The sequence below is a fragment of the Lacinutrix mariniflava genome (genome assembly GCF_001418015.1).
Classification (GTDB): Bacteria; Bacteroidota; Bacteroidia; order Flavobacteriales; family Flavobacteriaceae; genus Lacinutrix; species Lacinutrix mariniflava.
This window is the reverse complement of record NZ_LIQG01000026.1, coordinates 865073-922743: the sequence shown is the minus strand read 5'-3', so window position 1 is coordinate 922743 and position 57671 is coordinate 865073. Positions and strand designations below refer to the sequence as shown.

General features: G+C 30.4%; 58 protein-coding genes (2 of these 58 running past the window's edge). 11 read left to right on the top strand and 47 right to left on the bottom strand.

The features are described 5' to 3' along the window. Positions 1-370: the 5' end (the start) of a M28 family peptidase gene (locus tag ASC44_RS11120; protein WP_083476280.1), read on the bottom strand. 1001 nt of this gene lie to the left of the window's left edge; the window shows 370 of its 1371 coding nt (coding positions 1-370); it begins with the start codon at positions 368-370; its stop codon lies beyond the left edge, outside the window. A 125-nt stretch (positions 371-495) separates the two neighbouring features. Between ASC44_RS11120 and ASC44_RS11115 the strand changes: the two genes are divergently transcribed. The 3 genes from ASC44_RS11115 to ASC44_RS11105 all read left to right on the top strand — a co-directional run bounded on the left by ASC44_RS11115 (position 496) and on the right by ASC44_RS11105 (position 4912). Further along, the gene (locus ASC44_RS11115; RefSeq protein WP_055447669.1) at positions 496-861 is read left to right on the top strand and encodes a BlaI/MecI/CopY family transcriptional regulator; all 366 of its coding nucleotides are present in this window, start codon (positions 496-498) and stop codon (positions 859-861) included. Between the two features lie 2 nt (positions 862-863). Further along, positions 864-3656 (top strand): M56 family metallopeptidase, encoded by a 2793-nt coding sequence (locus ASC44_RS11110; protein ID WP_055447668.1) that lies wholly within the window; start codon positions 864-866, stop codon positions 3654-3656. 155 nt (positions 3657-3811) lie between these two features. Further along, on the top strand, positions 3812-4912 hold the full coding sequence (locus ASC44_RS11105) for a DUF4407 domain-containing protein (RefSeq protein ID WP_055447667.1): 1101 nt from the start codon (positions 3812-3814) through the stop codon (positions 4910-4912). Between the two features lie 190 nt (positions 4913-5102). Here ASC44_RS11105 and ASC44_RS11100 read toward each other — a convergent pair whose 3' ends face one another. The 4 genes from ASC44_RS11100 to ASC44_RS11085 all read right to left on the bottom strand — a co-directional run bounded on the left by ASC44_RS11100 (position 5103) and on the right by ASC44_RS11085 (position 8463). Next, positions 5103-5681 (bottom strand): PhnA domain-containing protein, encoded by a 579-nt coding sequence (locus tag ASC44_RS11100; protein ID WP_055447666.1) that lies wholly within the window; start codon positions 5679-5681, stop codon positions 5103-5105. Positions 5682-5743: 62 nt separating this feature from the next. Then, positions 5744-6745, bottom strand: coding sequence for a type I phosphomannose isomerase catalytic subunit (locus tag ASC44_RS11095; RefSeq protein ID WP_055447665.1), 1002 nt, complete (start codon positions 6743-6745; stop codon positions 5744-5746). Positions 6746-6756: 11 nt separating this feature from the next. Further along, the gene (locus tag ASC44_RS11090) at positions 6757-7251 is read right to left on the bottom strand and encodes a glycosyltransferase (protein WP_055447664.1); all 495 of its coding nucleotides are present in this window, start codon (positions 7249-7251) and stop codon (positions 6757-6759) included. A gap of 27 nt (positions 7252-7278) precedes the next feature. Continuing rightward, positions 7279-8463, bottom strand: a complete 1185-nt coding sequence (locus tag ASC44_RS11085; protein ID WP_055447663.1) for a response regulator — start codon at positions 8461-8463, stop codon at positions 7279-7281. A gap of 180 nt (positions 8464-8643) precedes the next feature. Here ASC44_RS11085 and ASC44_RS11080 point away from each other — a divergent pair, with 180 nt between their 5' ends. Genes ASC44_RS11080 through ASC44_RS11070 form a run of 3 tightly spaced genes read left to right on the top strand, consistent with a single transcriptional unit; the run spans position 8644 to position 14461 of the window. Beyond that, positions 8644-11733: a hypothetical protein gene (locus ASC44_RS11080; RefSeq protein WP_055447662.1), complete on the top strand. Its 3090-nt coding sequence runs from the start codon at positions 8644-8646 to the stop codon at positions 11731-11733. After that, entirely contained in the window at positions 11733-12953 is a 1221-nt protein-coding gene (locus ASC44_RS11075) for a hypothetical protein (protein WP_055447661.1), read from the top strand. The genes ASC44_RS11080 and ASC44_RS11075 overlap by 1 nt, the downstream gene beginning before the upstream one ends. Beyond that, complete coding sequence (locus tag ASC44_RS11070) at positions 12947-14461, top strand: glycoside hydrolase family 2 TIM barrel-domain containing protein (protein ID WP_055447660.1); 1515 nt, start codon at positions 12947-12949, stop codon at positions 14459-14461. Before ASC44_RS11075 ends, ASC44_RS11070 begins: the two co-directional genes overlap by 7 nt. A gap of 34 nt (positions 14462-14495) precedes the next feature. Here ASC44_RS11070 and ASC44_RS11065 read toward each other — a convergent pair whose 3' ends face one another. The 4 genes from ASC44_RS11065 to ASC44_RS11050 form a co-directional block, all read right to left on the bottom strand. Next, positions 14496-15731 (bottom strand): glycosyltransferase, encoded by a 1236-nt coding sequence (locus ASC44_RS11065; RefSeq protein WP_055447659.1) that lies wholly within the window; start codon positions 15729-15731, stop codon positions 14496-14498. A 245-nt stretch (positions 15732-15976) separates the two neighbouring features. Then, positions 15977-17221 (bottom strand): oligosaccharide flippase family protein, encoded by a 1245-nt coding sequence (locus ASC44_RS11060; protein ID WP_055447658.1) that lies wholly within the window; start codon positions 17219-17221, stop codon positions 15977-15979. A 28-nt stretch (positions 17222-17249) separates the two neighbouring features. Continuing rightward, positions 17250-17528 (bottom strand): hypothetical protein, encoded by a 279-nt coding sequence (locus ASC44_RS11055; protein ID WP_055447657.1) that lies wholly within the window; start codon positions 17526-17528, stop codon positions 17250-17252. 35 nt (positions 17529-17563) lie between these two features. Beyond that, positions 17564-17842, bottom strand: a complete 279-nt coding sequence (locus ASC44_RS11050) for an STAS domain-containing protein (protein ID WP_161805018.1) — start codon at positions 17840-17842, stop codon at positions 17564-17566. 152 nt (positions 17843-17994) lie between these two features. Here ASC44_RS11050 and ASC44_RS11045 point away from each other — a divergent pair, with 152 nt between their 5' ends. After that, complete coding sequence (locus ASC44_RS11045; RefSeq protein ID WP_055447655.1) at positions 17995-20055, top strand: tetratricopeptide repeat protein; 2061 nt, start codon at positions 17995-17997, stop codon at positions 20053-20055. Positions 20056-20136: 81 nt separating this feature from the next. On the opposite strand, the gene ASC44_RS11040 is transcribed toward ASC44_RS11045, so the two are convergent. The 20 genes from ASC44_RS11040 to ASC44_RS10940 all read right to left on the bottom strand — a co-directional run bounded on the left by ASC44_RS11040 (position 20137) and on the right by ASC44_RS10940 (position 38680). After that, the gene (locus ASC44_RS11040) at positions 20137-20940 is read right to left on the bottom strand and encodes a redoxin domain-containing protein (protein ID WP_055447654.1); all 804 of its coding nucleotides are present in this window, start codon (positions 20938-20940) and stop codon (positions 20137-20139) included. A 6-nt stretch (positions 20941-20946) separates the two neighbouring features. Next, a complete protein-coding gene (locus tag ASC44_RS11035) occupies positions 20947-21504 on the bottom strand; it encodes a TlpA family protein disulfide reductase (RefSeq protein WP_241491428.1) in 558 nt (185 codons plus the stop codon). Between the two features lie 714 nt (positions 21505-22218). Then, positions 22219-23001, bottom strand: a complete 783-nt coding sequence (locus ASC44_RS11025) for a hypothetical protein (RefSeq protein WP_055447652.1) — start codon at positions 22999-23001, stop codon at positions 22219-22221. Positions 23002-23386: 385 nt separating this feature from the next. Then, positions 23387-25996: a DUF6923 family protein gene (locus ASC44_RS11020; RefSeq protein WP_055447651.1), complete on the bottom strand. Its 2610-nt coding sequence runs from the start codon at positions 25994-25996 to the stop codon at positions 23387-23389. Positions 25997-26119: 123 nt separating this feature from the next. Further along, positions 26120-26611 carry a CAP domain-containing protein gene (locus ASC44_RS11015; protein WP_055447650.1) on the bottom strand — a complete coding sequence of 164 codons (492 nt, stop codon included), beginning with the start codon at positions 26609-26611 and terminating at the stop codon, positions 26120-26122. A 419-nt stretch (positions 26612-27030) separates the two neighbouring features. Further along, positions 27031-27744, bottom strand: coding sequence for a LytR/AlgR family response regulator transcription factor (locus ASC44_RS11010; RefSeq protein WP_055447649.1), 714 nt, complete (start codon positions 27742-27744; stop codon positions 27031-27033). A gap of 9 nt (positions 27745-27753) precedes the next feature. Next, positions 27754-28071, bottom strand: coding sequence for a hypothetical protein (locus ASC44_RS11005; protein ID WP_055447648.1), 318 nt, complete (start codon positions 28069-28071; stop codon positions 27754-27756). After that, entirely contained in the window at positions 28058-29122 is a 1065-nt protein-coding gene (locus ASC44_RS11000) for a sensor histidine kinase (protein ID WP_055447647.1), read from the bottom strand. The genes ASC44_RS11005 and ASC44_RS11000 overlap by 14 nt, the downstream gene beginning before the upstream one ends. Further along, positions 29122-30255, bottom strand: a complete 1134-nt coding sequence (locus tag ASC44_RS10995; protein WP_055447646.1) for an FIST signal transduction protein — start codon at positions 30253-30255, stop codon at positions 29122-29124. The genes ASC44_RS11000 and ASC44_RS10995 overlap by 1 nt, the downstream gene beginning before the upstream one ends. Before the next feature lie 2 nt (positions 30256-30257). Continuing rightward, positions 30258-32216: a PAS domain-containing sensor histidine kinase gene (locus ASC44_RS10990; protein WP_055447645.1), complete on the bottom strand. Its 1959-nt coding sequence runs from the start codon at positions 32214-32216 to the stop codon at positions 30258-30260. After that, positions 32216-32755, bottom strand: a complete 540-nt coding sequence (locus ASC44_RS10985; RefSeq protein ID WP_055447644.1) for a heme NO-binding domain-containing protein — start codon at positions 32753-32755, stop codon at positions 32216-32218. Before ASC44_RS10985 ends, ASC44_RS10990 begins: the two co-directional genes overlap by 1 nt. Positions 32756-32758: 3 nt before the next feature. Next, a complete protein-coding gene (locus ASC44_RS10980) occupies positions 32759-33172 on the bottom strand; it encodes a response regulator (protein WP_055447643.1) in 414 nt (137 codons plus the stop codon). Between the two features lie 128 nt (positions 33173-33300). Beyond that, on the bottom strand, positions 33301-33582 hold the full coding sequence (locus ASC44_RS10975; RefSeq protein ID WP_055447642.1) for a hypothetical protein: 282 nt from the start codon (positions 33580-33582) through the stop codon (positions 33301-33303). A 123-nt stretch (positions 33583-33705) separates the two neighbouring features. Next, positions 33706-34071 (bottom strand): MmcQ/YjbR family DNA-binding protein, encoded by a 366-nt coding sequence (locus ASC44_RS10970; RefSeq protein WP_055447641.1) that lies wholly within the window; start codon positions 34069-34071, stop codon positions 33706-33708. 302 nt (positions 34072-34373) lie between these two features. Next, on the bottom strand, positions 34374-34985 hold the full coding sequence (locus tag ASC44_RS10965; protein ID WP_055447640.1) for a DUF4230 domain-containing protein: 612 nt from the start codon (positions 34983-34985) through the stop codon (positions 34374-34376). A gap of 1 nt (position 34986) precedes the next feature. Beyond that, positions 34987-35733: a cyclase family protein gene (locus ASC44_RS10960; protein ID WP_055447639.1), complete on the bottom strand. Its 747-nt coding sequence runs from the start codon at positions 35731-35733 to the stop codon at positions 34987-34989. A gap of 10 nt (positions 35734-35743) precedes the next feature. Next, positions 35744-36211, bottom strand: a complete 468-nt coding sequence (locus tag ASC44_RS10955) for a hypothetical protein (RefSeq protein ID WP_055447638.1) — start codon at positions 36209-36211, stop codon at positions 35744-35746. Positions 36212-36213: 2 nt separating this feature from the next. Then, entirely contained in the window at positions 36214-37344 is a 1131-nt protein-coding gene (gene hemW / locus ASC44_RS10950) for a radical SAM family heme chaperone HemW (protein WP_055447637.1), read from the bottom strand. A gap of 154 nt (positions 37345-37498) precedes the next feature. Further along, complete coding sequence (gene ruvC / locus ASC44_RS10945; RefSeq protein ID WP_055434809.1) at positions 37499-38053, bottom strand: crossover junction endodeoxyribonuclease RuvC; 555 nt, start codon at positions 38051-38053, stop codon at positions 37499-37501. Beyond that, positions 38054-38680, bottom strand: a complete 627-nt coding sequence (locus tag ASC44_RS10940) for an outer membrane beta-barrel protein (RefSeq protein ID WP_055447636.1) — start codon at positions 38678-38680, stop codon at positions 38054-38056. A 44-nt stretch (positions 38681-38724) separates the two neighbouring features. Between ASC44_RS10940 and ASC44_RS10935 the strand changes: the two genes are divergently transcribed. Genes ASC44_RS10935 through ASC44_RS10925 form a run of 3 tightly spaced genes read left to right on the top strand, consistent with a single transcriptional unit; the run spans position 38725 to position 41751 of the window. Next, on the top strand, positions 38725-39696 hold the full coding sequence (locus ASC44_RS10935; protein WP_055447950.1) for a lysylphosphatidylglycerol synthase domain-containing protein: 972 nt from the start codon (positions 38725-38727) through the stop codon (positions 39694-39696). Further along, entirely contained in the window at positions 39696-40820 is a 1125-nt protein-coding gene (locus tag ASC44_RS10930) for a glycosyltransferase family 2 protein (protein ID WP_055447635.1), read from the top strand. Before ASC44_RS10935 ends, ASC44_RS10930 begins: the two co-directional genes overlap by 1 nt. A 55-nt stretch (positions 40821-40875) precedes the next feature. Continuing rightward, positions 40876-41751, top strand: coding sequence for a hypothetical protein (locus ASC44_RS10925; protein ID WP_055447634.1), 876 nt, complete (start codon positions 40876-40878; stop codon positions 41749-41751). A gap of 179 nt (positions 41752-41930) precedes the next feature. Here ASC44_RS10925 and ASC44_RS10920 read toward each other — a convergent pair whose 3' ends face one another. The 5 genes from ASC44_RS10920 to ASC44_RS10900 all read right to left on the bottom strand — a co-directional run bounded on the left by ASC44_RS10920 (position 41931) and on the right by ASC44_RS10900 (position 46413). Then, on the bottom strand, positions 41931-42407 hold the full coding sequence (locus ASC44_RS10920) for an energy transducer TonB (RefSeq protein WP_055447949.1): 477 nt from the start codon (positions 42405-42407) through the stop codon (positions 41931-41933). Between the two features lie 170 nt (positions 42408-42577). After that, complete coding sequence (locus ASC44_RS10915) at positions 42578-43729, bottom strand: tetratricopeptide repeat protein (protein ID WP_055447633.1); 1152 nt, start codon at positions 43727-43729, stop codon at positions 42578-42580. Further along, positions 43726-44208: an energy transducer TonB gene (locus tag ASC44_RS10910; RefSeq protein WP_055447632.1), complete on the bottom strand. Its 483-nt coding sequence runs from the start codon at positions 44206-44208 to the stop codon at positions 43726-43728. Before ASC44_RS10910 ends, ASC44_RS10915 begins: the two co-directional genes overlap by 4 nt. A gap of 41 nt (positions 44209-44249) precedes the next feature. Next, positions 44250-46043, bottom strand: coding sequence for a M56 family metallopeptidase (locus tag ASC44_RS10905; RefSeq protein ID WP_083476278.1), 1794 nt, complete (start codon positions 46041-46043; stop codon positions 44250-44252). A 4-nt stretch (positions 46044-46047) separates the two neighbouring features. Then, on the bottom strand, positions 46048-46413 hold the full coding sequence (locus ASC44_RS10900) for a BlaI/MecI/CopY family transcriptional regulator (protein ID WP_055447630.1): 366 nt from the start codon (positions 46411-46413) through the stop codon (positions 46048-46050). Positions 46414-46559: 146 nt separating this feature from the next. Here ASC44_RS10900 and ASC44_RS10895 point away from each other — a divergent pair, with 146 nt between their 5' ends. Beyond that, positions 46560-47057: a DUF456 domain-containing protein gene (locus tag ASC44_RS10895; protein ID WP_055447629.1), complete on the top strand. Its 498-nt coding sequence runs from the start codon at positions 46560-46562 to the stop codon at positions 47055-47057. Positions 47058-47324: 267 nt separating this feature from the next. Here ASC44_RS10895 and ASC44_RS10890 read toward each other — a convergent pair whose 3' ends face one another. The 13 genes from ASC44_RS10890 to ASC44_RS10825 all read right to left on the bottom strand — a co-directional run. Further along, positions 47325-48005 (bottom strand): response regulator, encoded by a 681-nt coding sequence (locus tag ASC44_RS10890; protein ID WP_055447628.1) that lies wholly within the window; start codon positions 48003-48005, stop codon positions 47325-47327. Between the two features lie 19 nt (positions 48006-48024). Continuing rightward, a complete protein-coding gene (locus ASC44_RS10885; RefSeq protein ID WP_055447627.1) occupies positions 48025-50040 on the bottom strand; it encodes a tetratricopeptide repeat-containing sensor histidine kinase in 2016 nt (671 codons plus the stop codon). Positions 50041-50118: 78 nt separating this feature from the next. After that, entirely contained in the window at positions 50119-50301 is a 183-nt protein-coding gene (locus ASC44_RS10880; RefSeq protein ID WP_055447626.1) for a hypothetical protein, read from the bottom strand. 57 nt (positions 50302-50358) lie between these two features. Further along, positions 50359-50541 carry a hypothetical protein gene (locus ASC44_RS10875; protein ID WP_055447625.1) on the bottom strand — a complete coding sequence of 61 codons (183 nt, stop codon included), beginning with the start codon at positions 50539-50541 and terminating at the stop codon, positions 50359-50361. A 57-nt stretch (positions 50542-50598) separates the two neighbouring features. After that, a complete protein-coding gene (locus ASC44_RS10870; protein ID WP_055447624.1) occupies positions 50599-50781 on the bottom strand; it encodes a hypothetical protein in 183 nt (60 codons plus the stop codon). A 57-nt stretch (positions 50782-50838) separates the two neighbouring features. Further along, entirely contained in the window at positions 50839-51021 is a 183-nt protein-coding gene (locus ASC44_RS10865) for a hypothetical protein (RefSeq protein ID WP_055447624.1), read from the bottom strand. A gap of 57 nt (positions 51022-51078) precedes the next feature. Next, the gene (locus ASC44_RS10860) at positions 51079-51261 is read right to left on the bottom strand and encodes a hypothetical protein (RefSeq protein ID WP_055447624.1); all 183 of its coding nucleotides are present in this window, start codon (positions 51259-51261) and stop codon (positions 51079-51081) included. A gap of 976 nt (positions 51262-52237) precedes the next feature. Next, on the bottom strand, positions 52238-53218 hold the full coding sequence (locus tag ASC44_RS10855) for a hypothetical protein (protein WP_055447623.1): 981 nt from the start codon (positions 53216-53218) through the stop codon (positions 52238-52240). Positions 53219-53319: 101 nt separating this feature from the next. Beyond that, entirely contained in the window at positions 53320-54288 is a 969-nt protein-coding gene (locus ASC44_RS10850) for a hypothetical protein (protein WP_055447622.1), read from the bottom strand. Beyond that, positions 54288-55163 carry a hypothetical protein gene (locus tag ASC44_RS10845; protein ID WP_055447621.1) on the bottom strand — a complete coding sequence of 292 codons (876 nt, stop codon included), beginning with the start codon at positions 55161-55163 and terminating at the stop codon, positions 54288-54290. Before ASC44_RS10845 ends, ASC44_RS10850 begins: the two co-directional genes overlap by 1 nt. 105 nt (positions 55164-55268) lie before the next feature. Then, complete coding sequence (locus ASC44_RS10840) at positions 55269-55739, bottom strand: hypothetical protein (protein WP_055447620.1); 471 nt, start codon at positions 55737-55739, stop codon at positions 55269-55271. 620 nt (positions 55740-56359) lie between these two features. Then, a complete protein-coding gene (locus tag ASC44_RS10830; protein ID WP_055447618.1) occupies positions 56360-57328 on the bottom strand; it encodes a hypothetical protein in 969 nt (322 codons plus the stop codon). Continuing rightward, positions 57328-57671 carry the end of a hypothetical protein gene (locus tag ASC44_RS10825; protein ID WP_152973316.1) on the bottom strand. Its footprint extends 616 nt past the window's final position, so the window shows 344 of its 960 coding nt (coding positions 617-960); its start codon lies beyond the right edge, outside the window; the stop codon is at positions 57328-57330. The genes ASC44_RS10830 and ASC44_RS10825 overlap by 1 nt, the downstream gene beginning before the upstream one ends.

Genomic DNA, 57671 nt, shown 5'->3' with positions numbered 1-57671 from the left:
AATCTGCAACCGAATCGTAATGCGCACAAACAATATAAATAGCATCTGGATTTGTTTTTCCTAATTGTGTAGCAATAACATTTCTGCGTCCGGCTTCTCCGTTAATTAATTGATTACTTACTGTTAGATTGTTTAAACCATCTAGTTTTTCGAATAAATAATCTGCTGCCAAATCATTATTAGATTGCACTCTATTTTGTATCGTAACAGAATTACCATTGACAATAGTAGTTTGTTCTCCAGTAAATTCTCGTAATGTTAATTGTAAAGAGTCTAAACTAACTTGATTAATAATCTCTGCAATACTTTGACCTGCGACCAAATACATCATGAAAAAACATGCTAAAAAACTAATTAAATTCTTGCTCATTACCTTTCTTTATTATCATTAAACACTACTCAAAGGTACTATTTTAAAATAAAAAAACAGCTCTACATTTGTAGAATAGAATTATTTACTCTACATTTGTAGAGAACAATCTAAACTTGTAGAACATGCAGCTTACAAAAACTGAAGAAGATTTAATGAATTACCTATGGAAACTTGAAACCGCTTTCATGAAAGATTTACTAGAATCATATCCAGAACCAAAGCCTGCAAACACAACCGTTGCTACACTTTTAAAACGCATGGCAGACAAAGGCTTTATTGGTTATACTAAGTTTGGAAACTCAAGACAATACCATCCATTGGTTAAAAAAAAGGATTATTTCTCTAAGCATGTTAACGGACTTATTAAAAACTTCTTTAACGATAGTAGTTCTCAATTCGCTTCATTTTTCACAAAAGAAACCAACCTTTCTAAACAGGAATTGCAGGAATTAAGAGCAATTATAGATACCGAAATTCAAAACAAATAATTATGGAACTACTAATCTTAAAATCGGCAGCATGCTTAGCTATTTTAATAGCCTTCTATAAATTGTTTTTAGAGCGTTCAAGCATTCATAAATTTAAACGTTTTTATTTATTAGCCGCATTGGTTATTTCAATTGTGATTCCGTTTATTACGTTTGTAGAATATATAGAACCTGTTTACAACGTTGAAACTTTCGTAACAGATTCGTTTACTCCGCCTCTATATTTTCCAACAGAAACAATAATAGAAGAACCAACAAATTATTTACCAATACTATTATGGAGTCTTTATGGGCTTGGTGCTTTACTTTTTGCATCAAAATTTGCTATAAACCTATTTGGTATCGTTTCGAAAATTAATAGAAACGAAAAACAAAAACATAACAATTTTATTTCAGTTTTATTAAACGATTTAATAGTACCTCACACCTTCTTTAGTTACATCTTTTTAAATAAAACAAAGTTTGAAGCTAAAGCCATACCGCAGGAAGTATTATTACACGAGCAAACACATGCAAGCCAAAAACACACCTTAGATATTTTATTTATAGAGCTTTTACACATTGTATTTTGGTTTAATCCATTGCTCTATATTATAAAGAAAGACATTAAACTTAATCACGAATTTCTAGCAGACGACGCTGTTTTAAAGCAAGGTATAGACTCATCAACTTACCAAGAGACATTGCTTCAATTTACTTCGAATGCAAACCAAATGCCTTTGGCAAATGCCATCAATTATTCATTAATCAAAAAACGATTTACAATTATGAAAACACAAACCTCAAGAAAAGCCATATGGCTTAGAAGTTTATTATTACTGCCTCTTTTAGGCGGATTACTTTTTAGCTTTAGCGGAAGAGAACAGGTTGAGAAGGACGCTGAGTCTGCTATGCATTTCCCTTCAGAAGAGCAAGTTAATAACACAAATCCAATACTTGAACTAAAACAAGACAACACAGATTCTGAAATTGAAAAATCTCAAAAAGAAGCAACACCTGAACAAGTTATAGAATACAACAAGTTAGCAAAACACTACAATGCAAAAATAAAGAACAACGCTGTAATTAAATTAAAAGACTTTAACCGCATTAAAGAATTATATAATTTATTAAGTGATGCTCAAAAAAAGAAGGCAGAACCATTTCCTAATTTCCCACCTGCTCCTGCTCCACCTGCTCCGTTAACAAAAGAAGAAATAATTAGTAGTGAAAGTGGTTTTATAAAATACATGAAACAAACTGAAGCAAATAAAGACGCTATTTTTTATAACGGTAAAAAAATTACGTCTAAACAAGCGACAGCCATTTATAAGAAAGCTGGTAAAATAGATATACTAACGCAACAAATTGGACAAGGAGAATACACAGTAAATCTTTCTGATGCTAAAGGAGCTGCTACTACAATTAAAGCAGAAAACCTTACTAAAAGCAACACTCAAAAACAACTAAGTAATGAAAATGAAGTCCAAACCACTTTTGTAACTATAAATGGTAGTACACATTATAAGGTTACACATTCTGGCAACACCAAGTATTATAATAGAAAAGGCTACTTAACAGATGAAAATGGTAAATTATTATCTAACAAACCTGTAAATGGTGACCAAGTTATTCCTGGCCAAAACATATCTGAAGTATATAAAGACAATAAAGTTGTTGTTGCATTTAAAAAAACTGAATCACAATTACCACCACCGCCTGCGCCTCCAAAAGTAAAAAAGGGAGAGGTTTCTAATATCCCGCCACCTCCTGCTCCTCCTGCTGCTCCAAAATCTACAGTTGAGCATGCAAGAGAAATGGCTAATATAAATGCAGATTTTTATTATAATGGCGAATCAATTTCATCTAACAAAGCAATAAAACTTTTAGAGAACAACTCTAAAATGAACATTTCAACCCATAGTAATAATGGAAAAAGAACTGTGAATCTATCAAACAAACCTATTACGACAGTAAATGGTAAAGTTGTTAATAATAAACCCCAAACAGGATCTCTAGATATAAATGGAGAAAAACATTTTTATTCTACTAAAAATGGAATAACTCGATACCATAATACATCTGGTGATGAAGTTGATGAAAGTGGAAAAAAATACGGAACTATAGAGTCTATTAAAAACATAAAAGGAAACAGTAATGGCTATATCCGAATAAAAAATAAAACGTGTTATTATGTAAAAGAAGAGGATACAATTAAATACTATAATCGTTTTGGAGTTTTAATAGACGAAAATGGTAAGGCCCTAAAAACTTCTAACAAAAACAATAAAGACTCTTTTTTTGAAGACAGAAAAAGCACCTACCAAAATGAAAAAAAAGCTAGGCTTCAGGAACGTAAGAAAATCCTTGAAGAAAGAAAAACATTAGTTGAAGACAGAAAAAAAGAAAGAGAAACATTGCTTGAAGAAAGAAAAGAAATACTTAAAAATGCAGCCTCTCCTACTTCAAATAGAGAACAAAAAACACAAAGTCTTAAAACTTTAAAAGAACAAAAAAGGACACTCATAGAAGAAAAAAAAGAAGAAAGGAAAGCTATGATTGAGGAAAGAAAAGAAATACTAGAAAACAGAAGAAATCAAATTAGAAGACCTCTATCTGAACAATTTAAAGGCATGGAAGACAATGGAACAACCTTTTTCTACGAAGGTGAAAAAATTTCTGAAGCCAAAGCTATTGCGCTTACAAAAGAAAACCCAAAACTAAATGTATCGATGCAAAATAATAATGGCGTATCTACAGTTCATTTATCTAAAAAAGGAATTAAAACGGTTAATGGTGAAATAGTTAAAGAATAACCAACTAAAGTGCAATTATTAAAAGACCTGTAACATTTTAAAATGTTACAGGTCTTTTTTTGTCAAAAATAATGTAACAAAACATACGGTTTTGCGTTCTAATAGATAATCAATTCTTTATTAATTTAAAGAATCATCAATCAAAATCAATCCTCATGCTTAAACAATTCTTCATCATCTGCTCTGGAGCAGATACAGACCTTTTAAAAAACAGCGCCAATGGCGAACAAAACAAATATGCTGGCATTGGTGCTACTGTGTTTTTTACCGCTGTAATAGCTTTTATAGCATCGTCTTATGCATTATTTACGGTTTTCGACACTCTATATGCAGCCATTGGTTTTGGCTTAATTTGGGGATTATTAATTTTTAATCTCGATCGCTTTATTGTCTCAACCATTAAAAAAAGAGGTTCTACTTTAGATCAAATCATTCAAGCGTCTCCAAGATTAATCTTAGCGGTTATTATTGCTATTGTAATTTCTAAACCTTTGGAGTTAAAGATTTTTGAAAAGGAAATTAATCAGGTTTTATTAGAACAAAAAAACGAATTAACCTTAGCGAATCAAGACCAAATTGCCCTTCAGTTTAATCCAAAAACTGAAGCACTTGAACAAGAAATTGTTACACTTGAAAATGAAATTATAACTAAAGAAACAGAAGTTAATGCACTTTATGATGTTTTTATAAATGAAGCCGAAGGCACTTCTGGCACAAAACGCTTAGGAAAAGGACCTGTTTATAAAGAAAAACGAGATAAGCATGATGCTGCGCTTTTAGATTTAAAATTATTAAAAGAAACCAATGCAGAAAAAATTGCAACTATTGAAACTGCAATTACTACACTAAAAACAGACTACGACACACAAGTTGCTACAACACAACCTATAATTGATGGTTTCGATGGTTTAATGGCCAGAGTTACGGCTTTAAACACCTTGCCTTGGTTACCTTCGTTTTTTATTTTCTTATTGTTTTTAGCTATTGAAACGTCGCCAATTTTTGCAAAATTAATGTCGCCTAAAGGTGAGTATGATTTTAAATTAGAAGATCAAGAAACGGCTATTAAAACTTTAGTGGACCAAAAAGTACAAGAACGAAAATTAGCCTTAAAAACGGATTTTATTATTAATGATCGCGTTTATAAAGATATCGCTGAGGAAGATGAGTTATATGAGTATAAGCGTAAAAAAGCAAGAGAACTTATGCAATTACAAGCGGATGCTTTTTATAATGGACAGAAAAAATTATTGTAAAAGAGTAAACTGTTTACAGCTGTTGTATTAATTTTTAATTCTGAAATAGTGTTTTTTAAGATGCTCTCGCGTTAAGGATAGAAACGGCATCCTTTTTTATTTTTCTTAAAAAAGATATAGTGAATAGCCTGACCTATTGTAATACTAGAAGCCTTTTGCTTGTAGTATTACAATAGGTAACGCCATAATATTAAAGTTTCTTAACGTATTCTGTAATAATAACTGTTAAGGTTGGACCTACTTTACCTTCTATATAAGTTGCATTTTCGCGGTCTAAACGTATGTTTCTAACTGCTGTACCTTGTTTTGCTACTTGGCTAGATCCTTTAATTTTAAGGTCTTTAATTAACACGACAGAATCTCCGTTATCTAAAATAACGCCATTTACGTCTCTGTGTATTATTTTATCGGCTTCGTCTTCATGCTCTCCTGTTGCTCTTGCAATGGCTAGATTATCGTCGTCTAAATACATCATGTCTAACAAATCTTTTGGCCAACCTTCGCCTCTAAGTCTTTGTAGCATTCTCCAAGCCATAATTTGCACAGCTACATGCTCGCTCCACATACTATCGTTTAAACATCGCCAATGGTTAACATCCATTTCTGTTTCACCTTCTATTTGGTCGTTACAGTTTTTGCAAACTAATACGCAGGTATCTACAGTTTCGGTTAATGATGGTGGTATATTATATTGTCTTGTATCTATAGTAGAAGTACATAACTCGCAAGTTGTATTGCTTCTATCTTGTAACATTTGAAGTACGCTCATTGTCTATTTTTTTGATATTTACAAAGATAACAATTGCGTTGTGTTATGCTATAAAAAGATGATTAAGATGCACGCTGTATACTTTCTGTTAAACCTTTATCCACAAAAACCTCTAATAACTTAGCATTATCTGAATTAAATGTAACGTCCTGTGTGCTTGCAGGAATTAATATGGTTTCTCCCATTTTTAGGGTTTCGGTATGTAAACCTGCTGTTATTTCCACCATGCCTTCAACACACATAAAGACTACAAACGAATCTAAATTAGAATATGTTTTAATTTGACGCTTTGAAATATTTAAAATATTAGTTGTAAAATACTCGCATTTAACCAGGTTAGTTTTTGTGTTTGGTTGTAAAGTATAGTCGGCTTTTCCGTTGGAATCAAATTGTTTTGTTGCTTTTTCTGCTAGTTGCGTGTGTAGATCTCTCTTTTTACCCGAAGCGTCTGTTCTATCCCAATCGTAAACGCGATATGTAATATCTGAGGTTTGTTGTATTTCTGCTGCCAAAACACCTGCTCCAATAGCATGTATTTTTCCTGCTGGAATAAAAAAACTATCGCCTTTTTTAACTAATTCTCTATTAAAAACTGAATCTACATTTTTTGAGTTAATATGGTTTAAAATTTCGGGTTTTACTGTTTTATCTTTTAAGCCTAAAACAATATCTGCATTAGCATCACTATCCATAATGTACCACATTTCTGTTTTCCCAAAACTATTATGATGTTTTTTAGCCATTTTATTATCTGGATGCACTTGTACAGAAAGGTCTGTTTTTGCATCTAAAAACTTAATTAATAATGGAAAATTATAACCAAAATTCGCAAAATTATCTGCTCCTAAAAAATCGGCTTCGTGTTCTGCAATAAGACTTTTTAGACTAGATCCTTTGTATACTCCATTACTTACTTGAGAAATGTTTCCGTTAACATCAGATATTTCCCAGCTTTCACCAATATTATCTTTATTTGTTTCTTTTCCTAGCAAGTTCCCTAGTTTACTTCCTCCCCAAATTTTTTCTTTTAATATTGGATTGAATTTTATTGGATATACTTTCATTATTATTATTTTTAATGACCTCTTTGGTACTGAAGATTAATAAACTTATTCTCAATTTTTAGGTTTTTTAAGTAACCGATTACAGAAAACAGACTCTGAAATAACGTTTGTTTCATTTTATGCTTTTTTACTGAATTTTGGTTGTAATCTAAAATAAACTCTTCATTTTCATTAATCGCTTTTATTAAACCATTTAAACCATGATAACGAATGTTTAATAAATTAGTAGTGACATATCCTAAATGATTTAAATCAAACTTATTAAACATAAATCTTGCACCAGATCTTACTGCAGAGTTATCAGGTTTAAATTTCTTGATATTAACTACTGACACGTTATTACAAGCTTCTGTAATCTCTTTTAATAATTTATACGTATTGTCTTTACTATCGTTATTAACTAAACAGAGTTCTAAGTTTTTAGTTTGTTTTATTTGTTCTATAAAAAAAGAAGTATCAATCTCTTTTTCGTTATTATGAAATATTATGATAATTCCTGTTTTCATGATCTAAAGGTTTCTAAAAATTAATAATTATGCTACTTTTAATTCTGACGAAATCACAACTTTAGTGTCTTGTTTTTTTGTTCTATAAACCCAAGCAATTTGCCCTAATTGTCCAACAATTTTTACCGAGTCTTTCATAGATAATTTAGAACCATCTGCATGAATCCATCTTTTTAAAGGTTGCTCGCAAAGCATTGCTTTAGCTTCTTTTAAGCCGAAACGGATACTCATTCTTTTAAAGATTTCGACATCAAAAATCCATTGTGTTACAAATTTCTTTGCAAAAGCAACCTCAATAACATCTTTATGGAAAATTTTAGCACCACATTGTGTGTCTTTAAAATCCATTTTTAAAATCTTTCTGATTATAAAATTAATAGTTAAACTAATTATTTTTCTAGCAGATTCTTTAGTAATATTTGCTCCCATTCTTGAAATACGAGAACCACTTACAATTTTAAAGTCTGAAGTTTCAATAGTCTTTACCAAATCGTCAAAATCTGCTAAGTCTGTAGATAAATCTGCATCTAAAAACCCTATATAATCTAAATCTTCTTTTTTAGCCATGTGCAACATTCCTAAACGTACAGCTTCTGCTTTTCCTCCATTTTTTTCACAGTCGTAAACTGTAATAAAATCTTCTCTTCCTTTTTGTAAAGTTTTTAAAACGTCTAACGTTTTATCTTTACTGCCATCATTAACAAAACATAAGTGGTAACCAGAATTTTTATCGATATAGTTAATAAACTCTTCACTTAACAAACGCTCTTCTTCATCATAACAAGGGATTACAACACCTACACAACGTTCTTGGATCATCACGTCGCTTTTAGTTACTCCATTTTGCACTTCTGGCGCTCCAATTAAACGTTTTACACGTGCACTAATCTCGTTTAAGCTTAATGGCTTTTTCATGTAGTCATTAATTCCTAACTCAAAACCTTCAGTTATTGTTTCATCTTTTGTATCTCCAGATAAAACCATTATTGGTGTTTGAGAATTTTTAGTAATTCTTATGTGTTTAACAACTTCTAATCCAGAAATTCCTGGCATATTAATATCAACGATTACTAAATCTGGATTAAAAGATTCGTATAATTCTAATCCTTTTTGTGCATCTGTTTCAATTTTTACTTCGTAACCTAACTCAGCTAATCTCTTTTGTAAAGGCAGTAATACTAATTGTTGGTCGTCTATTGCTAAAACTTTCATAATAAGTTGTTTTGTTTGTTATTGATGGTACAAATGTACAAGAGAAAGAGACCTTAAAATTCTTATTTAGACTAAGCGATATTTAAGTGTCGACGAATGGTAGATTGCTATAGATAATTAAAAATTGAACCGCTATTATATTTATTTATCTTTACCATAATATTATAGCTCAGGCTTTAAATGAAGGAAACCTCAAACAAATACTTAATCGTTGCCATCTTATTAGGATTGGCATTTCATGGTAGTGCCATCTTTTTTACTTTGGAAACTACTTATGATGCCTTAATACACTTATTTTTTGCAGATCATTATGCAAATAGCTGGTTTGAGCCTTGGAATTACGAATGGTATACAGGTTTCACAGTACAAAGCTACCCACCTTTAGTCCACCAAACTATAGGTTTATTTTCTTTAATAGGAGGCTTAAAGTTTGGTATGTTTAGCGTCGCATTAATTGCCATTGTACTTTTTATAACAGGAGCTTATCGTTTTTCATTAATGATGACAGCTAACAAAACAGTTGCAGGTTATGCAGCCGTTTTAGCTGTATTCTCATCGTCTTTTGTAGAAACGCTTCACATATTTGGGCAATTACCAAGTATTATAGGTGTTTCTGTATTAATGCATGCCTTACCAGAAATCTATTTGTGGTTAAAAACAGGTAAGAAATGGTATTTAGCAACCTCGTTATCTTTAATTGCAGTAACGGTTACTTCACATCATGTTACACCTATTTTTGGGATGATATTTTTTATATTTCCATTAATAGGAATGGTAATTATGGATGTTTCACGTGAGCAAGTAAACACCATGAAAGAGGTGACTTTTAAAATATTTTTAAACAGTTTTTTTAAACTTTTTAAACGTATTGTAAGCTTCGGTATGTTATCGCTAGTATTAATTGTAGGTTGCATTTTTCCATATTGGCTAAACTCTAAAGCCAACCCAATTACGCAAGTTCCCATTCCGCATGGTTCTAGAGATAATTTTTTAGAAATTACATCGTCAGGTTTAGTATTCTTTTTAATTCCTTGGGGAATTTTACTAATTTTACTACCATACATTTTTTACAGATATTACAGCAAACGCTACTTGTTTTTCGGTTTATCTATCACCATTTGTACTATATTAGGAACTGGAGGAACCACGCCTGTGCCTTTAAAAATGTTAGGAGAAACTGCTTTTAATATTTTAACCTTAGACAGGTTTACGCTTTGGGCTTCTATTCTATCCATACCTATAATGGGAGAGTTTACCTATCGTTTTGTTGAAGGCGATTTTAAAGCACTCATTCAATCTAAATTTGGTGCCATTTACCATCGTATTATTGGTGGAATATTAGCAGGACTTATGGTGTTTATGGTAGTATTTACAATGAGTTTAAACTATTTTAGACCATCGCAACCACAAAAAATAAAAATGTTACCTATTGTGAATTTCTTAAATCAAGACGATCACGATAAATGGCGATTTTTAACCTTAGGCTTTGGTGACCAAATGGCTTGGTTAAGTGCACAAACAAATGCCATGACTGTAGATGGAAACTACCATTCTGCAAGACGTCTACCAGAATTAACCACAAGACCAATAGAGCGTTTAGAAAACTCTAAATTTAAAGGCGTTGCAGGAATTGGCTCTTTACAGCAATTTTTAACCACACCAGAAAAATACAATCTCAAATACATATTTTCTAACGATAAATTTTACGATCCCATTCTCTATTTCTGTGGCTGGCAACGTTTAAGGCAATTAGAAAATGGCATTATGGTTTGGGAACGACTTAATATTCCTCCTGTATCTTCTATTTTACCAAAAGAAGATGTTGCAAAATGGCTAAAAATAATGTGGGGAATCATACCATTTTTAACCGTTTTAATTGCTTTTGTTTTAAACATACAAATGCTTTGGGTCATTGCTTTAAAATCTAAAATTAAGCCTATTCCAGATTTTTTAAAGTTTCCAACAACTTATAATAAATTTAATCGCAATGTATTACGAATTACGCATATTTGGTCGCTAATTTTAGCAATAGCTGTATTTTATGGTATCTATTTGTTTTACCTAAAAAACGATTCGCAACGCAGTCCAGAAAATGCTATTATTGCTTATTATGATGCGCTAGATTTTAAAGAATTTGAAAAAGCCCATAGCCTTATAGATCCAGAAAGTAAGTTGCCCATTGCACAATATATGTTAGAAATTTCTGTAACAGATGGTTTATTAAGTAGTTATGCAAAAATGGATGCTATTGAAACTGAAATAACAAAACATAACGACAGTACAGTATCTGCCAAGGTAACGAGCCAATGGATTACACCTTTGGAAAAGATTGAAAAAGTAGATTATAAATCGTTATCTAAACATAAAGATAAATGGTATTTACAACCAGACGATTTAAATAACGACTTACCACCAGATCAACTGTATTCTGCTAACGCAACCAAGTATTTCAACCAAGGTCGTAGACGTATTACAACCGAAGCAACGCATCACGAAGATATTTTAAAACAACCTGTTTTAGAAGTAGTTTCTGCTAAACTGGTGCAGTATGATGGTAGTTATGCTATAATTGGAGAAGTGCAAAATATAGACAACGTTCCAGCAGATGTTATTTTAAAAGGAACACTTTACAACGATGATAATAAACAACTAGCAACCTACAACGCCAAATACCATATTAAGCATAAATTAATGCCTAAGGAATCGAGTAGTTTTCGTATTAATTTTGAAGGCATTGCTTGGTCAAGAACTCAAGATTCTATTCCAGACACTTTTAATCCAGACGAATTTACTCCAATTGAATTTGAAGAACAACCAACAAAATTCAACTTACAAGCAGCAGGAAATGTTTCAGGATCGGATTTATACAAAAATGTAGTATTAAGCGCTATTGATATTAAAGATAAAACTATAAACGGTAACTTATTTAATAGTGGTATTCAGGAAATTACCATTCCACAGTTATTAATCACCTATTACGATGAAAATAAAAACATGGTTTGGGTCGATCATTTATTTGTAAAAGAAGGTGTGAGACAGCAACGTAAACAGGATTTTGAATATCAAATTTTGAAGGACGGAAAAGTAAAAATCATAAATTCAGACATGAAAAACATCTTTGTAAATGGTTTACCAAACGATGCCATTGCTGGAAAAATAGTACCAAACAGAATTGAAAACCATAGTGATGCGCAATTACAAAAAATTGACCATCCTGATTTTAGTTATATTAAAATAGAAATTAACACATACATAGGAAGCCCTAATTAATGCAGTTAAAAAAAACATATCTGTTGTTTTTAAGTTTGATTTTTGCATCATCATTTGCTGTCGCACAACAAAGTGGCGCTTCAAATAAAGTTAAACTATTAACTACGCAAACAGATTTTGAAGTTGGCAATTATATTATTTTAAAATTTTTAGTTTCTGCAGAAACTAAAAATCCTATATTATATTGCTCTAATAGTTATGGATCGACTTTAGTGTCTTCCAACATAAAGAATAATTTTATCGAATTTTACATCCCTGATAATATCACAAAAAAAACAGGAATTGTTAATTGGACCTTGGTCGAAGAGTCCCAGAACTTGTCTGGTAAAATTAACATTAATCCAAAAGCAGAAGTTGCCACTATGGAAACTTATATTGGGCCTCCAAGTATTGAAGCTGGAGGAACAGATTACACTATGTTGGTTGTTATTCCAACAGATTCTTTAGATAATCCTGTACCAACAAATACAATGGTAAATGCTAAGTTTCAGTTTTTAGCTTCAGAAGAAAAAGAAGATATTTTTACTAATAATTTAATTGCTTACAGGAATATAAATTCTAAAAGAGAAAGTGGTCGTATGCTGGTATCTTCAGAAAGTTTAGGCATCAACTCAAAAGAATTCACCATAAATGTTACAGCCGCAATTCCTACGGATTTCACTATTTCTGCCAAACGACCTCATGATTATTCCGATGGAAACCAAATTACTACATTTTTTACTTCAGTAATAAAAGACAAACAAAATAATGTGGTAAGTGATGGTACTTTTGTAACGTTCTTCATTAAAAATAAAAATGAAAATATTTTAAAAACCACAGGAACAACTATTGAAGGTGTTGCTCATGCAAAAATGATTCATCCAGATTATGAAGACAATTGGAGCATTAAAGCTTATGTAGATGGCATGTCGGAAAGCAATACTATTTCATTAAACTATAAACAAGTTATTGAAGATTTTAAAGTTGTCTTTTCTAATAACAATAGAGCTATTGTAGTTGGTCCTTTACAAAGTTTTATGCAGCAAATGATTCCTGATGGATTGCATGTAAAACTGAATATTTACAAAGACAATACATTGGTAGATTCCGTTATAAAAACAGCGTATAATGGTTATGTAAATTACACTTTAAAACCAGCTATTTATAAAAATGGAGTGTATCGTTTTAGTATTGAAACCGCAGGAAAAACAAAAGAATTTAACACTAAAAAGCTATGGTAGGTCTAAATAAAAACATACTACGTACCATATTAATAACCTCGTATATTATGATTGTAGCCTTAATTATTTCTGGTATTAGCGCATTGTTTAGCTATTTAAACACTGGAGCAGATAGGAGCACAATGCTACATACCGAAATACAGAAAGTAGAACAGTATTTGCCAAAACTGATTTGGGAACCTTTAAATAACGAAGGACGACCAATGGATAATGAGAATTTAAATGCCTTACAAAACGATTATTTAGATGCATGGTATGTAAAGCAAATTGCCTACAAAACCAATAAAACTGCTGGAATAAAAGATTATTACACAGATAGTGCAAGACAAAATTTATATGGTTTTATTGAAATGAATAAAGCCGAAAATATTACTATTGAAGCCACAACTTTAAAGCATAATCCAACCTTAGAGTTTTTTAGTGAAGATGGACAACTAGCTGTTATTACAGATCGAGATGTTGTAGAATACAAACGTATTTTTAAATCTGAAAAATTAGTGCTTGAAACCACAGAAACGTCTACATATAAAATGGTTTTTTTATTAGAAGATGGTTTTTGGCGCATTAGGCATTTAGTGAAAAAAAACAGCGAAGAATATAGTCCAGAAATTACAAAAATTGAAACCGACAGTTTAACTATTAAAGGCATAAATTATTATCCACAAGCCAATCCTTGGGATATGTTTGGAGATGGTTTTTCTACAGATACTATATCAAAAGACTTTAAAATAATTAAAGATGCTGGTTTAAACTCAGTGAGACTGTTTGTACAATATGATGATTTTGGAAAAGCAGACGTTATTCCTAAAAAGCTCAAAAAACTTAAACAAACTTTAGATTTAGCTGAGACTCACGAATTAAAAGTAGTCTTAACACTTTTCGATTTTTATGGAGACTATTCGGTTATGAGTTGGACGCTAAACCAACGTCATGCAGAAATAATAGTAGAAGCTGTAAAAGACCACAACGCATTAATAGCGTGGGATATTAAAAACGAACCCAATTTAGATTTTGAATCTAGAGGAAAGGAAACGGTTATTGCTTGGTTAGATAATATGATTGATTTGGTAAAATCTGTAGATGCTGTACATCCTGTAACCATTGGTTGGTCTAACACACAAAGTGCTTCTATTTTAAAAGACAAAGTAGATATTGTATCGTTTCATTATTATGAAGACTTAAGTAAGCTGGATGCAGCAATTAAAACCATGAAAACAGAAATACCAAACAAGCCTTTAGTATTACAGGAATTTGGCATCTCATCATATAGCGGTTTTTGGAAACCTTTTGGAAGCTCTAAAGACGACCAAGCCAATTACCACAAAAAAATCCAAGAACTCATTGCAGCTAATAATTTGCAATTTATGTCTTGGACTTTATATGATTTTACTACGGTACCAAAGGACGTTGTAGGTAGTCGTCCTTGGCGTAAAAACACTCAAAAACACTTTGGTTTTATTGACAAAAACGGAACAAAAAAGGCTTCGTTTAAATACATTACTAACTAATTGTTTGGGACAAAAAAGGCAGTGTTTAATTCTGTTATTCTGTTATTGTAGGTTGTAGTATAACTGTGTCTTGAGTTGTTGTTCTTGTATTCTTTTTAGTGATAATTCTATTAAAACTACTTAAATACATGTTTGCTATTTTCTCCATTGGATATGCTGTTGCAGCTTCGTAATTAGCTTTTCCTAAAGCAACTCTATGCGCTTCGTTTGTTACAATAGCTTCTATTGCAGCTGCTAAACTTTCTACAGATGTTGGCTCGAAAAACTCACCTTTATAACCTTCGTCTTTTACTAATAAAGCAAGATCTCCTAAATCTGGCATCACTACTGCTTTACCATAACTTCCTGCTTGGTGTAATACTCCAGAGCTTCCTGTTGTAGAGGTATAAGGAAAAACAACAACCGCACTTTCTTTAAATAAAGTTGGTACTTCGTGTTCTTCTACATAACCTGTAAAACGTACTTGTGATACATGCTTATAGTCTTCTTGTACTTTTGCTAAATAACCTGGTACATTTGGATTATCTGTTCCTGCAATTACAACTTCTAGATCTAAACCTGTTGTTGCTCTTACTTTTTCTACAGCTTCAATCATAGCCTCTACTTTTTTGTAGGTTCCAAATTTTCCAAAAGTCATCACTTGTATAGGTCCTTGAGGAATACTGTATTCAGGTTTCTCTTCTGAGATTTCAAAAGTACCATGCGGAATTAATGTTACATTTTTAGCATTGTATTTTTTCTCTAAAACGTCAACATACTTTTGCATGGTTACTGCAACCGTATCTGCTTGTAATATTAATTTAGTTAAGCTGGTTCCTATAAAACCATATAACTTTTGCATTAATTTGTTACTTGTAAATCCTGCTGATCCTAAATCTACTTCTTCTAAAATATTATGCAATAAGACAATGTTTGGTATCTTTTTTAATTTGCAAACTAATGGTAACATTAAGCCTAAAGCTGCTGCTACTTTTTTGTCTCCAAATTTCATGAATTGTAAGTTAAATAATACTGAATCTGGTTGTGTGTTATTAATAGCTTTAGTAACATTTATTATGTTTTTGTAGCTATTAAATTCCCAACATTCTTTTACTGTAATTTTACAACCGTCTTCTGTAAAAGCAATATCTTTTGCTCCTTCCGTTTTATCTGTAAGCAACACTATTTCAGTAACACTTTCTTTTTGTCTAAAGTGCTTTACTAAATGGTAAGCATATTCGTTTAATGTTACTTTACTTGGTGGATATGCGGTTACGATTGCTAGTTTCATAATGTATAGTTTTAAAGTGTTTGTTAATATGTTGTTTGTTAATTACACTACAAATTTGCGTTATAAAAGGCAGTAAAATGGTCAACTTTAGTTGGGTTGCAAGTTGCTATCGACGAATGGAATGAAGGTGTAGATTTACCATTTACCGATAGTTGAATTATAGATGTAAAACAGAAAAAGCTGCAGTATAAAACCACAGCCTTTTCCTATATTTTAGACTAATAAAATAAATTTGTTTTTAAGTCCTATTTTTTCAATTTAGAATCGAAAGCGAAGAAGATCATTTGTATAAACAGTAGTAAAGACATTGCTATAATTTGCATGTGTACTACCTGCTCTAAACTGTCGTGAAAAAAGACTACTAATACCATTTGAAGCATCCCGAAAACTCCTGAAATTACTACAGGAATATATCTGTCTAACGATAAGTAGTAGTAAGCAAATATGTTTGATATGGCAAACAAACCAGTTGCTAACGCGTATTTCCATAATAAAGGCGCCATTGTTAAATAACTTTTTCCAAATAATAGTGTAATTGCTGTTTCGGGAAACAAAGCACAACCAATTACTATTGCAGTTGCAATTGTAGCAATGTAACCAACATATTTAAATAATATTGGAGCAGTTGCTTTCCCTTCTTTTTTAAGTTGTACTACTGTTGGTAATAATAACATTACAAACATCCAAGCTACGAAGTATACTATGCGGCCTATTAAGGCTAATGAAGCATATAATCCAGCATCGTAAGCATCGAAATAATGTTTTACTAATAAGATGTCACTATTGTTAATAATAATTTGTGTTAACTCGTAAAACGCAGTGATGATAAAAAAGTTTTTAACCTGTTTCGCTTTAGTTGCTTCAATAGCAATTGTCTTTTTAAAGTTTAAATTTTTTATTTTAAAAGGCACTAAACCAAAACCAAAAGAGATTAAAATACCAATGGCAATAACAACCGAAGATTGAATATTAAACAAGAATATTAAACCTAAAGTAATTATTAAACGACTTAACATTTCGGCTTGATATGTTATCGATAACCATTTAAATTCTTTTTTACCTTGAAACACACCTCTGTTTACACTCATTAAAAAATATAAAGGCACACCAATGCCAAAAATGGTAAACATACTAGAAGACGATGTATTAAAAACGGCTTGTAATTGTTTTGCAAATACAATAATTAAAGCACCTAATCCTAAACCTACAATAGTTGCATTTTTATAAATTTTAGAGACAAAGTTTGTAAAAGTTTCGTTTTCAAAAATAACCGAGAATTTTGCAGTTACCAATTGAAACGTCATGGCAACAAAAGATAGTACCAATAAAAAAGTGATTAATACTGCAGCATCTGCAAATTGTGCTGGACCTAAAACACGACCTAAAATAAGATTGTACAAATAGTTCCCTCCATTTACAGCTAATACGCTTAGCATAAATAATTGCTCTGGAGAGATTGTTTTCTTTTTTAAAATAGATAAAGCGTGCATCTTATTTGGTGTGTTTGGTGTTATTTAATTAGGCTATGTTCGAGAATTGAAAATCTTCATAAACCTCTTCACTTCTTTTTCCAACTATAAAAAATGGATTTAAAGACAAAGCTGCAGTTCTATACATTTCTTTTAAAGTAAATAATGCTGAAGCATCAATTTCGCATACATTATCAATATCAATTGTAAAGCTTTTAAAAGGGCTTTTAATAAAATCATAATGTGCTTTTAAGCTATTTACTGTTAAAACATTTAATGTTCCTTCTAAAGAAATAGTTGTGTCTTGTTGTGTAATTGTAAGTGCCATAGTTATTGTTTAATTAGGTTAAGTTCTATCTTTAATTATGCTACGTTTTGCGTTAATAGTTCTTCGTAAATTTCTTTACAACCGTTACCAACTATTGCAAATGGTTTGTTCCAAGATTTTGCATTATTATAAATAGACTTAATAGCTTCAACGCCATTAACATCAATTTCGGTAACCTTACTAATATCTATTGTTAAGTTTTTTAAAGTATTAAGTGTAATATTAAAATGTGCTTTAAAACTGCCTACTGTACTCGTGTTTATTTTTCCTTCTACTGTAAAAGTGTTATTGTTTCTTAATATTGTAAGTGCCATAATTGTTATTTTTAATTTGTTTCTGTTTAATTTCTGATACAAAGGTGCAACACAAACCTCTGAGAGACTGATGAATTTCGACGAGTGGACCATTGCTGTAGACGAATGATTGAATATGATTGCTTAACTTGCAAATGAATAAAAACTAGAACATGAAACTCAAATCGATACTCCTACTAACCTTATTATTAACTGTTGTCTTTAGCTACGCTCAAGACATGCAAGAAGGCTTTACTTATTTAGAAACTGGTAAGTATGCTAAAGCGGAAACGTTTTTTAAAACAATACTAAAAGAGTACCCAAATAATAAAACTGCAAGACTATGTTATGGTCGCGCTATAGGCTTAAACGGAAAACCTGAAGCAGCAAATACTTTATTTACAAACCTACTAGCAGATCATCCAGATGATTTTGAAGTAAAATTAAATTACGGTGAGTCTTTATTATGGAATAGCAATTTCCCTAAAGCTAAAACTTACTTTAAAGGTTTAATAAATGAAGACCCTAAAAGTTTCCCAGCATTATTAAGTTATGCCAATACATTATCTAATTTAAAAGAATACGAAGACGCATTAAAATATGTCGATAAAGCTTTAGACGTTTTACCAGGAAACCCAAATGCATTAACCTCAAAAAAATACATGTATTTAGGTTATGCTTACCAAAAGCAACAAGCACAACAGTATGACGAAGCTGAAGCATTATTAAAACAAAATCTAACGCTTTTTAATAACGACAAAGACACTTTATTAAATTTAGCTAACTTATATTTAATTGCAAATAGATATGACGATGCTAAAGCCACTTATAACATTTTAATAGAAAATCCTGAAAACAAAATCACAGCATTAAACGGTTTAGCTTTAGTATCTCACTTAAAAGGAAAAGAAAAAGACGCACTCAACTTAAGCACCGAAGCTTATAACAGTTTAAATAAAAATACAGGCGCAACACTTACACAACAAACGACAGAGCGTTATGCACAAGCTTTAATTTGGAATAAAAAATACAAAGCTGCAGATACACTTATTGCAAAATTAATTGAAACAAAACCTAACGACAATTGGGTTTTAGCTTTACGTGCAACGCTAAATATTTATAAAAGCGACTTTAAAAAGAGTGTTACAGATTACAATAAAATTTTAGTAAATGACAGCACATCGTTTGATGGTAACTTAGGAAACGCAAATGCTCTTAAAGCTATAGGAAAATATGATGCTGCTTATAAGTCTGCCGAAAACACTTTAAAATTTTACGCCAACCAAAAGGATGCAACTAACTTTATAAAAAATCTAGACAATACATTTACACCTACTTACGAAGGAAAAACATCGTATACTTTTGATAATGGTGACAATGAAGCATTTGCATTTAATAATAATTTAGAGTTTCCGTTTTCTACAAAATTTAAAGCCTTAGCAAGCTATAATTACAGAAGCACAACAAATCCTGTGACTAATAACGATGCAACCTCAAACGATTTTAGTTTAGGTTTATCTTACCAATTATTGCCTAATCTAACGTTTAAAGGTACCGCTGGATTAACCTCAGCAAAAGCAACGACTAACGATTACACACAGTTTTTAACAGACGTTTCTTTTAACATTAAGCCCTTTAAACTACAGGATTTAACTGTTGGTTACAAACGCGAATTACAAAGTTTTAATGCCGAATTATTAGATCGTGAAATCGTGCAAGATAATTTTTACGCTAATTACAGCTTAAACACCAATTTTAATTTAGGTTGGTTTACACAATATTTTTATACTAAACAGAGTGATGATAATGCAAGAAACCTCCTGTTTACTTCTTTGTACTATAATATTTTACCAAAACCATCACTTAAAGCAGGTGTAAATTACCAATACATTACTTTTAAAAACCAAGTCCCAACCATTTATTTTTCTCCAGAAACCTTTAATGCAGCAGAAGTATTTGCAAATATTATTAAAGATGAAGCGGTTACAAAACCTAAAGAATGGTTTTACGAACTAACAGCTGCAACAGGATTACAATTTATAGATGATGACAGTAGCCAAAGCACTTATCGTTTTCAAGGTAAATTAGGTTATAAATTTAACGACCGTTGTTTGGCAAATTTATTTGCTACGCGAAGTAATATAGCCTCTGCAACCGCAGCTGGATTTACTTTTAATGAAATAGGCTTACGTTTTAAATGGCTATTATTCGACAAACCTGTTTTTAGAGACTAACAGTAGTAACATTAAAAAAAAGCATAAAAAAACACAAGCATTACACTTGTGTTTTTTAAGTATAAAATACTTGGCTATCAATTATGCTTTACTTGCCTTAATTGGGCAACCTATAGCTTTAGTAATAGTAAGACTTGGCTTCTTACCAGCTTCTAATGCTTTAATGGCATCTTCAACATACTTTGTTTTTACATCTTCTGGAGCTTTAGAATTATCGTCTATTGCGCCAATGTATTGTACTTTTCTATCTTTATCTAATAAGAATACGTGTGGCGTTCTTACTGCTCCATATTGTGGATAGATTTTTTGTCCTTCGTCTACTAAGTAAGCAAAAGGGAATCCTTTTTCTTTTGCTCTAGCTTGCATTGCTGCATAACCTTCCTTTTCGTTTTCTGGGCTATTTGGGTTAATAGCTATTACAGAGTAACCTTGTGGTGCATAGGCGTTATGCAATTCGATTAAACGGTCTTCGTATAATTTTGCAAAAGGACATTCGTTACACGTAAATGTTACAATATAGCCTTTAGCATTATCTATACTTGCTAAAGATACCATTGCACCATCTACATTTTTAAGATTAAAATCTGTAGCGACTTCACCAATTTTATAACCTCCAATTTCTTCTAATGTTTTTGTTTGCTCTGGTCCTCCTCCGCTTGGTGGTCCTTTTCTATCGCCTCCATGTGGTGGTCCTTTTCGGTCTCCTTCATGGTGTTTTCCTTTTCCATCTCTTGGTGGATGCTCTCCATCTGGCCCATGTTTATGGTCGCCACGTTCTGCATGCTCTAAAGCGGTCTCTTTTTTATTGCTTTCTTTGTCTTTGCAAGACACTAATACGATTGCCAAAACCGCAATCAAAGCAAATACTACTCTTATTCTTTTCATCTTAAATTATTTGTTAATTGTTTTATTTATTTCGGCTTCTAAGTCTTCTGCACTTTCAAAAGAACGCTCGTAAAATGCACGTTTTTTATTATTAAAAATGATTGTATATGGTATGGCTCCAGACCAATTAGGATCTATTTTATCGATCCAAGTGTTGGAATCTGCATCGTCTAAAACCACCACTTTATTGGTTATGTTTTTTTGCTTTAAAAAAGGTTTTAGCTTTGTTTCTTTGTCTTTAGGAAAGTCCATACTTACTAATAAAACCTCAACCTCTGGATGTGCATCTGAATAGGCTTTAATATATGGCAACTCTTTTACACATGGTGCGCACCACATGGCCCAAAAATTAACAATGTATGTTTTGTTGGTATTTGTATATAGTAGAGGTTCAATGTCTTCAAAATTATAAACAGGAATACTATCGTTAATAGTCGTTACTGTTTTACTTGCTACAGAAACTTCTTCTGTTTTTGTATTGTTACAACTCACAAAAAAACACACTACTAATAGTGTGTAAAATAACTGCTTTATCTTTTGTTTTGAAATGATAGTGTTTCTCAAAATCTATTGGTTTATTTTTATTAGACTTTGAAAAATAGAAAAGGTTTAATAGGGATTATTATTTTTTGAACGTTGTTGTATAAGAATAGTTGCGGGCTTGTATGCGAGGTTTTTCTGAAGGAAAATCAGACGTAACAAAAGTACAAAACCGTAATTATTGTTGTAGGGTGTTTTTATTTCCGATAACCCTCTATAATTATAGTGTTCAATTCCTCATAGAATTCAATATTCAGTTTTTTCAATTCAGTTTTTAATTCCGACGTACTATTCAGAATTAGTTTCTCCAATTCCAAGAACTCGATAAAATTGCCAGAGTAGTCAATTAGAATAGAATTATGTTCAAGTTCAAAAATGTCGTTAACTTTTTTTATATCAGACGTAAGCAAAGTTTTTAATTCAAATTCAAAATTGTTCTGTTCAATCCATTCAAAAATTCGAAACCATTTTTGATTATTCAATAGACTTCCGTAGTTTTTTTCGAGTATAAAGTTCAGAGTTTCTTTAATTCGAGAATCTCTCTTTTCTTTATTTCTTAAATGATACGTTTTGCTTTTTTTCGTCATTTCTCAAATTACCTAAAACGTTGTTGTATATGGTTTGTTGCGTGTTTCAAGCAACTAATTTAGTAAATAATTACTGACCAAGAAAGTCCGCGAGGAATTTCGTAAGTGGGCGAGAAGCGAGCAATAAATTATATACGGTGTTAGCATTTCGTTATTTTAGAATTTCTAATTTATAAAGTATAAATCCAACAAGAAAGAATAGTACTATTCCAACCCACAAAGCATATTTTTGAAATTTCTTTTTCTTTTTTAGTTTAATAATCTCTGTATCAACATATTCGGCTTGATGTATTTCATTCATTGACTTTAACTTAATGACGCATTGTTCTAATTTTGTCAAACAAGCGTCAGAAAGTAAATTAATATGCTCTTCATTATTTCCTGCTTTCCATCCGTTTGATTTAATGGTAGATAACATTAAATTAACAAAATTCATTATTTCGTCTGCGTTATTTGGAATATAGGTAGCAATTACATCTTCTTTTTTTGAATTGAATTTTTTAATTTGTTCTTTTTCTTCTAAATCTTCCTCGTAAACATCAGAAAAAAAATCTTTTCCTTTGCTTAATAGGCTTTCCTTGTTTTCGCTTTTGTATTGACCTTCTGTTCGATTAACGTCAACTCTATGTGGTGTAGAATGTCCGTCTCCAAATACTTTATTACTGACCCATTTTCCAGTATTTTTTCCGATTTCACGCTTAAACGAATCTGTAGCTTTCCCCATCTTTTTTTTCTTTTCTCTATAATTAGCAATTTCCTTATTGTATCCTTCTATTATTTTTTTTTGATTCTCAATATTTCTTTTTCCAGATTCTTGATAATGTTTTGGAGCTTTATTAGTTCTCTGTCGAGCCATATTTTCTCTGGTACTTTTTATAGCTTGACGTGCCGATGCTATACTACTTTTAAGGTCTTCTATTTCTCTTTTGTACATTTAATATTAATGATTGGTTTTTTTAATGAATGCTAACTCCGGACAAAAAGAACAAATTCTTATCATCCAGAAAACTAATACCATAAATGTACTATTTAAAAATTCGCAAATATTGAGGTTTCCCGTAATTGCTATTAAAAGTTTTTAACAAGGTGCAATTGCTTTGGTCATTTTAGATAAAATTCAAGAAATTATTTAGTCATTTAATAAGAACTTAGATGTCTCTTGTAAATAACAGATAGGTTTCTTCCTATTAACAATTCACATTAAAACAAAAAAATGGACAAAAGATTACTCTTTTGCCCATTAGTAGAAACCAATATTAAATTGCTATTATAAACCCTAGGTTTCTACGCTATCAATCAAAAAAAACTAAATAAAAGTATTACTTTACTAGTAACTTCAAGGGACTGTAATGTGTTTGTGTACTCGATAATTTACAAATGTATAATCCAGTACTAAGATTTTGTTTACTTATTGCTATTTGGTTTTTACCAGGTTGTGCCTTTGCTGTTGTCTGGTAAACCATTTTACCTAATTGATTGTAGATAATTAAGTTTACTGTTTCGCTTTGGTTAGCCGTATAGTGTATGTTTGCGTTATTTAACATTGGATTTGGAAACACTGCTAGTGAGTTTGTTGCTGTTTCCGTTTCAAAAGCATTAACAGACAATGTATTACCTTTAGAGAAACGTACATCTTGCAATTGCATTTCGTGTGTTATACTTGTTCCATTTTTACTTACCATTGTAAATACCATGGTTACAATATCGTTAGCATTTAATGCGGTTCCTAGAGACGATGTAAAATCTTGAAATGCTATAACATATTCTTGATTTGTTTCTGTTAAAGCTATTGTTGCCTTGTATTGCTCGTCCCAATTGGTTAGGCTTTGTTTTACTAGTGTAATCTCTAAATCTCCTGTTCCGTTTGCTTTTAATTTAAGGTTGTTATACGCTGCTAAATCTACAGCTTTAAAACGTGGTGTTAACGCTCTGTAAGCTGCAAAATAAGTGCTTGTTGTTGCATTAAGTGTTAGATTTCTTTCTACAGGAAAATCTTCGGTTTCAAATGTGTTTGTGTTGGCTTCAATAGTATAGTTATTTACTGTTGTACTGTCTTGAGAATCATCGACTCCCCAAGGACCATCAGACATAAATAAATCGTCTGGTGTATTAATGCCATCTCCTATTCTAAAACCAACATCAAATAAATGCCCTGTTGGCACTGTAATATTTGTAATGTAATTTTGGTTTAAGTTAAGTGTAGATGTTGTGTAATTAAAATCGCTAGTTTCTGTTACTCTGTATCCCGAATCGAAATTAACAACATTGGTTGCATTGGTGTTTATAATTTGAAGATCTAAAGCGCCATTATTATATTTTCCTTTTCTTACAAATACTGTTGGTGGTGTAGATAATTGGTAACCAGATATTGTTTTTTCGGCATTTAAAAGATTTAAAACTTCTTCTGCTAAAAGGTATAAATCGTCTATAGAATCTGACCAAATTTGAAAATTATAGAAGGTTACATTCTCTTGGTACAAATCTAAATTCCAGTGGCTTTCTATAGCAAAATTAGTGTCGTTATTTTCTACTTTAGCCGAAAGACTTAGTACGTATTCAAAAGAACCATCGGCATTTTTAATAATCGATTTTATAAAAGGCTGGTCGTTAATACTAATAGTAGAAACTGTAATTAGTTCTGCACCTAATAATCTGTCGCAAATATACTTTGTGTGTTCATAGACACCGTTTTCTGTTTTTAAAGCTAATACAGAAGCAATTGATGCATCGTTTTGCATGTAATCTACAGAGTACACTTCTGTTGCATTTGTTATGTTTAGTAAATCTTGTGGTGTAGAGTCTATTGCATAATCCTCGTTAATGGTTGTTAATGGCACAAAATCTTGTAATTGAAAACCTGTAAATGATGTTTTGTTTGCAGCATTACTAGTATCTCTAGTGACACGTTTTGCTGTTTTTTGGTTAAACTTATAACTATGTTTAGCACGGTTATAATTACGTTTGTTAATGGCATCAGATAATCTTCCGTTGCTTTCTAAACCGCCATCATTAGCTGTAGAAGGTGGCGCGATTACAGCACAGGTACCAAAACCTGAACATGAAGGATCTTCGCAATCTATTAACCCATCACCATCGTCATCTATACCATTATCGCAAATTTCTTGTGCTACAGGAGCTGTTGGGCAACGTGCTCCATCGTTACTAGCACTTGATGGGCCGAAAGCAAATAAATTAGAGTCCATAATAGATGTTGCCGTTAAGTCTTGCACATTTTGAATAACATAAATCGTTCCTGTTTGGTTTGCAGACACATAAAAACGACCTGAAGCATCAAAATAAACGGCACCATAAGTATAATTAAGTCCTGATAGAATTGGAACTGGACCTAAAGCCTCTACAACACTTGTGTTTGGATTAATACGATATAAAATATTAGTACCTTTTGCTACTGCATATAAGTTACCATCTACGGCATTAAAAGCCCAATCGTGAATGCTTATATTTTGAGATAATGTTTCTGTAGATAAGTATTGCGTGTAAGTTGCAGAATCTGGATTTAAATCTACTTTATAATAAGTTGTTCCTCCTGCTTTAAAATAATAAATACCGTTTGGACTAATATCGCCTACGTATTTATTACCAGTAGTTAATTCTGGAAGCGTAAAGCTTGTTGTTTGAAAATCGTCACCAATTCTTACAATCGTTCTAGAAGGTGTACTTAAATATCCCCAAATATAACCGTCTGCAGGATTATAAGCCGTTGCGTTTATATTACCTGCTGTAATATCTGAAGCTGCAAGGTAAGAATTACCAGATGCAAGATCTATTGCGTATACATCGTTATATTGAAATAAATAGGCACTAAAATCGCAATTAAAAGGATTATTTTGAGCTTGACTTGTAAAACCAAAAAGTAATATTACTATTGTTACTATTTGATTTTTAACGGTGTGCATTTTTGTTATCATATTATGCTTATTTCTTATTTACAAGACAAATTTACTTTAGAAACTGGTCTTAAAATGTGTTTTTCGATTACTGTAATTTTAGTGTAGACGAATGGTCATTTCCTGTAGACAAACGATTTTACCTTATCTTTTAACAAAGATGTTAGTAAAGTAGTTTTTACCATTAGCATCTTGTTTTGTAGAGATTCCAAAATCTGTAAAATCTGGGTTTACCATATTTAATCTATGCGCTTCACTGTTTTTCCAGGCATTAACTACAGACGTTGCTTTAGTAAAGCCATAACCTACATTTTCTGAGACATTTATAGCATTAACTGCTGTTTCTAAATTTTGTGATCTTAAATAAAAATAATCATGACTTGTTACACCTTTATTAACCATGTATTGATTATGTGTAGAGGCCTCATTAGAAGCTTCGTTTAAAATATTTAAGGCATTAAGACCTTGAGAAATTCTGTAAGTATTAATAAGTTCTGCTATTTCATAATCTAGTTGCGTGTATTCTGCTGTTGTATTATTAGAATTGTACTCTTCTGGAATATTATTATCCTCTTCTACTGAACAAGACATTAAAAACGTACTAAATAAAACGGCTACTAAAACTAATTTTCTCATCGTGGTTGGTGTTATTTGATGACAAAATTAATTTGAAAGACTCTAGATTTTTTTCTTTTTCGATTAGGCGCCTTTTAAATGTAGACGAATGGTTAAACAAGGCAGTTAAACCGATTTATTTGCGTTTTTTAACGACTAAATGCAAATTAATAATACAAAAGCAACTTTTCATCGTTATAATAGACCAAGTATCGACAACTAAAGCACTCTATTATTTAAGATTTAAAAAAGAGCGCTCTAATTATTATTGCATAAAAAAAAGACAGAAAAATTAATTCCTGTCTTTTTTTTACTATTAATCAATCATCCCTAAGTGATTATACTTCAAAGGTAATTTGATTAAGAGTTATTATGTTTTTTACAACGTCTTCTAAAACAACTTTAAGATTAACGCCTTAAATAACCGTCGAAATACATGCTTATAGTAAGTTTAGACGTTTCATTAATTCTGGCCTGTTAGATCTACTTACAGGAATCACATCTTTTTTAATTAAAACACTATTATCTTCTATATCTATAATTTTTTGAACGTTGATAATATAAGACCTGTGTACTTTCAAAAACAAACTATCTGGTAGCTTGTCTGCTATTTTTTTTAATGTAGAATGTACTGTGTAGTTTTTATCTTCTGTTTTAACTTGAATATAATCGCCTTTTGCTTCTACTAAATAAATACTTGGGATATCTATTTTAATTAAGCGCCTATCTATATTTACATATAAATCGTTACCAGAAGTAGCTTCTACCTTTTCACCTTTCGAAACCGTTTCACTTGGCTTATTTTGTTTAGACTCTGCCTTTTGTATGGCTTTATCAAAACGCTCTTGCGTTATTGGTTTTACTAAATAATCTACAATACAATCGTACTCAAACGCTTGAATAGCAAAGTTAGGATCTGATGTTGTTAAGATTATTTTTGGTGGATTTTTAAGCGTTTCAATAAAATCGAAACCTGTAAAATCCGGCATATGTATGTCTAAAAATATTAAATCTACTTCGTTTTGATTTAAATACTTTATGGCTTGCATTGCATTAGGAAATTCTTCTAAAACGTTAAGACTTGGAAGCTTTGAGCATAACTGTGTTATAATCATTCTAGCAGTAGCTTCATCATCAATAATAATGCAATTCATAGGCTATATTTAAAGTGTCTCTAGATATTTTGTTATGTTGCTAAGTATCGCTTCAAATTGGTCTTTACCTTCGGTTTTCCCTTCTTCTAAGTTCTTCTCGTAATTTACAGCGATTTCATACCCTTTTTCAAGGCCTAAAATACTAATTTTATGTTTAAGTTTATGCACGTTGCCTGCTGTTAACTTAAATTTTTTAGCGTTGTAATTATCAAAATAGATTTGTTTCTCCTCTGGGAACTCCATTTTAATAATTTCAATTAATTTTTGTTTAAAAACCTCATCTCCTCCCGAAAGGTTGTTAATATAACTTTGGTTAGGTTGTTCCATCACGATTTTTTTTTAAGGTGAAATAAAAAGTAGTTCCTATATTTACTTGAGATTCAAGCCATATTTTACCTTCATATAATTCTACAATTTTTTTAACAATAGATAGACCTATACCTGTAGATTCTGGGCTGTTTTCTAACTTTATAAATGTTTTAAAAATTTTATTAAAATAAGTTTCCTCAATACCTTTTCCATTATCGCGTATATAAAATTGCCAATATTCTTGTTGGTCTTGGGCAACTATCTCTATAGTGCCTTTTTCTTTATTATTATATTTTATAGCATTGCTAATTAAGTTTTGAAACAATTGTTGCAACCTATATTTATCTCCTTTTATAATTGGCAAATTTATTTTTGTAATGCTAATATTTTTGGGAATATGCATGCTATTTAATATATTTTCAATTAAACCGTTTACATCAACATTATAAATTTCTACTTGGTCTTTTCCAATGGTTGAATACTCTAAGATACCATTAATTAAAGTATCCATTTTTTCTACATTATCTCTAATGAGACTTAGTGTGTTTTTTCCGTCATCGTCAAAAGCATCCTTATAGTCTTCAGATAGCCAAGTAGTTAAAGCATCTATACTGCGTAATGGTGATTTTAAATCATGAGACACCATGTGTGCATAATCACTAAGTTCCTGATTTTGATGCGCTAACTCATTTAACATAGATTGTTTTTGTTTATTAACCTCAACAATTTCCTTGGTTTGGCTATCTATAAAATCTACTAAACCCGAACCTGTTAACTCAACGTCTTCTAATTTCTCATCTTCTTTTAAATTATAAAACTTTAAAGTATTAATAACGCTTTTTAACTTATCGATAACTTTTTTTTGTTCTTCTGCTTCGTTTTGTAATTTTCTGTTTGCAGCATATAACTCGTCTGAACTAATAGCCATAGCTCTTTGAATCATTGTTGATTGTTCCTCAAAATTGTTGTAAGAACTATCTACAGCGTTAAGAAATACAGCTAACTCTTTATTTTCTTTTAATTCTTCGCTTAAAAATTTGCGTAGTTGTCTTTTTAATAATGAATTCATTATTCACTCATTAGCGTTATCGTCATTGTTTGGTTGTGTAGTTGGCATGCTACTTCTCCATGAAAAGGCGCTATTTCACCATAGGAATAAAAGCCACTCGTTACAGTATCTGCACCTAAGACCTCTATAACCTCCTCTATTTCTTCTTCAACACGTTGATCTAGAACTAATTTTCTACCTATACAACTTACTAAAATTGCTAATTCCGGCTTGTTTTTTCTATATTCTAACGCTTGCCTTGCTGCACGTTCTGATGCATTTGCAATATTATCGACATTAGTCATCATGAGCTGTACTTTAGAGTTTTGCTTAATATCTCCTGCTAATATTACAGTATTTTCTTCTTCATTTATATTTAAAATAGATCTTACAATAGATTGCTTTTCGTCTATAGATGTAACGTTTAAAGGATATAACAAAGCTGCACCAGGAAGGTCTTTTGCTTTGTCTCCTAAGTATTTTTTATACAAATCTAAAGCTGGTTGCCCATCTAACTCATAAAGTATGTTGTTTTCAGATTTTGTTACAATACGTTCAGGCCCAAAAGGTGTCCATCCACCATGTATTGAAAAAGATATTTCGAGTGTATCGCCATAAAAACCAATAGCAACTAACTCTCCTTCTTTAGGGTTTTCGTTGTAAGATGCTAGTGTTTTTTCAAAACGAGCATCGTCACCACATAAGCCACCAGTTATTAATAAATTGTTTTCTGTTGAATTATTCATTCCTTTGGTAAGTTGGCTACCATTAATAAAACTACCTTCCGAAACTACAAACACATATTTTAGTCCGTCTTGTGGTAATTGTTCAATAAGGTTTTTTCCTGTTTTAAAACTATCTAAATCTGTATTTAAAATATTACTAGTTTTAATTACAAACTTACTTTTTTCAAATTCTATTGCTGTAATTGTAATACTATCTTGGTTTACAGTATTAGATGAAATTTCGGCACATGAAGAAGCGAAAACGATATGTCCATCTGGAAAAAACTGCTTAACTTCTGCATAAACAGTAGGCTCTTCTAACATAAATCTATTACCAAACACTAAAACTAAAGGTTCTTTTATCTCTTTATTTTTAGTAACATACTCCCAATTTTTATTTTTATGTTTTACTAGCTGTACTGTTTTCATTTTTATTTTTTTAATGTGAAATAAAAGGTGGTACCTACATTGGGTTCACTATCTAACCAAATTTCTCCTTCATGTAAATTGACAATCTTTTTAACAATAGACAAACCTATTCCTGAAGAATCTTTACTTTTCTTTAAAGAATGAAAAATTTTAAATATTTTATCGTGATACTTTTTATCAATACCAATACCATTATCTTGTATTGAAAATTTATAATGGCTTTTTAAATCTTCTACATCTATTATAATATTTCCATCGTCCTTATCTATAAACTTAACCGAATTACTAATTAGGTTTTGAAACACTTGCTGTAATTTTGTTTTATCGCCTTTTATAACAGGTAAAACATTGCATTTTTTTATAATAATGTGCTCTGGAATATATAATATTTTTATTAAGTCATTAAACATAGTTTCTATGTCTACATCTTCTTTTTTTGATGTTTCTGCACCTACACTAGAATAATTTAATACATCTGTAATTAATTGTTCCATCTTCTCTAAAGTAGTTTCAATAAGACCGAAATTTTGAAGACTTACAGCATCTAACTTTCCTTTATTATCTTCTTTTAACCAGCTAACTAAAGCATCGATACTGCGTAATGGCGATTTTAAATCATGAGAAACGATATGCGCGTACTCTTGTAACTCGTCGTTACTTTTTTCAAGTTTTTCTAATAATTTTTCTTTTTGAAATTCTAGATTTTTAGTTTCTGTTACATCTAAATGTATTCCAATAGAACCAATTATTTCACCATCTAAATTATAATTTGGAGCTCCACTTACCAACCAATATCTTCTCTTTCCTTTTTTACAAATGGCTTCAAACTCATAAGAATTTGATTCACCTTTTTTACGCTTCTCCCTTTCTTCTTTTAATAACCCAGCACCTTCTTTAGACGAAAAAAGTGTTCTTGCATTCTTTCCTATAACTTCAGCCTCAGTATAACCAGACATTTCCTCAAAACTCTGGTTTACCATTAGGATTTGGTCGTTATTATTTAACTCTACCATTCCTAAATTCATATTCGCAATAATATTATAATATTTTTGCTTCTGTGCCTCAAGACTCTTTCTATAGGTACGTTTTAAAGTAACATCGGTAAAGGTCCATAAAAACCCTTTAGACTTCTCTCCAATTATTATTGGCATATAATTACGCTCTAGAATTTTACCATCTACCATCTCTAGTTCGTCACCAATAACCACTTTCTTTTCTAAATCTATAGCGCGCATTCTATTTAAAAATCCTTCTGGATCTTTAAACAAAACTTTGTTACGCTCTGAAGCAGCAACACAGTCCATACCAACTAAATCTTTAGGGTTTGCATCTATACCAAAAAGCTCACAGAACTTATTATTTGTGAGTACTATATTTCTATTTTCGTCTTCTAAAACAATACCACTGTCTAAATTAACAATAAGAGATGCTAATCTATTTTCTGACTCTATTAGTTTTTCAGCAGATGCTTTTTGTGCTGTTATATCCCTAACAATTCCTTGTGCGGCAATTGGCTTTTTGTTTTTATCAAATACAATACTTCCATTAATATGTACCCATTTTACTTCCTTAGACTTGGTGTAAACTCGGGCTTCATAATCTTTAAAAAAACCTTTAGTCTGTAAATCTAAAAAAGAAGACATCGCATATTGATAGTCTTCTTTGTGTATAAGGTGTGTTACATTAATTTTATCTCGAGTTATATCGTATCCAAAAAGTTTAGTAGCAGCTTCATTAAATTTTATAAAATCGCCTTTTAAATCTATAACAACATAGGCATCTAAAATGTTTTCGAAAATACCTTCTAGTTGCGAAGATTTCTCGTCTAATAGCTCCTCTAGTCTTTGGGAGGTTAAATAGAGTTCTCTTGATTTTTCTTCAAGAATTTTCTCAGCAGCTTTTCTTGCCGCCTTTTCTCTTTTTAAAGCACGTTCTAATATTTCCGTTTGGTTTACACTCATTAATTTTTATGAATAACAAATCTAACTTCCGTTCCATCTTCTTTAATTTTTTGCAATTCTATTTTAGCCGTTGAATTAAAATGCTCAAATGTTTTATTCATTAATCCTAAACCAAAGTGATGCATTGCTCGACTAGATGTATAAATCATTATTAAAGAATTTTTTGTCTTTTCTACAACTTCAAAAGTTGGAAGCTCAGCATCTGGATATATTTTCCTGACCTCTACATGTATGTGATTTTCTATTGAAGAAATCATTTCAATAGGATCTTTATAAGTTGCTAAAAGTCCAGGATAACTTTTTTCTATAACACTAAAAAAGTGCTCTGCATAAACTAATAATAAATTATCTATAGAAATACCGGTGTTTTCACTTAAATGCCCTAATAGTTGTAACATTTCTGAAAAACTATAAGTTCCTACAGAGGTATAAACACCTTCAGATTCTAAAGTAGAACTGGTTATAATATTATCGACCATTTCAAGACCAAACTTATCTTCTACTAACTCTAAAAATTCTGTAAAAACTATTCCTTTCATACTTTAAACTACAATTAATTCATTGACACTCCAATATGCTAATAATTTTTCAATTTTACTAACATAATCTTCATACTTTAATGGTTTTATTACATAACCAGCGACTCCTGTTTTGTAACATTCTAACAAATCTTTTTTATTATTAGATGTCGATAAAATAATTGTTGGAATGTATTTTAAAACGTCGTCGGCTTTTAAAATTTTTAAAAACTCAATACCATTTATTTTGGGCATATTTAAATCTAACAAAATAATATCTGGCAGATTATCTTTTTGCTCTAAAACTTCTAATGCTTCTTCTCCATTATTAGCCTCAACTATAGTGTGATCTAGTTTCAGTCTTGAAATTGTTCTATTCAATTTCATGATCTCTATCATATCGTCTTCTATAAGAAGTATTTTAAGTTTTTTCACCATTACGAGGGTTTTTGTTTTAATAATTACAAAGCTATCGTAATTGATAATTTTAAATTTTAAATTTCGTTTAGAACGATTTAAGTGTCGACGAATAACGCTTAAGTGTCGACGAATGGAAATGTTTTTTTTTAAGTTTTAAAAAACGCTATAGCCTCAAGAGTATTTAATTCTGCTCTATCTTTAACTGCGTTTAGCTCTTGAAGAAAACTTAAAGAATAACTATTTTCTTTTCTACCATCCAAATACATTTCAAAACAAGAAATAAACTCTAATTGTTTTAAATTATCATGTAGATATTTACAATGTTCTTCCTTCTTTTCTAGCTCAGTCTCAAGGCTCTTTCTTTTTTCTACAACGGTGGTATTCTTTTTTAATAGTATTGAAAAAATAGTGTTCTTAAAAAAATTCATATTATCGAGGGCTAAAATTAATTATACCACGAAATTAAATTTATACACTCTCTTATTTATTAAAATTCTTTCTATCCAAATTATTGTGTCGTTAAATAGCCATTATCTATCGACCAGTAGTTTTTACAACTGTATTTCCTGACGTCTTTTCTTGGTCATTCCTTTTACAACCATAGCATAAGAATGGTCTATTAATTCCAAAATAAACTTAGGTTGTAATTCGCCTTTGTAGATGTAAACAGAATTCCAATGCTTTTTACTCATGTGAAATCCTGGCTCTATACTTTCGTATTGAGCTCTTAGTTCTAATGAATAGTCTGGATCTGCTTTTAGGTTTAATGAAGCCGAACCTTCTTCCCATTTATTTAAAGGAGCTAGAGCAAACATTTTTCCGGCTACTTTAAATACTAATGTGTTTTGATCGAACGGAAAGGTTTCTTCTGCTAGCGGTTTACTAAGACAATACGCTCTAACTTGTTCGATATTCATGACATAAATTTATAAGAAAAAGAATTAATTTTCTTCTAAATGGTTATTTTTTGATTGTGTTCTAGATGAAGATTTTCGGGGATTAGAATTAGATCTTATACTGGTATGTATATCTAAACTTTCTAAAACCTCATTAATGTATTGTAAAAATTTGTTCATAATAGCTGGGTTTAATTATTATAACAATAAAACTATATTAATAACAACTAACTATAACATTATCATAGCACTACAAAAATATATTCGATTAAGTGTTATTAACACCGCTAAAATACACATAATAAAACATAATTCAATATTAACTAATTGTTAATTTCTTTCTTTACGGTATTTCCCACCTCTAATGCAGTGTAATCGAGTTTCCAACCAATGGTTTGCACAATTCCCTCTATAATTAATATTGAATCTAGCGCTTCTTTTTGTGCAATTTGAAACAAGCCGCTTTGCGGTACTTTTTCTCGAATATGAAGTTTGGCTTCGTTATGCAAGTCTGTTAAATCGTTAGCCTGAAACTTATTAAACATCCCATCTTGCTTATCGTAATACTTTAAATTTGTTTCTATTGAAAGTATTTCCGCTTGCGGAAAATGTTTTAAAGTTACCATTTTAGTTTCCGGATTAGCATCCATAGCTATTTTAGATAAATCGAAACCAACATGTGCTTTTGCATCTATAATTACTAACGCTTTTTTTCTACTCGACACGAGTTTTAAAAATCGTTCTTTTACATCTTCGTAATGGTAGATTTCTGCAAAATCACCTTCAACACTTATAATTTTACATACCTTTTTAATCTTATCTAAAAGGATAACAGATTGTGTTTGCGCTAACTTTTTGCCTTGAATGTGTTTAACATATGTAGACACACCTAAAGCTGACAAACCTCCAAATATGATTCCAAAAATTATTTCCATATTATTCTATCTTGTATAAAACAGGTTTGCTAGGTGTCGCATCGTTCTCTATAGGTGCAATTTGTAGGTTTAAAATATAACTACCATCCTCTACTTTATTGGGTACATAAATTAACTCTGTAATTGTAGCATTGGTTCTTATTTCTCCACTAACATCCCAAAAGGCTTTGTGTGCCAATAGTTTTCCCTCGTCTTTTTCCTTATCTATACTTGGCAAATCTATTAGCAAATGTAAGATGCCTTTTTCTTTTAAAAATTGAGCAGCTTCCTCTGTTAAATAAGGCCAATTAGTATGCGAATACTGTCTCGATTTTTTATCTTTTGTATTTGGCATTGTACGAATAACCAATGCTTCTGGAGATTTCCTTTTTAGTAAATATTGAATTTGTTTTTTAGATATCACTTTATCTTCTCCAACAACTTCTGGTGCTACAGTAATTACTTCGGCTGTAAACATAAAACGCTTTAAGCATTTATTTATGCTATAAAACTTCTCTGTAATATGCCCAACACTTTCTGTATGCGTACCATGAGCATGTGGATTAAAAGAGATATTATTAAAATTAATAGCTGCTCCTTCTTTTACACTAGCTATCCAGTTATCTATAACTACGGGTTCTATTTTTGGAGCATCTACATACCATGCATTTGCATTTTTAATAGAGGCACGTAAAGGCATAGAAATATCTAATGGTTTAGATAAATCTATTTTAATTTTTCTTGATTTTATTTGTATTGTTGCTAGCATTTAATCTTTATTATCTTTCGAAACTGTTGCTATAGGTCGTTATACCCATATCTGACGTAACAGTTGTTTTTATTGTTAAATTGGCATCGTTTAAGGTTTCTATTATATGTTCTGTTGATGAATTGGCTTCAAAATCTTGAGTTGTTAAAGTAGTACCTTGTATAATAATCTCGTCTGTTTCTTGGTTAAAAAACAACTCATTATTAATAATATTATAATTACCTGTGTATTTAAAAGTGTTAAACTCATTATCGCTACACGTTATATTTCCCGAATCTAAAAGTTCATAGTCCAGGTTTGTATTAAACGTGTAATTGTTCTGTTCCTGGCATTGGCCAACTTTATACCAAACGCCAATTATTTTTGCTTTATTAATAATAGTTGTATCGTTATCTCCATCATCGTCTGAACCACAATTAAAGGCTATAATAGAAATAAAAATTAAAAATACTAATCTTGTAAAGGTTCTTTTATTCATTTTTATAAATCAATTTTAAACAAATCACTAGCAATTCCATCACTCAAGAATTTGCTGTTTTTGGTCACTTTTAGCGTTTCATCCTCAATATACAACAAATGTTCGTTTATGTGCTTTTGCGAATGTTTCAATAAATAACTTTCAAAAGTAATGCCAAAATCTTCACGTACTTTTTTAATTGAAACTCCCCAAGCCATCCTTAAACTTATCATAATATACTCGTTATACTGATCGTTTAGCGATAAGGTTTCCATCTCTATTGGCAACTCATTATTTTGTATCGCTTTTATATACTTTGTATTATTCTCTACGTTCCAACCACGCTGTTTCCCGTTAAAAGAATGTGCAGATGGACCAATACCAATGTAATGTTTACCTTGCCAATACGCAGTATTGTTCCTGCTAAAATAACCAGCTTTACCAAAGCTTGACAACTCGTAATGCTCATAATTATTAGCTTCTAACTTCTCTACTAAAATATGAAATTGCTCTTCTACTAATTCGTCAGGAGTATTTTTAATAACACCTTTATCTATAAAGGATTTTAAAGCCGTTTTAGGCTCTACCACTAATGCATAACTAGAAATGTGTTTAACGCCAAAACTTAAAGCCGTATCAATATTCTCTATCCATTCTTGGCTAGTAGTGCCTGGAATACCATAAATTAAATCGAGCGAAATATTATCGAAATGCTTGACAGCTTCTTCTAAACACGAATGTGCTTCGGAAGTGTTATGTGCACGATTCATGAGTTTTAAATCTTTTTCTAAAAAAGATTGAATACCTATTGACAGTCGGTTTACTGGACTTTTAGATATTTCAATTATGCGACTATTAGTTAAATCGTCTGGATTGGCTTCTAAAGTAATTTCTGGTGTGTCTGAAACTTTATAATTTTTGTAAACCGAATCTATTATTTTTTTTATTTCTTCTGAAGACAACAATGAAGGTGTTCCGCCTCCAAAATAGATAGTTTCTACGGTTACATTTTTAAAGTCGTTTTTTCTCATTTCAACTTCTGAAATAAGCGCATCAATCATTTCTTCCTTCTTTTTCAATGATGTCGAAAAATGAAAGTTACAGTAATGGCAAGCTTGCTTGCAGAATGGTATGTGTATGTATATTCCGGACATCGTTAGTTTTCAGTCGTAGTCGCAGTTTTCAAGTTGTAACTAGACTTAAATTTATTTTCGTTTAATTTGATAAAATCTAGAATAGATTTATACTCGTTTGGATTATAATAATAATATTTAATATTCCAAGCCATATTTTGCGCAAAGACAAAACTTACTTCTTAACTCTCTTCTCATTCTGCTTAACAAAAGCACTCCAACCAGAATAACTTTTACCAATCTCAACACGACCTTGATTATAAAAATGGCAAACTGCTGCAGCTAAACCATCCATAGAATCTAAGTTTTTAGGTATGGTTTTTAATCCAAGCATACTTTGCAGCATTTTAGCAACCTGCTCTTTACTTGCATTACCATTTCCTGTAATTGCCATTTTAATTTTCTTTGGTGCATATTCCGTAATCGAAACTTCGCGAGACAAACCTGCTGCCATAGCAACACCTTGCGCACGACCAAGCTTTAACATACTTTGTACGTTTTTACCAAAAAATGGTGCTTCTATCGCTATTTCGTCTGGATGATGCGTGTCTATTAACTCGATAGTACGCTCGAAAATAAGTTTAAGTTTAAGATAATGGTCATCGTACTTTTTTAGATCGAGTTCGTTAAGTTGCAAAAAATGCATCTTTTTATTCACTACTTTTATAAGTCCGAAACCCATAATTGTAGTTCCTGGATCGATACCTAATATTATTTTTTCTTCTGCCATTTAATTACAAGTTCTACAACCACTTAAAGAAATTGAAGCGCCAACAGTTACGTTAAGCATATTTCCATTAAAACTACCTGCACCATCTATTACCGGATCGAATTCTTTTGCAAATCCCAAAATATAAGAACCATCTACAAATAATGAAACTGTTCTAGAAATACCATAATGTAATTCTATTCCTGCCATTGCATTTAAATATGAATTTGTATTTTCTCTATAAATATCTAAAGGTTTTATCATGGTGTAACCTGGACCTGCATGCAGCATAATACCCATTTCTATTGGAAGAAAAGTAAAATCTCCTGCTGTATCGTAAACAAACTGCGCATTTATTCTAGTGTAGTTTACTTTAAAATCTAATGTATTGTCCGCATTCGAAAAACGGTTATAACCAAAATCAACCTTAACACCTAATTTGGGTTTAAACATATGTTGTACACCTAAGTTAATGGTAGGAAAATTAGCTCCTTTTGCTTCAAATGGTTCTATTAAGCCTGATTGCGACGGACTATTTAAACCTACTGCAAATATTGCTTTCCATTTACTAGTTTCTTGTTGAGAGAAACCTAAAGTACTCACTAAAAATAGGACTAAAAGACAATAGTAATTAAATTTGGACATCATTCTATAATATTTGGTTTAATTTGCAAGCACCATTATATAACGCTTTGCACAACGCTTTATCATACAAAACTAAACAATTCTTTTTTGTACTTATTAAATTAAGCATTGTTGTTGGTGCTTTTTATTTTATTTACAACAAATTAGTAAATAACAACTCTTTAGATCTTTCTGAATTTGCCACCTTTTTAACTGAAAACAAGATTTTTTCAACTAAAAATATTATTTCATTACTGTTTTTAAGTGTTATTAATTCATTTTTAGAAATATCGAAATGGAAAATATTAGTTTCTTCTATTAAAAAAATCACTTTCCCTGAAGCTTTACAACAAAGTTTAGGATCGCTTACAGCATCACTCTTTACACCAAACCGCATTGGCGAATATGGAGCAAAAGCCATCTATTTTAAAAAGCTTTATAGAAAGCGTATTTTACTTTTAAACCTTATAGGTAACATGATGCAAATGGCAGTTACTGTTATTTTAGGTACTATAGGCCTTATATTATTTCTGCAATATTATCCTATTGAAATTAACACGCACAAAGTTTCCAAATTCCTTATTATTATTCTCGTAATTTTGGCCTTTCTACTCTTCGGTTTAAAACAGAAAAGGTATAGGATACAAGGAATTTTAATTAAAAAAGTAAAGCGGTTTATTACAGAGTTGCCCTTTAAAATTAGTGTACTTACTTTTCTAATTTCAACACTACGCTACTTAGTATTTTCGTTTCAATTTTATTATTTATTACATCTTTTTGGAGTGCAGCTTAATTATAAAGATGCTATGATAATTATAACTTCCATGTACTTATTAGCATCTGTTATTCCTTCAATATTTATATTCGATGTGGTTGTAAAAGGTAGTGTTGCTGTTTATTTATTTTCTTTTGCAGGTGTGAATGAATTTACTATACTCTGTATCATTACAACCATGTGGTTTTTAAACTTTGTATTACCAAGTATTTTTGGAAGCTATTATGTGCTTAGTTTTAACTTTGATAAACAAAACGATTTATAATGATTTCTACTTTAATAATCATAACTATTTTCTACTTGCTATTAATTTTATGGCTTGCTTTTGGTTTTGATAAAGTTGAAGATTTTAAAGCTGAAGACTTAAAACCTGAAACTAAATTCTCGGTCATCATTCCGTTTAGAAATGAAGCTAAAAACCTACCAGATTTGCTTGCTTCAATCAACATATTGAATTACCCGAAATCGCATTACGAATTTATTTTTGTCGATGATGAGTCTAATGATGCTTCAGTTAACTTAATAATGCGCTTTCTCACATCATTTCCAAATGACTCACAGATAATTAATAACGTTAGAGTATCAAACTCACCTAAAAAGGACGCCATTACTTCGGCCATAAAAACTGCTAAACACGATTGGATTGTTACTACAGATGCAGATTGTGTACTCCCAAAATTTTGGTTGGACACTCTGGATCATTTCATACAAAGAGAACAATGTAAAATGGTTGCTGCTCCTGTTACTTACCATGAGGTCAATTCATTTTTAAAACGATTCCAACTCTTAGATTTTTTAAGTTTAATTGGTGCAACCATTGGTGGTTTTGGTATAGGCAAACCATTTTTATGTAATGGCGCAAATTTGGCTTATAAAAAGGATCTTTTTTTAGAACTTAATGGTTTTAATGGCAATAATAACATTGCAAGTGGAGACGATATTTTTCTACTTCAAAAAGCAATTAACAGCAATAAAAATGATGTTCAATTTTTAAAATCCAAATCTGTAATTGTAAAAACGAAAGCGCAACCAACATTTAAAACACTAATAGCACAACGCAAACGTTGGGCAGCAAAAACATCTAGTTACAATTCTGTTTTTGGCAAAGTAGTTGGATTAATTGTGCTGTTAATGAATGCTGTTTTAGTTAGTAGCTTTACTTTTGTATTACTTGGATTACTTCAACCTAAACCATTACTTTATGTTTTTATAATAAAAAGTCTAGTCGATTTTTTGCTTCTTTTTAAAACTGCACGCTTTTTTGAGCAAGAAAGCCAACTATCAAGTTTTCTATTTTCTAGTATTTTATATCCTTTCTTTAGCGTTTATATTGCCTTTATATCTTTATTTACAACGTATAAATGGAAAGGTAGAAGTTTTAGGAAGTAATATAAAAGTCAGTTTAAATTAATACATTTACCCTAAGAACCAAATCTATTTTATTATGAAAAAATTCATCTTGTTACTCGTCTTTCTATCATTTACCACATGGACCTTTGCACAACAAACCTACACTGTTGGAAATGAAACCTTAGCACTTAAAACTGAGACAGAAGGCACTTTAGACTTACTTTGGAATACCATAAACGAGCAATATCGCTATTTCATAAAAACCAAAAACGGGAAAATTACAGAACTTAACAATACTAAGGATACGGATAATAAATACCAAGAAGAGTACAAATCTGTACTCGAAGACTTAACGTCTATGAATACCTCTAAAGTTAAATTAACAACTTATAGCCTTAAATCGTTTATTGATAAATACAACGGCTCTATAGATTCTAATTACGTTTCAAGCGAACCAAAGTCTAAAGTAAAGCTTAGGCTAGGTATCTTTGGAGGTGTTACTAATAGCCCATTTAACAAAAACCCTAACAACCAAAAAACAGCACTTTTTGGAACAGAACTTGAAGCCGTTTCGGACAATGTAGCTTCTAGGCATGCTGGTTTTTTAAATGTAAGACATACAACGGATAATGATGATTTTAAATATTCTGCTACACAGGTCGCTTTGGGATATCGCTTCCGTTTTATTAGTAAAGCGAGTTTTAATATTTATGCACAAACAAAATTTGCCACTTTTACAAGCTCTAAAATAACATCTACAATTGCAGATCCAAGTGATTCGAACGCTTTTATAACAATTGAAGATACCTCTACAGCTTTCGACGTTCCTTTTATTTTTGGTTTAGGCGCAGATATTAAACTAGGCAAAGGCTATTTAACTTTAGTTTACGATTCTATTATAGCGGCTGCTTTAGACTCTCAAGACAACTTTCCTGTTGACTTTGCCGTTGGGTATAAGTTTAACTTATAGTTCGCTTTTAAAATATCTAATCCCGATTTTACTCCTTATTTTGGGAAGACAATTATACTTCAAAAAGAAGAATGACGGTTTCTGCTATTATGATTAGCATTATAGTTTCTGTTAAGGAAAAATGAGTTTACAAATTAGTGCCATTATATGCTATTGCAAAAGGTTTTTTCTTGGTGCTTTTAGTTTACTGCAATAACAATAGGTAGTTTAAACTCTGTTCTTACTGGCTGGTTACGTTTAATTGCTGGAAAAACTTGAGGTAGCGTATTTAGACTACTTGCTATCATGTTTTTAATTTCAGGAATCTCTAAGACTGTAACTGCGTTTAAATTAATGTGTTTAACTGTAATCTCTCCAAGTTCAGAAATCTGAAACTCTAACACCACAGTATCTTCAATATCTTGAGAAACTACAATTGCTTCATTTTGCAAGCTTGAGGTAATGTGTTGTGATAATGTATTTTCAAAACACGTTTTCTTTTCATTCTTTGTTTCAAAAGTATCGCAGACAGAAAAGGTTGGATAGGTATCTACAGCATTCCAATTAACCATTTTTAATTCTTCATTATAGATCGATTCCGATGTTATTTTTTTTGCATTAAAATACTCGCAAGAAGTTGCGGATATAATTAATAAAAAAACAAATAATTTTTGCATGGCTTTAATTAACACCAATTTAGATTGATATAAAACCGAAAAGTACAATATATTATCTTAAAAATAAAAAAACCAAAAACTTATGCCTTCGGTTTATAGACACTTAGGTTAAACAACAATAATTTACAATAAAAAACATATAGAATGTAGTGCCTAAATTAGTAAGAATATTACCGCTCTTCTTTATGCTCTTCAACTTTTAAAAATGCTTCTTGTTTTAGTTTTAATCTTTCCCTTTTTGCATATTCTACAAACATACTTTCTGGGTTGTTTTTAATGTAAACATTAAACAACTCAATCTTACTTTGCATGTCTTTATAGTAGCTCGATTTTGCGATTACAAGGTAGAATTTAGCAAACTCGTCATCTGGATTTTCTTTGAGCGCCTTTTTAAAATATTTAATTGCTATCTGCGGTTTTTCTAGGCGATTATAGACTGTTGCTAATTTTCTATACTCATTATTTAAAGGCACATCTTGAATTTCAAGTGATTGTTTTATATACTTTTCGGCATTTTTATAATCTTTAACCAATTGGTACAAACCTCCTAATTTGTATAAGTTTTCTGCATTTTTAGGCTGAAAAAGCAGAGCTTGCTTTAGGTTTTCTATTGCCTTTTTGTACTCTAAATCTTTACGATAAGCGAAGCTTAATTTCTCGAAAATAAACTGACTTCTTTCTCCTAATTCTAATAAGTTTTCGAACCAAACAATTGCGTTTGTATAATCTTGTAACAAATACAAGCTTTGTGCTTTTAAACTTGTTAAAGCTGCATTTTTAGGATAACTATTTAAACCCACAGCAACTAAAGTATCAAGCCTTTCGAAGGCTTTACTTTTAAGACTATACTTTGCTAGTTTATAAATTGCTTTTTGGTGTGTTTTATCTAACTTATAAGTTGTATTAAAACTGTTTTGAGCTTCTTCTGTTTGTTTTAAACGCTCTAATACTACTCCTAATTCGTAATGGTAATTTGGATTTGTACTATCTGTTGCTTTTAGATTATTAAATATAGTAACAGCCTCTGTATTCTTTTTTACTTTGCTTAATAGTTTTGCATATTCGTATTGTAATAAGGTGTTCTCTGGTGTGCTTTCTATCGCTTTTTTAAAACTTAGAATAGATTTATCGTAATTACCAATAGCATTGTATGCTCTTGCTAATCTGTACGCGGAATTTTCGGTGTTACTATTTTCAAGTAATGCTATAGCTTTAGAGAAGTTTCCATTTGCCATTAAACTATCTGAAACAGTTAAAACCGAAGTTTGAGCTTCGGTTTTAAAGGTTATTAGGACTAATAGTGCTATTAAAATGTTTCTCATCCTTGGATATTAAATTGTATCGGCAAATTGTATAAAACATTAACAGCTTCTCCTTTTTGCTTCCCTGGTTGTAATTGTGGAATTAAACTGATTACCCTGCGTACCTCTTCTTTTAGTTTTGGGTGCTCTGCTACTACTTTTAGGTCTTCTATATTTCCTTCTTTATTAATTATAAACTTAGAATGTATTTTTACTATTCCAGATAAACCAAGTTTTTTACCAAGATCTAAATCAAAATTTTCACGAACTAATTTATTTATTTTATCACTAAAACATTTTTTTTGTTCTTGGTTTGAAGCAGCCGAATCACAATCTGAGTGTGTTGGTGAGACTTCTAAAATTTCAAAATTAACTAACTCACTTTTATCTTTTTCAACGTCTACTTGAGAATAACTAGGTGCACAAAACAACATCCCTATCATTATTGTAAATAGTGAAAAACATTTTGCTCTTTTTTTATTGTTTAATTTGTTTAACATAATCTTCTTTTTATTAATTAAAATGGTTACTAAAATTTTTATTACTCTAGAACATTAAATCTTATTGGTAAATCGAAAGTTACATTAACTAGCTCTCCATCTTGTTTTCCAGGTTCAACTTGTGGAATAAGTTTAACGACTCTCCTAGCTTCTCTCTCTAATTCTGGATGTGGAGCTCTAGATTTAACATTTGTAATATTTCCTTCTTTATTAATAGTAAACCTTACATATATTTTCTGTTTACCAACTAAACCAAGTGTTTTTCCGAGGCTTAAATTAAAATTCTCTCGAACTATATTATTTATTTTATCACTAAAGCATTTTCTTTGTATATCGTTTGAAACTGAAGTATCACAACCTGGAAAAGCAGGAACTTGACCGATTACTGCGAAAGACATTTGTTTACCAATAATTTCTTCATTATTATTTTGAGTTTTAAACTCTCTTTTCTCATGTCTTAATCCATCAGAAATAATTTGAGTATGATAATAGCTATCATTATTTATTCTAACCACTTGATCATCAATTATTTTTTGTTCTTCAATAGATATATTATCTAAATCGACTACCAACTTCCTAATTTTTCCATCACTAGAAGTATTTTCCCAATCCTTCATTGACTTCTCTGTTTTCTTTTTAGCTAAATAAGTTTCATAATTTTTATCACGGATTTTAGTTAGCATTGTTTGCGACCAAGAAAGCTTAACTGAATCTTCGGATGCTTTTGAACCAAACCTTTCATAACCATTTATTTTAAACGCTTTATGTCTAGCAAATTCATCTAAATTTTCAAGATAATTATTACTATTAAGAATCAAATGATAAGGTTTTGTTTTATCATTCTTTATATTATAAAAATAATCGTCATTACTTAATATTCTAACCTCTTTTAAATACTTTTCTACTAATTCCTCTTCCGATAAACTAGAATTTACTTCTACATTCTGGTTAATTTTCTCATCATTAGAACAAGACGTATAAAACAGCATGCCAATTACCATTGGAAATACTAATAAATACTTTGCTAAATGAATTTGTTTTGATTTTGATTTGCTTAACATAATGATTCGTTTTTTGATTAATGATTGTTTAAAAAATGGATTGATGAATGACACTTTTTTGGTATCGAAAACTTGTGATAACAAGTTTTGATAATAACTAACTTTATTCGTTGACTTCACAGCTTTAGAATCTGCTACAAACTCATGTAAATTGGCTATTCTTTTTTGGTACATATAAACCAATGGATTAAACCAAAAAATAATTTTTAAAATTTCGAAAAATAATAAATCTAAGCTATGTTTTTCTTTAACGTGTTGTAACTCGTGCTCTAAAATGGATTGCCTATCTTCTGTATTAATGTCTCTTCCAAGAAATATATAATTAAAAAAAGAAAAGGCATGTTTACTATTTACTAACTCTACTAAAAAGGCTTTTTCAAACTTAACTTTCGGATTTTTATAAGCCATTACAATTAACTTATAAAATTTAATAGTAAATAATACTAAGGCAATTGCGCAACCTAAGTAGATTAAATAGCTCCAATTAAAAGAAACACTAGATACTGTTCCTGCTGTATTTAGAAGGGCTTCATTAGTAACTGCCGTCGCACTACTTTTTCCTAAAATAACTTCTGGCAAAGTATAAATGTATCTTTCTGGTATTACAGTTTTAAAAGCATCAATCTTTACAAATGGCAACATTATAGACAACACAGCCGAAACCAATAAATAAAACCGATTCCAATTAAAGAAGGTCTCATTCTTTAAAAACAAGTCGTAAACCATTAAAAACAGCAACTGAAACACGATAGTTTGTAAAATATAATGTAGCATAATTTTATTTTTTAGTGTCTTTATCTATTTCCTCTAAAACGGATTCTAATTCGTTTAAATTGATATCGTTTGTTTTCATAAAAAACGAAACCATACTTTTAAAAGAACCTTGAAAATAATTATCGACGAGTTTATTAATAGACTGGTTACTATAGTCTTGCTTTTCTAATAAAGGAAAATAAATATGACCTTTTCCTTTCTTTTCATAATCTACAAAACCTTTGCTCTCTAAGATTCTAACAATAGTAGACACTGTATTATAAGCTGGTTTTGGCTCAGGAAATTCTTCTATAATTTGCTTTACATTGGCTTTTTTTAATTGCCATAGCACTTGCATAATATCTTCTTCGGCTTTTGTAAGTTGTTTCATCTTAAATTGGTGTATTTTTAATTCGGTTATTGCAACATTAAACTAAATACTTAGTTCAAATATAACTATTTTTTTAGTTTAAACTAATTTTTTAGTTACAAATGTAACTTTTAAATATTTTAAGCGTCTTATAACAAAACACTGCTATGGACATATTTTTAACCATTCTTGGTTTCCTTTTTATAATTGTTGGACTTATAGGTAGCTTTCTACCTATATTACCAGGACCTCCTTTAAGTTGGGTTGGATTACTATTACTTTATCTTACAGATGCTATACCTAACAACTGGACTTTTTTAAGCATAACATTAGCCATTGCATTACTCGTTTTTGCTTTAGATTATGTTATCCCGGCAATTGGAGCAAAAAGATTTGGAGGAACAAAAGCAGGAATGATAGGCACTACAATAGGTCTTATTGTTGGTATAATAGCCCCAATTCCTGGAGGTATAATTATAGGTCCTTTTGTAGGCGCCCTTTTAGGAGAACTATCTAACAAAGCAGATTCAAAAACGGCTTTAAAAGCAGCTTTTGGTTCTTTTCTTGGGTTTATTACGGGTACTTTTATAAAATTTATTGTTGCTATAATATACTTTGGCTTATTCATTAAGCTTTTTTGGGATTATAAAAGTGTGATTTTTTAAAAAGAAGAAACCTTGTAATTCCATTAAGAAAATACAAGGTTTGTGTAAATGTGCTATTACCAACTAAATCCTAATTGAATTATGAATTCAGTCACCTATGATTGTTGATAGGGTAAATTTAAGTGATATGTAATTATACAATTACGGTGTTTACCGTAACAATAAGTTTTAAATCTATAAGAAACTTAATAAAACCAATAGGTTTAAGGTTTTAAAGATAATCGTGGATGTTTAAAATTTTAACATACATGTAGGAAAAAACTTTATTTAACTAATAAAACCATAGCCTCGTGCTTTTTCAATTAGTGTTTTCTCATCACCTTCTTCAACTTTAAATATTTCTTTTAGAAGCTTCTTTTTCTTCTCTATACTACTTAAAGACAACTGCATTTCTTTTGCTATGTCTTTATTTTTAATTCCTCTAGAAACTAAATACAAAATACGATGGTTAACTTCGTCTACTTCTAAGTTACTAAATCTCGTTTTCTTAATGATCTGGTTTACTGTTCCGCTATAAAAAGGCGGATTTTTTAATACTGCTTGAAATGCACTAGCTAGTTCTCTTGATGTTAAATCACTTTTAATTAAAAACCCTTCAGGATTAATATTATTTATTATACTATGTATACGATAAGACTCATCGAACATAGTAAGCATAACTATTTTAGATCTTGGAGATTTTTGTCTAACATACATTGCTAAATCTTGACCAGATTTAATTTTACCGTCACTAGATGGTGGCATACTTATATCAAAGAAGTAAACCGTGTAAATCTCTCCTAGTGCAATAGATTTATTTATTAAACTTAAAGATTCGTCACAGTTAGTAGCAAAATCGATGATAAGATTTTGAGACTCTTTTTTAGTTGCTAATAATGTATTTTGATAACCCTCAATAATCATTGGATGATCATCTGTCATTAATATTTTAATGGTTTCTTGTGCCATTTTCAAACTGGTTTCTATGTTAAATTGGGATTTCTATATTTATTGTTGTGCCTTGATTAATTTGAGAGTCAATAATTTGTTTTCCTCCTATAGCACTCACTCTAGATTTAATATTTTTTAAACCTATTCCTTCCTTTTGTTTTGATTTATCGTAACCTACTCCATTATCTATTATCGATAAAGATATTAAATTATCCTCTTGTTTCAAGGTTACATTTATAAGTTTCGCTTTGGCATGTTTATAAATATTCTGAAGTGACTCTTGTACAATTCTATAGATATGAATCTTAGTTATATTCGTTATATCATCCCAATTAATTTTATCAGAAATAGTTGCTTTATAATTAATTTTATAAGCATTACACTGCGTTGTAATAAGGGTATTTAGCATTTCAGAAAAACTTGCCTGGGTAATAAAATCTGTATTTAAATCGTGAGATACTTTTCTAATATCTTGCTCAATTCCCTTTAATTCATCTATATAATTAAACCTATTGTTTATAGCCTCTTCTGTAGTACTATAATTTAAACTATCTAAACTTAAACGCGCTCCAAAAAGTCTTCCTAAAATACCATCGTGTAGTTCTTGACTTATTCTTTTCTTTTCGATTGCTCTAGCTTCGTCCATTTTATCTTGTTGAGATAACATGAGGTTATAAATTTCTTCATTAGCCTCTTGCTGTTGCTGTACAAGTTGTAATTCTTTGTTTTTTTCTCTTTGCGTCTTGATAATATATAGAAGTAATATAGATAGCAAAAGGCCTATAGAGGTAATTAGTAACCATAAATTCTGTCTTGAAATAGCTTCTTTTTCTTGTTTTATAACATCAGTTTCATAATCTATCCTTGCAAACTTGTTTCTTATTGAACGCTCTGCTGTTATTAGACTGTCGTTTAATTTTATATATTCATTTAAAAATAAGTTTGACGAATCCTTCTCAAGTTGAGATTTCACTTTTAAGGTTTGAAAAACAAAGTCGTTCATATTTATATCCTTAGCTATTTTGTATGCTAAGTTTACATATTTTTTAGCCGAATCTTTTTCATTTTCTTTGTTCAAAAATTCTGAATAATAAGCACTAGTAGCCATTATTTCTATTTTATCATCTAATACTTTTGCTAACTGAAACGACTCTTTAAACAATGCATTAATCGTTTCTTTATTATAATTTCCACTTAAAAATTGAGAATATCCTAAATTAGCCGTAATATTCGCATAACGCAAAGAATCGCTGGTCTTTAGGATTTTGTCTTCTAATATTTCATTAAATAATTCTACCGCCTGTTTATAATCTCCTGCTCTTCGATAAATAGAAGCTATATTATTCTTTGAATAAACGCGATAAAAATATTCCTTTGGGTGTCCTTTGATAACATTAAAAGCTAGTTTATGATATTCTAATGCTTTCTCATAATTTTTAAGCTCGCCAGAAATTATACCAATTAAATTATATCTAGACCATTGTAACTCAATATTGTCATCCGTTTTGGGCAGGTCTTCTAATGTTTTTAAAGCACTTACCGCATTAATTTCTGCACCTATGTAGTCTCGTTCGGTATGCTGAATATCACTCATATTAATCAGCACATCTAAATAGCTTTTAGTTTTACCAATAGCCTTAAATTGCTTTACTGCTTTTGAATAATAAAAATACGCGCTATCTAATCTTAGTTCATCATGATAGGCAAAACCTAAAATATAATTTGCATTGGCAGACACTGTAGTATCTCGATTCTTGTCTGCTAATTTTAAAATTTTAAGATTAACCGATTTAAGATTCTCAATATCCCATTCATTCAAATAAACGGAGGATAATGCTTTATAACTTTTAATTAATGTTGAATCATTACCAAAAGAATTAGAATAACTAATGGCCTTATTAGCATAAGCAATGCGCTCATCGGAAGTGAAACTCACATCTTTTGAGCCCTTAATAAAAGCTGAAATAGAATCTAAAGTCCTATTCGATAATTTTTCTTGTCCAAAAGAAAAAAAAACAGAAAAAAATAAAATTAAAAAGATTGAATGTCTCAAGGTTGAGGCTTTGGTTTTATCAAATTTAAACTAAATAAAACAAAAAAAGCAGCCGTAACTATAAAGGACAAAAAAATATTATCCTTCGGTTGGAACGCGCTTTTTAGCTTTAATCTCAATAAATGCTGTCATATCTATATTTGGCTTAGATAATTCGTGGTTTGCTGTTTCAACTGTTGGCTCTGTTTCGTTAGATGGCAAAACTGCAGTTAATAATGAGATAGAGAAGATGGCTACTAATGTTAGTTTAAATAATTTCATATTGATTGTGCTATTAAGGGAATTAATTATGTAGAAAGGGTAGAATTAAAAAAGAGCTTATCCTTCGGTTGGAACGCGCTTTTTAGCTTTAATCTCAATAAAAGCTGTCATATCTATATTTGGCTTAGATAATTCGTGGTTTGTTGTTTCAACTGTTGGCTCGGTTTCGTTAGATGGTAAAACTGCAGTTAATAATGAGATAGAAAAGATGGCTACTAATGTTAGTTTAAAGAATTTCATATTGATTATGTTATTAAGGGAATTAATTATGTAGAAAGGGTAGAATTACAAAAGAGCTTATCCTTCGGTTGGAACACGCTTTTTAGCTTTAATCTCAATAAAAGCTGTCATATCTATATTTGGCTTAGATAATTCGTGGTTTGTTGTTTCAACTGTTGGCTCTGTTTCGTTAGACGGTAAAACTGCAGTTAACAATGAGATAGAAAAGATGGCTACTAATGTTAGTTTAAGGAATTTCATATTGATTATGTTATTAAGGGAATTAATTATGTAGTAAGGGTAGAATTACAAAAGAGCTTATCCTTCGGTTGGAACACGCTTTTTAGCTTTAATCTCAATAAAAGCTGTCATATCTATATTTGGCTTAGATAATTCGTGGTTTGTTGTTTCAACTGTTGGCTCTGTTTCGTTAGACGGTAAAACTGCAGTTAACAATGAGATAGAAAAGATGGCTACTAATGTTAGTTTAAGGAATTTCATATTGATTATGTTATTAAGGGAATTAATTATGTAGTAAGGGTAGAATTACAAAAGAGCTTATCCTTCGGTTGGAACGCGCTTTTTAGCTTTAATCTCAATAAAAGCTGTCATATCTATATTTGGCTTAGATAATTCGTGGTTTGTTGTTTCAACTGTTGGCTCTGTTTCGTTAGATGGCAAAACTGCAGTTAATAATGAGATAGAGAAGATGGCTACTAATGTTAGTTTAAGGAATTTCATAATTATTTATTTTATTGTTGCTATTAATTCAAATATAAAAAAATGGCAAATGATACCATTTTATTAGTACAACAAACAAATAATTAGTAAAATAGACAGAAAGTCTATACAATGGATTTCTTATTGACACATATTACTGTGAAGGGATTCAACAAGAGGCGCTAATATATTATTAACAAGCAGATTAGATCAATATAATCGATTAAATGCATAAATGCAAGGATTAAGTGTGCAATTGTTTATTTTATGATTTAAAACAACGTTAAACTGTAAAAAAAACACTATAAATAAAAAAAACATCCCGATTTTCTTTTCCGTAAACGGAAGAAAAAAGGAAAGCTTCTCATCGGTTTAAGCTATTTACCATATTGATGGACTATTATGCTCATCAAAACAAAACAACTATTTTTTTTGCAAAAAAAGAAAAAATCTTCTAACACTTCCTCTTCTATATTTTGTTTGGTTTTTAAAATTTTTCAGAAATCACTGTTTTATATAAGTGAGCTTACTTAGAACTAGAATCAAAACTCTATAAGCCTACAGGTACTAAAAGACAACCTTTTTCTTTTGAAGTATCATAGCTATGAATTGTTACTATTTTTTTTAAACCTATCAATTATGCTTACATCTATATTAATATTGTCATTTGATTGAGAAGTTGTAAAGGATAATTTTTGTCTCCCTTTGCTACTTAAAGCATGATTAATACTTGTAAAGTTCTTATAAGGATTGTTGTTATCATTTTTGGTGTAATATTTTTGTCTAACGATAATATCATTTACCTTTATTTCATAATAAGAATAGGTTAAAAACGGTTCAACAAAATAAACTAATTCCTCAGTTGGATGGTTACCATTTTTAAGTATTAAATTAATGTACTTCTCATTTCAATTGAATGCTCTTCAAAACTATTTTCATCTTTTAATTTTGAGCATGCAGTAAAAGAGAGCAATAAGAATACTAACCTTAAATTACATTATTCCACTCCATTTAATAAAATTTCTTCTCTAAAAACATCTGTAGCTAATTCTAGTTTATTAGAACCTTTAGGTTTATGGAACATTATATATATTTCCATTTGTTTTTGAGGTACAAGTCCTTTATCTGCTACTAAATATTCTTCTTCTTCAATATTAAATGTTTCTGGGAATACATCTAAATCTTTATTATAAACTATAGACAATGCACTTTTACTGTAGCTTAAAGGATTTTCTTTTTTCTTTTCTAAGGTTACCAATTTGCCATTAGCGTAAAACTTTAACTCGTAATTATTATCTAAAGTTGGTATAGATTTATAGAAGAATGGATACATACGCTTTAAATTTAATTCGTAAAGTAACCTGCTCTTTTTTTCGGCAGTAGCATAAACTGATTGTGCTTCGTCTTGAAAAATAGGTTTATAGAGTTTTAAAAGGTTATCTATATCTCCATCTGCATATAAATTCATGATTTCTTTATATGCTTCAAGCACTTCTTTTTCTATATTTTTTTGTTCTTTCAAATTTTCGGAATCCGACCAATCAATTACTTTTTTGTAAGGTAATTTTGCCTCAAACTCAAAACTAGATTTATAACTCTCTAAACCTATAAATTCTGAAAGCTCATCTTCATTTATTGGAGCTTCGTAACTATAAATTGTTTCTGTATTTCTAAATTTATCAATTGTGCTTATATCTATATCAATGTTATCATTTGATTGAAAAGTTGTTTCCTTTGAAGGATAAGCTATAAAAGATAATTTTTGTTTTCCTTTGCTATTTAAAGCATTATTAATACTTGTAAAATTTTCATAAGGATTATTATTGGTATAATATTTTTGTCGAACAATTATATCATTTACCTTTATTTCATAGTAGGAATAGGTAAAAAAGGGTTCAACAAAATAGACCAACTCTTCCGTTGGATGTTTAATATCTTTAAGTATTGAGTTTATATAGGTGTCTATTTTTTCTTGCAATAGAGATCTAATATTTACGTCATACTTATTCTGTCCACATGACGTAAGGCAAAATAGAGAACACAAAAGCAAAAACACACTTGAAAAGCTTTTATTAAGCATTATCTTATAATTTCTAATTTATTACTGCCTTTTGGTTTGTGTAGAAATAAGTATCTATTCCTTTTGTATTTATAGCTCTGTTCATTTTTTATTATTTCAATACCATAATTTAAAGGAGATCTACCACGATGTTCTGTACTTTTTAAGGTCACAGTTTTGCCATCTTTAGAAAATAACATTTCATAATTATCTAAAGGAAATTTTTCTTGAAAGTCACTATCGAAGGTTACAGTAAAATCTTCAATTCTTGCCTTTAATTCTTCATCATTATTATCGTTATAAAATACTGCCTTGAAATACTCTTTTTCCCTAGTTTCTATTAGCTCAACCCAAGCTTTTTCATCTTGAGTGTTAATAATGGTGGCATAATTTTCATAGAAAGCTAATATTTCTTGTTCCAGGACGTCTTGATCCATATCTGTTAAAACTTGAGAATTACTCCAACCTTCTAATGTATAAGGTACTTCTACATTAAAAGTAATAGTTTCTTCAAAATAAGGGACACTTGTTTTTATATCTACCTTATGCTCTTGTAAAAAATCATAATCGAAAGCTTTATAAGGTTTAAGCTTGTCGCGAGAAAATATTTTTAATCTAAAGCTATCGTCTGGATCTATAGTAGTATAATTTTCGTCTTCTATTTCTCCTAGCGGGAACAGTTTAATAGTGACTTCTTGCAAACCACTTTTTAAAATATCATCATTTATTGGTACCGCATGATTTGATAAACCCACATTTTCGTAATGTTTAAATACCATTATTCCATTAACGTATAACTCGTAATAGCATCCACTTTGGTAGCCTTCTATATAATATTGTGGCATTGATGGGTAGTCTAATTGTTTTTCGTTCTCGTAGAGTTGAGTAATTGGTCTAGTATTTACGTCTTGCTTCTTCTGCCCACATGCTGTAAGACAAAACAGAAAACACAAAACCAAAATTACACTTGAAAAACTTCTACTAAACATTATCTTATAATTTCTAATTTATTGCTGCCTTTTGGTTTGTGAAGAGCTAACCCATGAAATATATATGCTTTTCTCGGTTGTCCATTAGAGTCCCTTTCCTCTATAGAAATTAATGCTGATTTTTTTTTAAATTTTTTACTCTCTAGTTTTACAATTCTTCCGTTTCCATAAAAAACCATATTATAATTTTCTATTGGTAAGACTTCTAAATATTCGGACTGTAAACTTAAGGATAAATCATCTGCAATTCTTTTTGAATCATCCTCGTTAAAATATCTAGAAAAAGCAATTTCTTTCTCTCTGTTGTAGATTTCATTTTCCCAAACTGATTTTTCTTTTTTCGAAACAGTATTTGAAAATTTGTTATAAAAAAGTAACACCTCTTGTTCTAAAACGTCCTGATCTATTTCTGTTAATACTTGAGAGTTACTCCAACCTTCTAAAGTATAAGGAACTTCTGCATTAAAAGTAATGGTTTCTTCAAAATAAGGGACACTTGTTTTTATATCTACCTTATGCTCTTGTAAAAAATCATAATCGAAAGCTTTATATGGTTTTTGCTTATCGCGTGAAAATATTTTTAATCTAAAGCTATCGTCTGGATCAATAGTAGTATAATTTTCACCATCTATTTCTCCTAGCGGAAAAAGTTTAATTGTTATTTTTTGAGGCCCACTTTTCAAAATTTTAGAATTAATTGAAACCGCATGATTGGCCAATCCGACATTTTCATAATGTTTAAATACAAGAAAATCATTAACATATATTTCATAATAACAACCACTTTGGTAGCCCTCAACAAAATATTCCGGTTCAGTATTATAATGTTTAACCTCTGAGTATAAATTTCCTATTTTACTAAAATAATTTTTCATTTTCTTGTTTTTTGTGTTCTGCCCACATGATGTAAGACAAAATAGAAAACACAAAACCAAAATTATACTTGAAAAGCTTTTACAAAACATTATCTTATAATTACATTATTCCACTCCATTTAATAAAATTTCTTCTCTAAAAACATCTGTAGCTAATTCTAGCTTATTAGAACCTTTAGGTTTATGGAACATTATATATATTTCCATTTGTTTTTGAGGTACAAGTCCTTTATCTGCTACTAAATATTCTTCTTCTTCAATATGAAATGTTTCTGGAAACTTATCTAAATCTTTATTATAAACTATAGACAATGCACTTTTACTATAGCTTAACGGGTTTTCTTTTTTCTTTTCTAAGGTTACCAGTTTGCCATTCCCATAAAACTTTAATTCATAATTACTATCTAAGGTTGGTATAGATTTATAGAAAAATGGATACATACGCTTTAAATTTAAACGGTATGTTAACCTATTCTTCTTTTCGGCAGTAGCATAAACTGATTGTGCTTCATCTTGAAAAACAGGTTTGTATAGCTCTAAAAGATTGTCTAAATCTCCATCTGCATACAAATTCATAATTTCCTTATAAGCTTCAATCACTTCTTTTTCTATATTTTTTTGTTCTTTTATATTTTCAGAATCCGACCAATCAATTACTTTTTTGTATGGTAATTTTGCTTCAAATTCAAAACTGGCTTCATAACTTTCTAAACCTATAAATTCTGAAAGATCGTCTTTCCTTTTTGGAGCTATATAGTTATGAATAGATTCTGTTTTTTTAAACTTATCAATAGTTCTAATATCAATTTCAATATTATCGTTAGATTGAAATGTTGCTTCCTTTGAAGGGTAAGCTAAAAAAGATATTTTTTGTTTACCATTGCTATTGAAAGCCGTATTAGGATATGTAAATTTTTCAAAATAAGATTGTGATTTGTTTTCTAAAAAAAATTACTGTTCAACAACAATATCATTTAACCTTATTTCAGAATAGCTATCCGTTAAAAATGGTTCGATATAAAAAACCAACTCTTCCGTTGGATGTTTAATATCTTTAAGTATTGAGTTTATATAGGTATCTATTTTTTCTTGCAATAGAGATCTAATATTTACGTCATGCTTATTCTGCCCACATGATGTAAGACAAAATAGAAAACACAAAACCAAAATTATACTTGAAAAGCTTTTATTAAACATTATCTTATAATTTCTAATTTATTGCTGCCTTTTGGTTTGTGTAGGAATAAGTAAGAACTTGTTTTAATTTTTCTTTGCTTTCCATTATATTCTTTTCTAACTCCATAAGAAAAAGCGGATTTCCCTTTTCTTTCTAAACTTTTTAAGGTCACAATTTTACCATCTTTAGAAAGTAACATCTCATACTTATCTAAAGGAAATTTTTCTTGAAAATCACTGTCGAAGGTTGCAGTAAAATCTTCAATTCTTGCTTTTAATTCTTCATCATTATTATCGTTATAAAATACTGCTTTGAAATACTCTTTTTCCCTAGTCTCCATTAGATCAACCCAAGCTTTTTCGTCTTGAGTATTAATAACAGTGCCAAAATTTTCATAGAAAGCTAATATTTCTTGTTCCAGGACGTCTTGATCCATATCTGTTAAAACTTGAGAGTTACTCCAACCTTCTAATGTATAAGGTACTTCTGCATTAAAAGTTATAGTTTCTTCAAAATAAGGGACACTTGTTTTTATATCTACCTTATGCTCTTGTAAAAAATCATAATCGAAAGCTTTATAAGGTTTTTGCTTATCTCGAGAAAATATTTTTAATCTAAAGCTATCGTCTGGATCTATAGTAGTATAATTTTCGCCATCTATTTCTCCTAATGGAAATAGTTTAATTGTTATTTTTTGAGGCCCACTTTGTAATATGTTTTGATTAATATTAACAGCATGATTTGATAAACCTACATTCTCGTAATGTTTAAACACCATAATACCATTTATATATAACTCGTAATAGCATCCACTTTGGTAGCCTTCTATATAATATTGTGGCATTGATGGGTAGTCTAATTGTTTTGCGTTTTCGTAGAGTTGAGTAATTGGTCTAGTTTTTACGTCTTGCTTATTCTGCCCACATGATGCAAGACAAAATAGAGAACACAACACCAAAATTACACTTGAAAAACTTCTACTAAACATTATCTTATAATTTCTAATTTATTACTGCCTTTTGGTTTGTGTAGGAAAAGAAATCTAGAAGATCTAAGTTTTCCTAACTCATCTTCAATACCAAACGAAAAAGCTGATTTCCCTTTTCTTTCCATACTTTTTAAGGTCACAATTTTACCATCTTGAGAAAATATCATTTCATACTTATCTAAAGGAAATTTTTCTTGAAAGTCACTATCAAATATATTTGTAAAATCTTCAATTCGAGCCTTTAATTCTTCATTACTATTATCATTGTAAAATACTGCTTTAAAATACTCTTTTTCCCTAGTTTCCATTAATTTTACCCAAGTTTCTTCATCTTGTGTATTAA

Excerpts from the sequence above, each read along its gene's own strand:
- ASC44_RS10845 (WP_055447621.1), bottom strand. The coding sequence starts at position 55,163 with ATGAAAAATTATTTTAGTAAAATAGGAAATTTATACTCAGAGGTTAAA.
- ASC44_RS10970 (WP_055447641.1), bottom strand. The coding sequence starts at position 34,071 with ATGAATATCGAACAAGTTAGAGCGTATTGTCTTAGTAAACCGCTAGCA.
- ASC44_RS11105 (WP_055447667.1), top strand. The coding sequence starts at position 3,812 with ATGCTTAAACAATTCTTCATCATCTGCTCTGGAGCAGATACAGACCTT.
- ASC44_RS10925 (WP_055447634.1), top strand. The coding sequence starts at position 40,876 with ATGAAAAAATTCATCTTGTTACTCGTCTTTCTATCATTTACCACATGG.
- ASC44_RS11005 (WP_055447648.1), bottom strand. The coding sequence starts at position 28,071 with ATGGAACAACCTAACCAAAGTTATATTAACAACCTTTCGGGAGGAGAT.
- ASC44_RS10865 (WP_055447624.1), bottom strand. The coding sequence starts at position 51,021 with ATGAAATTCCTTAAACTAACATTAGTAGCCATCTTTTCTATCTCATTG.
- ASC44_RS11060 (WP_055447658.1), bottom strand. The coding sequence starts at position 17,221 with ATGCACGCTTTATCTATTTTAAAAAAGAAAACAATCTCTCCAGAGCAA.
- ASC44_RS10980 (WP_055447643.1), bottom strand. The coding sequence starts at position 33,172 with ATGGTGAAAAAACTTAAAATACTTCTTATAGAAGACGATATGATAGAG.
- ASC44_RS11025 (WP_055447652.1), bottom strand. The coding sequence starts at position 23,001 with ATGTACAAAAGAGAAATAGAAGACCTTAAAAGTAGTATAGCATCGGCA.
- ASC44_RS11050 (WP_161805018.1), bottom strand. The coding sequence starts at position 17,842 with ATGGCACTTACAATATTAAGAAACAATAACACTTTTACAGTAGAAGGA.
- ASC44_RS11045 (WP_055447655.1), top strand. The coding sequence starts at position 17,995 with ATGAAACTCAAATCGATACTCCTACTAACCTTATTATTAACTGTTGTC.
- ASC44_RS11020 (WP_055447651.1), bottom strand. The coding sequence starts at position 25,996 with ATGATAACAAAAATGCACACCGTTAAAAATCAAATAGTAACAATAGTA.
- ASC44_RS10910 (WP_055447632.1), bottom strand. The coding sequence starts at position 44,208 with ATGTTAAACAAATTAAACAATAAAAAAAGAGCAAAATGTTTTTCACTA.
- ASC44_RS11075 (WP_055447661.1), top strand. The coding sequence starts at position 11,733 with ATGCAGTTAAAAAAAACATATCTGTTGTTTTTAAGTTTGATTTTTGCA.
- ASC44_RS10975 (WP_055447642.1), bottom strand. The coding sequence starts at position 33,582 with ATGAATTTTTTTAAGAACACTATTTTTTCAATACTATTAAAAAAGAAT.
- ASC44_RS10850 (WP_055447622.1), bottom strand. The coding sequence starts at position 54,288 with ATGTTTAGTAGAAGTTTTTCAAGTGTAATTTTGGTTTTGTGTTTTCTG.
- ruvC (WP_055434809.1), bottom strand. The coding sequence starts at position 38,053 with ATGGCAGAAGAAAAAATAATATTAGGTATCGATCCAGGAACTACAATT.
- ASC44_RS10880 (WP_055447626.1), bottom strand. The coding sequence starts at position 50,301 with ATGAAATTATTTAAACTAACATTAGTAGCCATCTTCTCTATCTCATTA.
- ASC44_RS10985 (WP_055447644.1), bottom strand. The coding sequence starts at position 32,755 with ATGAAAGGAATAGTTTTTACAGAATTTTTAGAGTTAGTAGAAGATAAG.
- ASC44_RS11085 (WP_055447663.1), bottom strand. The coding sequence starts at position 8,463 with ATGAAAGTTTTAGCAATAGACGACCAACAATTAGTATTACTGCCTTTA.
- ASC44_RS11065 (WP_055447659.1), bottom strand. The coding sequence starts at position 15,731 with ATGAAACTAGCAATCGTAACCGCATATCCACCAAGTAAAGTAACATTA.
- ASC44_RS11100 (WP_055447666.1), bottom strand. The coding sequence starts at position 5,681 with ATGAGCGTACTTCAAATGTTACAAGATAGAAGCAATACAACTTGCGAG.
- ASC44_RS10860 (WP_055447624.1), bottom strand. The coding sequence starts at position 51,261 with ATGAAATTCCTTAAACTAACATTAGTAGCCATCTTCTCTATCTCATTA.
- ASC44_RS10890 (WP_055447628.1), bottom strand. The coding sequence starts at position 48,005 with ATGGCACAAGAAACCATTAAAATATTAATGACAGATGATCATCCAATG.
- ASC44_RS10955 (WP_055447638.1), bottom strand. The coding sequence starts at position 36,211 with ATGAATAAAAGAACCTTTACAAGATTAGTATTTTTAATTTTTATTTCT.
- ASC44_RS11010 (WP_055447649.1), bottom strand. The coding sequence starts at position 27,744 with ATGAATTGCATTATTATTGATGATGAAGCTACTGCTAGAATGATTATA.
- ASC44_RS10940 (WP_055447636.1), bottom strand. The coding sequence starts at position 38,680 with ATGATGTCCAAATTTAATTACTATTGTCTTTTAGTCCTATTTTTAGTG.
- ASC44_RS10905 (WP_083476278.1), bottom strand. The coding sequence starts at position 46,043 with ATGCTACATTATATTTTACAAACTATCGTGTTTCAGTTGCTGTTTTTA.
- ASC44_RS11000 (WP_055447647.1), bottom strand. The coding sequence starts at position 29,122 with ATGAATTCATTATTAAAAAGACAACTACGCAAATTTTTAAGCGAAGAA.
- ASC44_RS11080 (WP_055447662.1), top strand. The coding sequence starts at position 8,644 with ATGAAGGAAACCTCAAACAAATACTTAATCGTTGCCATCTTATTAGGA.
- ASC44_RS11110 (WP_055447668.1), top strand. The coding sequence starts at position 864 with ATGGAACTACTAATCTTAAAATCGGCAGCATGCTTAGCTATTTTAATA.
- ASC44_RS10995 (WP_055447646.1), bottom strand. The coding sequence starts at position 30,255 with ATGAAAACAGTACAGCTAGTAAAACATAAAAATAAAAATTGGGAGTAT.
- ASC44_RS10930 (WP_055447635.1), top strand. The coding sequence starts at position 39,696 with ATGATTTCTACTTTAATAATCATAACTATTTTCTACTTGCTATTAATT.
- ASC44_RS10960 (WP_055447639.1), bottom strand. The coding sequence starts at position 35,733 with ATGCTAGCAACAATACAAATAAAATCAAGAAAAATTAAAATAGATTTA.
- ASC44_RS10920 (WP_055447949.1), bottom strand. The coding sequence starts at position 42,407 with ATGCAAAAATTATTTGTTTTTTTATTAATTATATCCGCAACTTCTTGC.
- ASC44_RS10830 (WP_055447618.1), bottom strand. The coding sequence starts at position 57,328 with ATGTTTAGTAGAAGTTTTTCAAGTGTAATTTTGGTGTTGTGTTCTCTA.
- ASC44_RS11095 (WP_055447665.1), bottom strand. The coding sequence starts at position 6,745 with ATGAAAGTATATCCAATAAAATTCAATCCAATATTAAAAGAAAAAATT.
- ASC44_RS11115 (WP_055447669.1), top strand. The coding sequence starts at position 496 with ATGCAGCTTACAAAAACTGAAGAAGATTTAATGAATTACCTATGGAAA.
- ASC44_RS11055 (WP_055447657.1), bottom strand. The coding sequence starts at position 17,528 with ATGGCACTTACAATTACACAACAAGACACAACTATTTCTTTAGAAGGA.
- ASC44_RS11070 (WP_055447660.1), top strand. The coding sequence starts at position 12,947 with ATGGTAGGTCTAAATAAAAACATACTACGTACCATATTAATAACCTCG.
- ASC44_RS10965 (WP_055447640.1), bottom strand. The coding sequence starts at position 34,985 with ATGGAAATAATTTTTGGAATCATATTTGGAGGTTTGTCAGCTTTAGGT.
- ASC44_RS10875 (WP_055447625.1), bottom strand. The coding sequence starts at position 50,541 with ATGAAATTCTTTAAACTAACATTAGTAGCCATCTTTTCTATCTCATTA.
- ASC44_RS10840 (WP_055447620.1), bottom strand. The coding sequence starts at position 55,739 with ATGAATTTGTATGCAGATGGAGATTTAGACAATCTTTTAGAGCTATAC.
- ASC44_RS10870 (WP_055447624.1), bottom strand. The coding sequence starts at position 50,781 with ATGAAATTCCTTAAACTAACATTAGTAGCCATCTTTTCTATCTCATTG.
- ASC44_RS10895 (WP_055447629.1), top strand. The coding sequence starts at position 46,560 with ATGGACATATTTTTAACCATTCTTGGTTTCCTTTTTATAATTGTTGGA.
- ASC44_RS10915 (WP_055447633.1), bottom strand. The coding sequence starts at position 43,729 with ATGAGAAACATTTTAATAGCACTATTAGTCCTAATAACCTTTAAAACC.
- ASC44_RS10990 (WP_055447645.1), bottom strand. The coding sequence starts at position 32,216 with ATGAGTGTAAACCAAACGGAAATATTAGAACGTGCTTTAAAAAGAGAA.
- ASC44_RS11015 (WP_055447650.1), bottom strand. The coding sequence starts at position 26,611 with ATGAGAAAATTAGTTTTAGTAGCCGTTTTATTTAGTACGTTTTTAATG.
- ASC44_RS11090 (WP_055447664.1), bottom strand. The coding sequence starts at position 7,251 with ATGAAAACAGGAATTATCATAATATTTCATAATAACGAAAAAGAGATT.
- hemW (WP_055447637.1), bottom strand. The coding sequence starts at position 37,344 with ATGTCCGGAATATACATACACATACCATTCTGCAAGCAAGCTTGCCAT.
- ASC44_RS11040 (WP_055447654.1), bottom strand. The coding sequence starts at position 20,940 with ATGAAAAGAATAAGAGTAGTATTTGCTTTGATTGCGGTTTTGGCAATC.
- ASC44_RS10900 (WP_055447630.1), bottom strand. The coding sequence starts at position 46,413 with ATGAAACAACTTACAAAAGCCGAAGAAGATATTATGCAAGTGCTATGG.